Raw genomic sequence first — 57,671 nt, 5'->3', positions numbered from 1 at the left:
GTAATAAATGTGGTCATTGGTTAGGAAAACGCTCTAGCAAAAAAGCTGTTGCTGGCTTAAGGGAAGGAGAAACCTTTGACAATCACTTCAGTTATATACTCAACAATGTTGGCGAATTAATTACGTTAGCATCTGGTCATGACTTACCTATTGAAGGCTATAAACTTCAGCAAATATTTTCTCGTTATATTCATCAAGTTTATGGAGGTAATGTTACTGCTTTGTCTCGCTTTGTAGGAATTCATGTGGCAACATTGAGTTGTTGGTATCAGGGCGCAACTCTACCGCAACTTGATAAACTATTACAATTCACAGAGCGGTTACAAATCTCTCTGGTGGATTTTTTAACTGAAGAATTCTTAGCTGATGATGGCTTGAACCAATCTGTAATTTTACCCTCTCCAGCTTCTCAAACGAGAAAACATTTAAGAAGATTAGATTTAGAAAAATTACAAGTTATTCAGTTAGTCCTTCAACAGGTACTTCAGGAGTCCCCACCACCATCCTTGCAGGATGTTGCACGCCGTCTTAACTATCGTTCTTTAGTTCTACAATATCATTTTCCCAACCTCTGCTCTCAAATTCAACTCAATCATGCTGCTTATCGAAAACTGGAGCGTCAACAAAGAATTCAACCTGTTTTAGAAGCAGCATTAGAAGAATTGCCACCTCCGTCTCTACTAGAAGTTGTCCGACGGCTTGGCTACAAAAATAACAGCTATTTATACACTTATTTCCCTTCTCTGTCGCGCCAAATTGCTAGGCGTTACAAAGATTATGTTCAAGCCTGTGGTTTGGAAGAAAGAAATCGCATCTTTCAAGAAATTCAGACTATTGCTTTACAGATTCACTCACAAGGATATAAGCCGACTCGATGTAGAGTGGCAGAACTTCTCCAAAAGCCTGGTGTAATGCTCAATCGCTATGCTCAGGATGTTTTGCGCCAAGTACAACGTTCTCTTGGTTATGAGTGAATTCTGATTTGTGAAATATTTTCTGACATCTCCCATCCAATTGGAAGCATATATTTGCCGGAGTCAATTGGAAGCATAAACTTGCCGAAACGGCAATATTATCCTTCCAATGACATTTTTTCATGTTGCTCATCTCCTTCGGTTGAGTGAATTTATCCTGCTTGAACACAGTTCAATGATGAATTCTCTAAAACAGACTTACTGCATCAAATCATCAGGTGTATCAATGCTTTCTTGGTTCAACTTGAGTGGGTACATAGTGATTGGGGCCCCCCATTCCTTATGAGGTTTATGAAATACTGGCTCTAAATTTTCAATTCCAGCAAGAGATAATATCATGTAGCCATAGAATTGGCTTAGAAAAATCATGCTATCTAATGCTTTTTCTTTCTGCTCCTCTGATAAAGCATCACTCTGACTAAAAAGCCAGTCTGGGTGTGCATTACGATCACGTAAATAAGTATGTTCCTGCATCACACGCTTGCGAAATTGCTGCCATCTTTCAGAAGGTAAATATTTTTGGAAAAAGTTCTCTAAGCTTCTACCTACATTCCAAGATTTTGATTCACCTTTCTTCACCTGAAAGGGTTGATTATCAACATTTCTGAGCACTGCTTCAAGGACAGTAGAAAGAAGTAGTTCACGTGTTTGCCAATTCTTCTGTTGAGATGCTTCCGTGACTTGTTTTAGAATATTGATGCAAATCCTTGAATCTTTTGAGTTGCGAGCAAGAAAATCTGTAAGCTTTAAAAAATAGCTTTTACTTGCTTGGATTTCATTTTTCCCATATTGATGATAGTAGAGACGCAAAAGCTCAAGAGATTTTACATCTTGTTGCTTGTTGATCTCACAACGAGTTTTGTTTCTAAAGGTTAACTCTCTATAAAGTAGATTAACTGTTTGGCCAAGAATAATAGATAAAGAAAACTGAACAGCTTCTAACCATTTCCAGCAATATTCCTTCGTGAATGAACTTTCAGGAAATTTCCAGTAGAGTTCAAGATACTTATTGTTATCTATATAACCTATAATTTCTTCTCCATTATCACCTTTATAAAAAATTCCTCTTGAGTCACAACTTGCTGATTTTATGGGATAATCAACGACTTGAACTCCTCCTCTAATAACATCATCAAATAAGTAATCAATGTTTCTGATTTCATAAAGTGAATAGCCTGGGAATCTCAAAAGATGATGACTCCCTTTACTGGAAGTCTGAAAAACTATACTGTTTAAATTGATAGAAAATCTATGTTGAGATAATATATCCTCACGATCAATAAGAGCCACTGCGGGGGAAAATGCCCAATCACAATACCAAGGTTTCATTCGGATTGAGGAAGTATCATTTCTTCTCACAATACCTACTTTACCTAATTCAACTGCCTCAAGCTGAGGCATTTTTTGTCTTTTGAGAGGAGCCTCAATATGAAATCCTGCCTTTGGTTCCCAAGTCATTATTCCACGACCGACATATCGACCTCCCAAATAATCAAACCAAAATTTCTCTAAAACATACTCGGTATGTTTGAAATAATTACTTAGTGTCATCATAGAAAGTTTGTTGGTTTGTTATTGTCAAAGTCTAAGCTGTTGCAATAAGTAGGTTGAGCATTACTCTATAGCTTTAAGATTAATGCCACATTTTCACCCTATTTATCAGTCCGTGTAAACAAATTTGCTTCATTGTTTCCACCTCCAGTCATAAGAAGTAAAACACTTCGTGCAAGTTAAAAAAGCAATTGTGTCATACACAGGAGTTGAACCTGTAGTTGCTTGAACCAAATCAAGTGCCTTTTCCATTCGGCGAGTATGTAGGCTTTTTGGGTTAGGGCACGAAGTGTTCCTTATAAGTAGGTGGGCGAGAAAATCGACAAGTATATAACGAAAAGTTAACTTTGTTGTTGCTCCGAGTGAAATTTCATNTTAAGTAGGTGGGCGAGAAAATCAACAAGTATGTAACGAAAAGTTAACTTGGTTGTTGCTCCGAGTGAAATTTCATCCGTTGTGTGGTGTAGTTTCCTCTTTCTGCCCTAGCTTGAATACCATTAATTACCGCATAAGCTAGGTCTAATTCATCCTCAAATGTTTGTCCTGATAGTTCATCTTTTTTGAGATGTTGCCACTCTAATTCAATCGGATTCATTTCGGAACAATATTTAGGTAAACAGAAAATATACAAACCCATACTTTTCCATTTTTCGACGTACCAACCCTGTGAGTTTAAGCGAATCACTTCGGCTCGGTCTTTGACTTTCTGTGATACATCTGCTGTTCTCAGGTTGAACAGGGTTTTGTCTTGCTCACGAGTTAGAAATACCCTTAAACGAGCACCCATATTTTCATGACCTCGGTAGATTTCTTCTTCCTCTTTATTTATCTTTACATACTTTCGTTTCTTCCTGCCTACCTACTTATGAGCCAAGATTGTTGCACCATGAGCAATTAATCAACTATGTATAGTTCAGGCTATTTGTCAAACGTTTTAAAAAAGATATATTTGAAAAAATTATGGATTAGGGACAACAAGGAAGCTAAGAGATAAAAGTTATTCAGAGGCTGGAATCCATATATATCAAGTGTTGATACCTTAGTTAAAACTTATCTCTATAAAGTTAATTACCAGAATGTTCAAGTTTGGCACATTGGAAGTAAACCCCGAAATAATATGGGGAGTTGGTACACAATTGAAGTTTCTGGAAATTACACAAATAGAGACAGAAGTATGCACCGTTACGCTAAATTTGGTTTAGCAATCTGGGACGGCAAGAGTCGAGGAACTCAACGAAATATTGAACAATTTGGTAAAAGAATTCGAGTTGTTTTTGTTCGGGATTAATCATTAAGTCTCTGGGAAACCAGGAACTTAATGATTAACGGCTACCGCCAAAAATTGGTAGTTGTTTTTGGATTATTAATTATCATTTTTGAAGATAATGGTCAATGGGTTGAGGTTTGTGGTACCCCCTATTTCTGTTTTGATAATTCGCCAGATTATGATGATCTTTGGGATGAATTAGATGAATTATTAGACCAACCCAATACTAATCCTCAATCTAAATCTCAAACTGAAATTGATTACGATGAATTTTAACTAAATTAAACCCTAGAGAAATCTGGGGTTTTTTATTTTACTTTTAAAGACTTAGGAGTAAGACGCTATCGCGATATAGCGCGTGCTTGCGTAAGTCCCGTGGAAGATGCCCTCAAAGATGTTCAGGAATAATCTAGTCCCTCATCGGGACTCAACAAACCCTCAATTGTCCTGAGAATATCCTCCAGAATAGGCTGAGTTTGCAGTTCCTCGGCCACCCATTGCAATGCCTGGGGAATCTTTAACAGCTTCCTGAGTCGAGGTTTCCAATCGGCACGAGTCAACAGATTCCAGAACTGTGTCCAAAACCGTTTCAGCAATTCCGGTTCTCCGGCGGGTTTCTGCTCAGGAACATCACTCACAACAGCTTCTATATTATTTATTATTGACTGCGGTGTTCCCTCCTGTGAACAGGAGAGTTGCCAATCTCGTTCTAACCAATGGTCAAAAATAGAGTAACGCCAGGTGGGACAATCAAAGGCATAAACTCGTTGCCTTGTGCCGTCGGGTAACTTAATCTGCCGTATACACTTGAGGGGTAGACCGATTTTATTCCTCAACACATCCTGCACAATCCGAATCGGCGAGGCTTTGGTATCGGGACTAATCCCCAGATAATCCCCCACATCTCGACTAAAGCCAATCACCTTATCCGCAAACTCCAGAATTTCCTCAGACTCCGAAGTAAACTCTCTATCTAGCTCAAGTAAAGTATCAACTCCTAATAGTTTCAACACATGAACTTGTGCTGATAATAATTTAATATCCTGCAAACAAGCTTTTCCTTCCCCTAGTTCTAATTGTCTTTCTAAATAACGTTTATCCCGTTGATGAACCAGTTCAGGATGTAGTAAATAATAATGTAACCGCAGCTTAGGATAATCCCCCGCCATATCCCTCAACACCAATTCCGGCGAAACTTCTACCCCATAACGATAAGAAATCTCATAATGACGTTCTTGGGCTAAATCCTCTTTAGTTTTCTGGCGCTTGGTTTTAAGTTCTTCGTATTTTTCCCGACAAAGTAAGGATTGAATAGCAATAAACAAAGCATAATTATATTGATTAATATTCCGAGTTTTCGTCGCTTTCTCTAAGTGATTTTTGGCAGTTTGTTCTAAATGATGGAGTTTTTGAACCGTTCCTTTTAATTGTTCAGTGAACTCGGGAACTTGAGCTAAAGGATCTAAAACTTCACCTAATAAACGCTCACATTCTAAAGCTGTTTTCTCAACTTCTGAGACTTCAATCAAATGTCCTTCCGCTTGTAATTCTCTGACTAAAGTTTTCCTAAACTGCCATTGACCTGCATTAACTCGGGCAGCAAATTTAGCCCAAATCTGAGTATGTTTCGGAGTCAGTTGCTCATCAAAGTCTATAGATAACTCTAAATCAATTTCTTGTAGAATCTGAAGATTGCGTTTAAAAACCTTATTTTGAGTTGCCAATAAGGGTTTCCAATAACTACAGCGATTGCCAATGTGACCACAACCATAGTTCGCCGCCCAAACATGACAAGGAACATTCAAATCTCGAACCCGGGCTAAAAACTGACAAGCATCTTTAACATTAATTGCCCCTTGGAAAATCCCATATACCGCTTGAAAATGATTGTAGAGATCAATACTAACTCCTGTACCAATCGTGGGAGAAGTAATAATAATATCATAATCTTTAATATGGTTATTGATATCTTCCATACAGCCAAAAGCCGCATGGGTTTCATCAGCCACGGTTTCTGAATCAATTCGCAAAATCTTCAACTCAGGAAAAGATTCTTGTAGTTGACTTTCCAAATTAATACAAGAAAACTTCCCTTTAACTTTCTGACTATCCAAAACCATTAGAATCGGAGCTTTCCCCACAGATTCATAGAGTTGAGTTATCAGATGGGACGGATTTGATTGATTATAAACAATAATTTTTCGTTGTTGATTATGCTTATATTCGTTGATATAAACTTGGGGATTAACTTTAAATCCAGCACAATCGATTAAATAATCAATTGCATAATCAGATAAATCGGCATCTTGAGCAATAACTAAACCATCAGAACCCAAAACCGTTTGCATTAACTCGGTAAACATTCGACACAAAATGGCTCGTTTTTCTATGCAGGTTGAACTATTGAGTAAATGCCAAATAATTTGTTCAACTTCATCTAAAATAATAACCGCATCTGACCATTCCGACGGATTAAACTTAGCTTGACTTAGAGGATGTAAACTATCAATACATAAGCCAAAACCAAAGATAGAATCCTCTGGATTTTCCTTCTGGTCTTCCACCCAAACTAACCCTAATCTCTTACAAATCGAGCGCCCTAATTGAATCCGATGGCTAATTACTAGAACTTTCCGACCAATGCCCATTGATTCTTGAATTAACGGGATTAAATTCTCGGTTTTCCCTGTGCCTTTTCCTGATTTAATACAAACTAATCCCTGTTCAGGAAAGTTTAACTTGAGGTAACGACTATTAAGTTTAGTTACAGGATAAGTAATAGAATATTCTTTACAATAAATCCAATATTCTAAATCCGTTGCTTGAGCAAATAATTCATCAAATTGACCTTCACCATGATGGACAATAAAATCATCCACACCTTTATCGGGGCCAGGTAAAGTAATTACCCAAGTGGGACAGTTCAAGGATTTCAAACATTGACCCAGTTTGGAGATTTCTCGATTAACTGCAATTCGGGTAGTCCGTTTCTGGTCATGGTCGAAGCAAATATAAATCCGTCGGCCATCCGTTGCAAACCGTTCTAGTTCAGGGAGTAGGAAACTCCGCAGTTTCAAACCATTGCTATCTCGTTCAACTCGTACCCCCCCGGTGATACCAGGTAAACCAATGGCCACATAACCCGCCGTTAATAAAGCACCAGCTTTTTTAGCCCCTTCACAAATCGTAATGGGAATATTATTCTCTAGTACCCAGTCCCAAAACCCGATATCTTCCTCAGACAGTAAGGAATCTAATAAACTATCGTATCCGTTGAGTAAATGCGCCGGGGAAAGAGTAAAGGGAAGTTGCCAATGATGTTGTAGTCGTTGTGAATATTCGGTGGCCAAGCCATGTTTGAGAGCAATTTTCAGACCAATACGCCAAGATACCGAAAGTTGAAAGATGCTGGTGGCGATTTTCGGGGGATGCTCATATTTAATGAGTTTGGTTTTCCCCGTGTTCTGGTCATTGACCCGTCGAGGTTGGTCAGGTTTAAAACAGCCCCATTGTCCTAGACCCTGACAAAACCAGCCCCCAAATTCCAAGTGTTGATAGGTGGTTAGGAGGGGAGAACTAAGTCTTCCGGTGTTGAGTCGCTTGAGTTGTGGCGAATAAAGGAGGTAGTCGGCGGGTTGATATCCTTCTAAACTAACAACGTTCAGACCAATGAGATCTTGATGGACTCCAGAGCCTTGCCATTCGGTGAAATGGGATTCCTTGAGAAAATCTGGAGGAAATTTTAAAGAAACACTTGCACAGCACCCTGATTGTGCTATTATATTCATAAGTTTATGAAAGGGTTTTTACAGAACCCTAGTTGAATGGACATTAATCACCCGCAGAAGCCTCGGAAACTTTACTGTGGGTGATTTAAATTTAAGCCTAAATGGTTTAAAAAGCAATTAATCTCGGTAATATTTAACAAATCTCTACGAGTCAGAAACTCAATCTCGCTGCGTGATAAAGGCTTGGATGTAAAGCCCAAAGCATTAGCCCATCAGGATTTAATTAAATTTTCAGTGAAATTCTCCCCATCAGTATCTAATTCGGCTTGGACATTTTCTTTCCGAATCTGAATTTCACGTTCATCGTTCTCGGAGCGATGGCCTTCGGCGCTGCAAGTGCCATCGCATCCCCAGGATCTGAGAGACTTCTTCTGACTGAGGATAGCCATTTGTTCAGCAATCTGTTTAGCTCGATTACACTGAGTTTTCAACGTCAGGTTATAATCCTCCACACTAAAATCATGAATAAAGACAATTATTTTCTTTAGGAAATTAAAATTTTGTGAGTTTTACAAGTAAATTAGCTAATGCTGTGATCATGGGGCGGTTTGAAAAATCTTCTCCTCTTTTTAAATAATGTATAGAACCCTTTAGAAAAGGAAAATCAAAAGCGGTTTCGGGAATAAACCCAACCCAATCTTTTTGAAATGTGATCTCATCCCTTGTCCCCTGATAGTCACTGTAAATTTCAGCAATGACTTTCAACCCTAAATTTTGACAAAATTTCGTCCATTCTGGAATTTGAGTGGGATTTCCAGCTAAAATCACAGCGTGGGTTGCTTCTGCCATAATTGTTTGATTCTGATCTGACATTTTCCCCCCAACATCAATAATATTAATCAGTTGATTCGCACTGCGTACCCATTGAGCAGCGGCTTGGGCAAACTCTGGTGTAATATCCCCTTTATTTGCGGGTTTAATATTTTCAGCTAAGGATTGATTACTAGCATAGGTTTTTTGATACCAAGCACCTTCTCCATCCTGACAGGCGGTAATAATATAGGGATAGGGAGCACCAAGAATTCCTAAAATTGCGGTTTTTAAACCTTCTCTTAAACAGGATTTTCCTGAACGGGGAGGGCCACATAAAACTACTTTAATTTTTGATAATTCAATCTGGGACTCTTGGCTACAAATTAAATCCCCTATTTGATAGTTTGAAGAACCGTGAGTCATCGTAACAATATAGGTTTTACATCCTTTGGAGCCGATTTTGGGATCTAAAACAGCGATCGCTTCATATAAATGAGCTAAACGATGGGCAATAACGTAAGCAACGGGGACAGATTGAGGGCCATCAATTTTCAGAACCCCACTACCGCCAGATATTTCCCCGGATGCAATCATTTGTTCTAACTGTTCAAACGCATCGCGGACAATTTGATCTCCTTGGGCGGGTTGAATGCGGTTAAATCCAACTTTTAAAATATCCCCTTCGAGTCTGAGTTGATAGGTATACATGGTTAGTGTTGCTGATTGATCAATGATTCTACTCTGACATTAGGCTAGAAAACCCCCTTTCCAGGGTTTGATAGTTTAGTATTGGTCTTTGGAGTAAGAATTGATGTTAAGGTTCATTCACGGAAATCAGGGTATTACGCAATTGGATAGAATATTTGACTTTTCTCCCAGTGTGGAATTGTTGCAGGTTCTCGCACGGGGTTCTCTTAAACAAAATTTAGCAAAGGCGGTGCGGTTATGGGTGATATTGCGATCGCTGTATGGAGACACGACCGATCCGATTTATGCAGAATTAGAGGAATGCTTTATCTATAATGATTGGCGGAAACAGTTTTTCACCGAAACCCATCAATATCATAACAATGATAAAATTTCCCCACTTCATGATGTTAATTGTCCCTGTAGTCAAACTTTATCAGATTGGTTATTTGATCCTGAAACTGGGGTAAATCAACAACAGTGGCAAGATTCTTTTCTTAATTTCTATTTGATGTCCGATCTGGAGTTAAAACATTTATTAGGTTTTGGAATTATTGATCCGCCTAAATATCAGATAAATGGATCAGAAATTCGGTTATTTGCCGGGACTCGAAGAAATCTTCAATATGATTTTAAAGCTTTAGTAGAAATGGGATGGTTAGAAGGGCAAAACGACACAGAACCTGGAAAAAATAGAGGGAAAACATTTTATAAAAAGGTTAAAAAATTTCCTGATTTGGGTACTTTTTCTGAACGGGTTGATTTTCCGTTGGAAATGGGAGGAGTTAGAAATGTTATTCAAAATGATTTAGTCGATTTTCTGGATGATTTTGCTGAGACTATTAATGGAGAACAGCGTTTTTTTGTGGATCTTGAATATGTTGTGCATCGCCAGTTAGCACCCCAAATTAATCATCTGCGACAACAACTCAAAGAAATTTGGCAACAGGTTCCTATTCCTCCCATTCAAGTGAGTTATGTTAGTGCGCGAAATTATCAAAATTATCAAGATGACGGGGAAATCTATATTATCTATCCGGTTTGTATTTACTATTCTTATCGCGCTCCCTATTTATTGGGTTTTGGTCAAACTCCTAGAGATGAAACAAAAATTGATTGGTATGATTATCGTTTAGATCGGATTAAGGATTTACAAGTATTAACTTGGCAACAGGTGAATTTGCCAAATTTTAATCGAGAGATTTGCCAATCTAAAACCCCTAAAACTATAGAAGATTTAAGAAGTCAAGCCTGGGGATTTGATTTCTATAAACCGGATGATTTATTATTAGTTCGTTTTGATCGTTATTTTCATAACCGTTATATTGAAGGAACAGAACGAGATGAACTATTTAAGAAAATTCCCTATAAATATGCCCAGGGTTTAATTTCTCAGTCTCATCTCAATGATTCAGAAAAACAACGGTTAATTATGGTTTTAAATTCTCGTTCTCCCGATGATGTTTATTGCCGAGTTAACTATCGGGTTGATGATTATAATGTGATTATGCGGTTAAGGGCTTGGGGGCCGAAAGTTGAGGTATTGTTACCTTGGAATTTAAGAAAAACAATGGCTGAGGATATTCAAAAGTTAGGGAGTTTTTATAAAGATTAAGCGATGATTTATTTTAGGTTTTAATGAAAACCACCTACACAAACAGAGTTTTGAGTGTAGGTGGTTTTCTAGTAGCTATTGCTGGTTTCCAACTAATCTGAATTAAACCCTTCGGAATAGGTTTAACTTTGAGATGATGGCGTTTGCAATGGGGAAACAGTTTCCAACTAATCCGAATTAAACCCTTCGGAAAGGCTTTTACAGGTTGGGGGACGGTGTACAAAGCACTCGAGTTTCCAACTAATCCGAATTAAACCCTTCGGAAGGGCAGAAAAGGCGCGACGCTTCTATGTTCGCTCATGGCAGTTTCCAACTAATCCGAATTAAACCCTTCGGAAAGGTCAGATTTTTCTCTCCGTGGGGATATCCTAACTGATCCGGGTGAGTTTCCAACTAATCCGAATTAAACCCTTCGGAAGGGAATGTTCATGAACCTTGACGCGGGTTATATGAACGTCAAGTTTCCAACTAATCCGAATTAAACCCTTCGGAAGGGAAAATATGCTTCCTGACTACGAGCAGAAGCCTGTTGGTTTCCAACTAATCCGAATTAAACCCTTCGGAAGGGGAAGGTGTTGAGTGTTTATAGGTTTGATATTTGTCAGTTTCCAACTAATCCGAATTAAACCCTTCGGAAAGGCCACCCCTGTGGTCGAACCCCAGCAATGGGTACCAGAAGTTTCCAACTAATCCGAATTAAACCCTTCGGAAAGGACTAGCGTAGCAGGTCCAGACATTACTGGTAGCGGTTTCCAACTAATCCGAATTAAACCCTTCGGAAAGGTTGACTCCTTTTTACCCGCATTGTAAATTAAGTTACGTTTCCAACTAATCCGAATTAAACCCTTCGGAAAGGAGTTCGCCGCAGAGGGTAGACCCAGAGGGAGCTACAGCCTTCAAATCGACGCCCCCCCTGAATATACCATAGATCATCACTCAAAAACAGCAAATTCATAGCCCTCAAACGCCCTCTGCGTAAAGCTTCGACGCACCTCAACGAAAACATAGGGGTTTCAGGAGTTGGGCGAGGTGCGTCGATAGGGATGTAAACCAACCTTTCTCAAATGGCTGAAAATCCATACTGACAAAGCTTCTAAGGATTTCTTATTCAAGACAATTAATTGAGATCAACTTCTGTCCCCCAAGTCAATTGAAACCCTTGGTTCTTTAATTTTCCCACAAATAAAGGAAACTGATTTTCCTTCTGACCCTGTGAATTTTCTCGACACCATTTGTCCGACCAAGGATAATCCCTAGGAATAAAACCTCCTCCCCCATGAAAAATCGTGATAATTTCCAAATATTCAGAAGAATTAATCGGTAACATTCGATGCCAAACACAACTAAAAGAAGTTGGACGTTCATCTCTAGGTTTTCTCCCCCCAATAGCCGGAGTGGTTTTAAACTTGGGATCATGAAATAAAGTAATAGCTTCAGACTGAGAAACTACTTGACTGTAAACCGATAACCGTTGAGGATGCCATGCTTCTTTCCAGGGCATATAAGGAGTATTATAATTGAGATTTATTTTTAAATAATTGCACACTTCCTCCCGAACAGAATTTAAAAAATCTTGCAAATCTGCCTCAGTTTGAATCTTAGGAAAATCGAAACTACTATCCAAAAGTTGCCAATGACAACCAATTCCACGAGCTTGATAATTAGGATAAAATTTTTCATGCCAAACCCGTCGCCAAGATTTCCCTAACCCTGCCATAACTACGGTAAATTTTAATAAGGTTCTCAAAATGTTTAGATGTTGAGAAGGAGCATCCAGATAAAGCGTTCCCTCTATTTCATAACTAGGAGTTTGTTCAAAACCATAATTAAAAGGTTTAGGAAAACCTGGTTTTGTTTCCCAATAAAGTTGTAAAATTCCAGGTTCTGTCGTATGCCCAAATAATTTGTCAATTGTGTTGTTAATTAAGTGTTGCTCTCCAATAACTCCCGCTAATAAACGGGTGAGATGACCTCTAAGAGTGGCTTTAAATAAATTCGGTCGAAACTCCGGTTCATCACTGCGAAGCAAGGAACTCACCCCTCGACCCGACAAATCAAGGGATAGGGAATATTGATCTTGAGGAATCACATATAAACCATAGCCCGTGCTGGTTTTACCTCCTAATCCTAGGCGTAAAGCTCGTTTTAATAACCCGCCAATGGTTTTCCACTGTTCGCCGGATAAAACCTCAGTGCTACTTAACTCAAAGATGAAGGTCGGTTGATAAAAGCTAATAGCTGCGATCGCTTTTGGAGAGCCTTGTTCTTGCACTTGTCGAGGCTGTTGGGGATGAACCACATCAACCATGCGATAGCGAGTTTCCAGGGATTTATTTTTTAATTCAACCGTTGTTGTTCCCGCCCAGTCCCCCACCGGATAAGCTCCGTGAAACCGCAATATTCCTGGTTCTTCAGGGGTTCCACAATAGTCCTTAACTTGATTTTTGAGAGCGTCACTAACTTGAGGATGATAACAGAGTCGCTGAAACAAACCCTTAATACTACTCCCAGGAATAAAGGGAATTCCATTCACTCCAATAGTCGGGCGTAAAATACTATCCTGACCACAGTTAGTTAAGACACGAAAGGGAAAGGTTATTTTAAGACGATAAATAGATTCATCACGTCCTAAAGACGGTTCTAAGTTTTGATAAAAGGGTTTTTGCTCATCTTCATTATTAGGATAAACCCATTCTTTTGTCCATCTTTTGAGATCATGATTATTCTTGCCATATTGTAGGCTACAACGTCCCTGAATTTGAGCGCGATACATCATCGGAACCTGTTCAGGCTCGGGCGGTTGCCAGTCTGCTTCGTCTTCTGTTGGGGGTGTCGTTGGTTTAATTCCTGCTCTTTGAAATGCTTTTGCAAAACTCATAATTTTCCTGTTTTTACCTAATTTCTAATTAACAAACTATCAATAAACTGCCATCATATTTAGTATTGATGGGCGAAGCAAATCTTACAGTTTATAGCGCTGTGTCCACCAAACTAACGCTTCACAAAATTGGGTTAAAACCATTAACGCAATGCGTTGTTTTGGAAGTTCTATTTTCCAAATTTTCTTTGCCATTGCTGTAATTTTATCGGTTTCATCCTGTTCCTTTGCCTGTTTTTCATCACGAGTTCGAGCAGGAAGATGAGAAGTTACATCATCATTGGGTAAAGTAATCCCTCCTTCTCCTTCATTCAAAATATCAGCCAATTTCAAAATATCAGCCAATTTATCCCATACATCTTTCCAATATTGGGCTTTATCTTTATTTTCCCGTTTCAGGCGTAAATGTTCTCCCCAAAACCGTTCTAAACCATAGGCAACCGCCATCCGCATTTTATGAGACTCATTGAGAACTTTATCTTCATGGCGATGCTTTAAGACTAACTCTTGAGCATATTGATCAAGTTTATAGGGTTGAAAATGATAATTTTCGTCTTGAGTTTTATCTTGAACTTCTTCAGATTTATCTTGAACCATGACATTAACTCCTCAATAATTTAAAACAGAATATCTTGATTTTAACTGACTCACACCGGATAGAGATTTAGAAAAACTTGAGTTCTGCCAAACCCAATAGATTCTAATCCGCCAAAATAAAGCTCTTTACCTTTATCGGTAAATTTAGCATTTGTCAAAAATTCTTGCCATTCCACCGCTTTCCCCTCATATTCCTTCCGAAAAGCAATAGGAAACGCTAAAATAGATCCTTCGGGTAATGCTTCCACATCAAAAAAAGCACCTTTTTTAGCTTTCTTTTTATCTGGTTCTAAAGCAACTCGACTTTGACGATAAAGAGCCATATCATGAATCATACTCATATCTTTATCATCGACTACTAAAACTAAATCTTTTTCTGATAACTTCACCCCTTTAGGAAGATAATTTTTTAAAGCCTCATCCTTTGTTTTTAAGCGAATAAAGCCTAAATTGAAAAACAGTGTGGGACTCGAAGTTTCCCCAGAATAAGTATAAGGTTTAATTTCATGTCCTGCCAAACCCACAATTTTTTGATACCGTTTTAATAGCATCGGGCAAGATACCCAAACAATCGGTTGATTAGGACAATAAACCGGAATCCAAACTAAAGACGCATATTCAAATTTTATCATCCCTTCTGTAGTTAAATCTTGGGAATTATTGCCTGTTTTTTCAGAAGCGATCGCTTCTCGTCCATACCAATAATTAATATCTCCCTTCTTATAACGCATATCGGCTCGAAATCGTCCTCGTAGCGAACTCCCTGGAATAATCCCCGTTTGACTAAATTGATCTCGGAAAATTAAGTTTAAATTTCCCGCTTCTTCCCCTGAACTTGCACCCACATGAAGGGGGGCTAAAGTTTCAATAATTCCGTAAGCTTGGTTATACATGAATTGCTCCTCTAGTTGTTGATAAATTTGTCTAAAATTAGATGGATTTTGACTCAATCCTTCCTTTATTAAGGAAAATAAAAGATAGGAATCAGTTAGGGATTTTATCCATCTTTACCCAAAGGTAAAGCTAAACCACACCCCCAACGTTTGAGGGATGGCCCCTCTTTAGGAAACCAAGATTCATCCCAATCTTGCCAAGGTTTGTTTAAGGGTTCCTTCAACACATAAACTGTTCCTGGGGGGACAGCATAACGCCCCCTGGATAACAGTTTGGCTTGATGTTTTTCCCCATTTTGATGATTTCCTAATCGGTAACGAAATTGCTGAGGGCGACTCGTATATAAGGTTTCTACTGACCACACAAATTGATTGTTAGCATCTGGATCATCCTGTTCAGATTTTTGGCGATCGCCTTTCCTTAAAGCAATGGGTTCTCGATAAGAAAGACGATTTGATCCCCAAACAGCAGGAGTAATTAAAGCGAACTGGTTTCCCAAAGGTTGATTGAATAAGTCTTGATAATCTGGGTTCAATTTAATCGATTTAATTTCAACTAAATGACCTTCTCCTCCAAAACGATACCAACCCGATTCTAGTTCATGATTAGACAGATAAACTAAACAAGTGTCGGGTTCCATTTGTACGGCATTTTCTAGGAATAAACTCCCCTGTTTATTTTCATCATCAGAACGTTCAGGAATAGCAACTCGACGTTGATCTGTTTCAAGTCTAGGATGTAGATGAGGGCAATATTTCCAGGTACTTTTAACAATTTCCTGGGGATTATTCCAAGTGGTAATATCAATCCAAGTTCCAGACTGAAATTTATCGTTAGGTGATTTGCCATCTTCATTAAACCACCCTTTTTCTAAAGCATCCCAACTTAATCGATGCTGAATTTTGTCATCTTTTACGAGGTAAGTTAAAGGGGTGGGAACATAAAAGTTTTGTTGAGGAGAGTTAAGGCAGTTTGTCTTTCCCCAAAAAGGCCCTGCAACATAGAGTTTTTCAATTTCCTGACTGTAAGTTGCAGCAAAAATTCCCGACAGGGTTGCCGCACTGGGGGGAAAGTTTGTTCCTGAACGTCCAACTAGATTTTCTGGGGATAAAAAACGCCCGGCACTTCCATACAGAAGTCCCAATGGTTCAATAACAATCAAATATTGAAATAAACCCTGATTTTGTTCAGTCATAGTTAAGAGTCTCCTGTTAAATAAAATCCAACTTTTGCTAAGTTAATAACCCACTTGTTTAAACTTTCATTAACTTTTTTATCAGTGTCAAACTCTTTTGGATCACCAAGAATTCCAGTAAACGTTTGTAACTCATATTCATCGTATTGATTCCAGCGATAGTCAGGATGACTTAAAATATCTTTCCACTCTTTCCCAAAATAAATCTCAATTAATGCTAAGGCAATATCATTCTGTTCATCCTTAAACGCATGACGAGATTTTAAAGTAGCTACGTCTTGATAGAAATGTGTCCAATTTTTTTCACCTGAACGATCTTGATAGCTTTCGATTAAACTATGCTGGGGTTTAAGTAAAATTTTGTCATTCTTTAATAATTCTTTTTGATCTAATAACCACCAAGGACAAACCCATTCTAAGTGATTTCCACTGTTAAAGAGAATCCGAAAAGCAATGCGATCGCGTCCTGACTTTTTAGCAGCTTTTTCTGCGTCTCGACAATGTTGTAAAATATCCCGTTGGGGAACTTGGGAACCTGCCCAAACAAAGCCGACACTAGAGGTGATTTTCTTCGGTTCAGGGTGTTGCCAAATATTAGATTTAAAACTCGACATCAGTTGTAAACACTCTTGCGGTTTTATTTGGCGATCGCCCTTATACAAAACCCCAAAGAAATCATCTCCCCCAGCATAAATAATTCGCCCTTTATCTTGTAAATATTGATCTTGATTTTTCTCTAGTTCTTGTCCCCACTTCCGCATTTCTAAACTAAAATCATTAGTTCCATTTTCTTCATCTTCAATAGATTTTCCATCTTCTCCTAATTCTCTTGCTTTTTCACCTAACATTTTAAAATACTTACCCGCTTGATCTCCATCTCCTAAAAACCAACCTGTCCAATATTTTTCTTCTTGAGGGTTTTTATCGGTTTTCAGACGGTTTAAATCTTTAAAAGACTCAGGATTTAGTTTTTTACCAATTTCTCTTAGTGAACCATCTTGATCGGGCAGATCTAAACTTTCTAGTTCTTTAACTAATTTGTCAACAATTACCCGATGGGTAATTAATCGTTTAATCAGTTCAGGGATGCTGAGTTCTTCTCTCATATCGATAAAAGCAGCACCATATTCTTGACTGCGCTCTTGAAGATAGATTTTAGGAACATATAAGTCAGGGGTTGATTTGATAAACGATTCTCCTAATTTATATTGGAGTTTTTGATAAAAATCTCTAACTTTTTCTTTAACAGCTTTATAATCATAGCTACGAGGATCAGTTTTATTTCCTAATTCTGGATAAGCGATCGCATCTCCACCGGAAAGGGTAGAACTTTCCCCTTGCCAATTAATGCCGATCCAGTCACGAGAATGTTTAACTTGATTCAACCGTTCACGGACTTCGGTAATAGTTTCTCCAGCTTTTCCTAACGCTGCAAAAAATTCCCAAGCGTGTTTTTCCCACAGTTGCCAATGTCGTTGCCAAGTATAGCTAAATTCTGGTAATTGTTCTTGAATCCAAATTCGGCAAGTCTCCGCCAGAAGTTTCCAAACTCGGTTAAATTGTTTTTTGATTTCATCAAGATCAGGTTGAGTGATTTCACCTGTAATGATAATTTGATTTGGCATTCCTTGAACAACATTAATTGTAGCCGGAGAAACTACTTTAAAATTTCGCTTTTTAGCCTCTTGACAAATTACCCAAGACAACAACGAAAGAATATAAGAACTGCCATATAAATCTCGCAGTTTCCGAGAATTTTCAATAAATCCTTGTACAGGTGCAAAGGTAATTACAGCGTAGCAAACTTGATTCATAGGGAATAGGGGATAGGGAATTACGAATTACGAATTGGGAATTGGGAATTGGGAATTGGGAATTGGGAATTGGGAATTGGGAATTGGGAATTGGGAATTGGGAATTGGGGTAATACTTCTGTTTTAGTCCATGTCATTCATTCTGATTAAATCTTGATAAGTTCCGGTTTTTCCATCATAGTTAGTTAACACAATATTCCAAAAATTTTGAGTTGTCATTCCGACTGCGATCGCTAAAGTAACAGGCATAGAATAAACTAATCTAATTTCTTGATAATCCTGTTGTGCGTCATTTAAAACCTGAAAAATTTCTCGACAATATTGTGTCCAGTCTTCTTGATAATCAATAGTGTTACTGGTTTGATTATCTAAAGTAATTAAATCTCCATAACCTTGAATACTGGGATCATTCAGTTTAATTTTATGAGAGGCAGTATCAATCGCTATGGTAACTTTAGGTTGAGGCGGATTACTGCATAAATAATTGACTTCTAGCTTTTCAAACCCTTGAATATTTTCTTTTAATGTTCGATCTCTGACCTCCATCACTGCTTGATAACTATTATTACTTTGATCCCGTTGAAACAAAATCATTCCCTCTCTAGACAACATTGATCCAATCAAAAAAGAAACACTAATCGGGCCAATATAAGCTAAATAAAGAATGGAATTTTGGGGAGTTCTTCGTTTTACCTGTTCTAAATCATGGCGGACTATCTTTAAAAAAAGTTTTAGCCTTTTTTGATCAAAAATATCTCCATCATATTTAAAAACTAAATCTTCATTGAGAATTCCCAAATATTTTTTAATTTTTTCCTGATACTTGCGATATCGACGATCTTTTTCAATAACGGTAAATAACGAGTTAAGGGCATCTAAACTATTAGCTTGATTAGCAATATTAATGACAATGGGAATGGGTAAAGCATCTTGGGTATAGATTTTATATTTATTCGCTTCGATGAATAACCCTGGTATAAAGATGATCAAGGCTATTATAAAAATAATCCAAACCCCAGAGGGATTATAAGCAGCAAACCACAGAGAGGCAATCGTCCCAAAAGAACCTGCAAAAGCCGTATAGGGATTTTCGATAATTACTTCTCTAGGGTTAGAAAAAGCAATTGTTACCAAATCTTTAACGTCTTGTATCAGGGTCAGTGAATGCCCTATTTTTAGGCGAGTCGGTTTAAACATGGGTTGAACTTCTCCTCTTGATTTGCCTCTATCTTCGCATGACTGTGGAAATGGGGTCTTCCAACATTTTTCCTACCTACTCTCTTGTTAGAATCTCACCAATCAAAGGAATAGGCGGTTTAAACGGATCTTGCCTTATAACTGGCTGGCAAGCTCTTGTTTCTAATAATGTAGTTAAATAACCATTAACGTTGCTAATTTTGGCTTTTTTTCAGGATTAGGAGACAAAACTTCACACTAATCTCTGACAAAATGCAGGGCCTAATCTTTTGAACCACAGAAATAACAATCTGAGTTCACTAAATAACTTGTATCCGTTTTGTGCCATTTGCACTCAGGGAACTCGTAAATCCAGTCCAAGCCGGAGTCTATCTTCAAAAATCCGCCGACAATTCCCTGAATCACACCAACACCCGTACTGGCGCACAAACTATTCAACCAAAAGACAGCCGGGTCATTCACTCCCGCAATATACCCCCTTTGTTGAGCTAAATGCCCAATTTCAGGTGCAGCAGACTCTAAAGCAGCTTGTTGTAAATTAATCATGTTGCCACACATCAAACACCAACTGCCCCCTAAAGGCGGTACTGTCATACGGCAATACATTCGCGGCATACCATTGGGTTTCATGTCAATATGAGTGCCAAGACAAACCAAAGGACGCCTGAATTTAATCGCCAATTCTTGAGCAATTTGTCGAGAATAGTGATTATCCGTTGCAACAACAATTAAATCGGAAGTGGCAATCTCAGGTTGAATCAATTGATTTTCAATAACGCTAGGAATAGCTTTAACTTGACCGTCATTTCGATAAACTTTTTTAATCAAATGCTTAACATATTCCACCTTAAGCATTTGCTCGTCTACCATCTCCCAAGTCGCCCCCGGCATTCGATTCAGGTTAACATCTTCTAAACGATCTGGATCGATTAAAATCCAATTTTTGACTCCTAAACGACTTAAGATTTCGGCAAAAATTGCTCCAATTCCACCGCAACCAATTAATGTAACGGTGAGTTGGTTGAGTTGCTTTTGAAAGGTTTCGCCAAACACTTGCTGACGAGTAAACATCGGTTTTGTTTTGTCGAACAAGGTGATTGAGTTTTCAAACCAAGAAGAAGAAAAATCAACGGGACTAGAAGAACGACCTTGTTTGTCCCAAATTCTGAATTTAAAATTTTGAAAGGATTGATCAAAAACCCCCGAAATTAAACGAGGTTTTGTTTTAAAATTTGTCGTCAAGAATCGAGCATATTCAGATTCATGATGATCATCAATAGAGGAGAAAAAGGGAATTTCTTGGCCGGGATGGGTATGGATATGAACAATATCTAACTTCTCTTGGTGAATATAGGTTTGGAGGAGATGGAGATGAAATTGTTGCTTGAGTACCAGTCCAGTCACGGATTGATATTCATAACAATCAGCCGTAGGAACAATCCAAACTTTCGGCTCATATCTAATTTGATGGGAAGAAACTTCATGGCGTTTACAGAATAAAAATCCGATTACTTCTTCATTATTTTGACGAGATTCTAGTAACGCTTGTTGAAACTGACTCCAGATTGCAGGAGGAATATGGAGGAATATTTTTTGAGGTTTTAGGAAATGATTAAGCATAGTTTAGACTAAGATGAAGTGTTCGGGTAGGGTGTGATTAATTTAATTCAATTCAAAGTCTTGAATTAATCGGTATTAATGGCGTGACGGGCAGTAATAAATAAAGTAGCGAGATTATGTCCATTTTCGGCATGGATATTAGGTCGCCAAGCATTTAACCATCGGTTTTGATTAAAGCCACCTCCGAGTCCCACACAATACCAATACCAACCATTTTCCCCTAGAAAAGGAGCACCATAATAACTCTGTTGAGTAAAGTGATGATCTCCCTGTCCAACGGTATTCCAAGGATAATTGAGATAACAACCAATGGGGGGAAGACGGGGATAGTCCGGGGGTAATAAAAACAATAAATCCGTATGACTGACTGCAAATTTTCGAGAAGATAAGGGCATTCCTTTAATCAGAATAGCGGTGTATTGAATGCCGTCAATATGTTTACACCCGACAATAATATTCTGAGCGACTGTTTCTAAAATTTTCAGTTCAGCAATAATTCGGGGTTGCAGTTGAAATCCTGATGAATTGGGTTTGATTTTTATCGTCATAATTTCCTCTTTAAATAACTTAATTTACCCTTTAACAATTTTAGGAATTGTCCAAACTCTTGAACCCTCTTTCAACGCTTCATTTTCTTGTAAAGGTTTTGTCCCTCCAAATCCTTCTTCCATGACATCATCACTGCCAATTTCAGGGAGTCTGGCTCGTAATTCTTCAACTGTTGCTCCGTTGGGTAAATCCACTAATTTTCCATTAACGATCGCTCTCATGTTTTTCTCCTGTATCTTCAAAAACAATTAACTGAATTGAGAATAATTTTTGATCAACTGATCCTAGAAATTATCGGTGCTGGTTGTTGAGATTTTTTAAAGCAGGTTTGACGATTTCCACCGAATAAAAAGAACAAACTTGCTAAACCAAAACTGGCTACAATTAGGGTGATTATCAATTGACCATAAATATGTTCTAAGTTTTGCATTGATTTAAAAGGGTCAATTTTACTTGCGATTTTTAGGGATTGGATCTGCTCTAATTTTTGAATTGAACATTGGATAGAATTCAGTTGATGTAAGTATTGCTGTTTTTCTTGATAACGATTAATGATCAAATCAACTTCTAATTGGTCAAGCCGTTGATTAAGATGTTCAAACTTTGAGTTAATATGCTTGATACCTTTGGGATCAGGAATAATCAATTTTCCATTAACGGTATCTAAAGGGTTTTCAACCTGACTTGGTAAAAACATGGGTTTCAGCCTCACTTGAACCCTGGAAACTGTTAATCAAAAAAACTGTAATTTCCAATGGGAAAATAGCTATGAGCTTCGTTGTGTTGTTCAAAGGTATCAAATAGTTCAATTAAATCAATCACGCTGCTGGCGGCAATTTTTAAGTCATGACCTAATGATTGTTCAACGGATGCAACTTCAACTCGCATTCCTCGCCGTCTTAATTTTTCTGCTAAGTAGGCAAAGTCGGAATCTCCTGTGACCAATACCACAATATCTGGATGAGCTTCTATGGCTAATTCTATGGCATCCATTGCCATCACAATATCGATATTGGTTTCATAATCATCTCCTTTGGGTTTTCCTTCTTTATGAACTACTAAAAACCCATTACTTTTTGCCCAATAAATAAATTGTTCTTTGCTTTTCCGTTGTTCTTCAAATCTTTCTCTAGCCGGAGGTAAACCGACATAAATCACCATTTCAATTAATTCTCTCCCTTCATTGGGATCGGCGAGATAATTGCAGATTTTATGCCAATCTAGTTTTCGGTTAAATGTTTGTGCGGCTAAGAAAGTATTATCACTATCTGCCAAAATCAGTACCCGACGATTTGCTGTCATAGGTTTTTTTAAACCTCGGTTTTTTTGCTTTAACTTATTTTGGATTAAAGCACAGCTATGGAAATGGGGTTTTCCTTGAGGTGATCTTTAAGTTAAAGGTCACAAAAAAAGGTGAGTCTGACTCACATGGAAAAAGAGCGATCGCTTCTAAATAATCCGAATTAAACCCTTCGGAAGGGCATTGTTTTTAGTATGGGGATATCATTATGAACGGAAGTTTCCAACTAATCCGAATTAAACCCTTCGGAAGGGGTTTGGGGGTTTGCATGTCCGTCTATTTTCTTATAGAGTTTCCAACTAATCCGAATTAAACCCTTCGGAAGGGTAAAACCAACAGAAACCGAAAGAAACAAACCGACAAGGTTTCCAACTAATCCGAATTAAACCCTTCGGAAGGGCTTGGAAATGCTTCGATCTTATTCAGGGAATATAATGTTTCCAACTAATCCGAATTAAACCCTTCGGAAGGGCACTAGTTGTGGAATACTATGGGCAAACTAGCACCAAATTGTTTCCAACTAATCCGAATTAAACCCTTCGGAAGGGAGTTTTAGTTGTTGCTTCTCTGCTTCTTGTTTTTGGGTAATTTGTTTCCAACTAATCCGAATTAAACCCTTCGGAAGGGTTTCAAATTATTGGATATTCCCCTGTAATTAAAGGTTTCCAACTAATCCGAATTAAACCCTTCGGAAGGGTGGTTTTACTTTCTTCAATCCCTTCTGATTTAAAAGTAGAAGCGTTTCCAACTAATCCGAATTAAACCCTTCGGAAGGGTCACACCCATCAATCAATCAGTGTTTAACTTAATGTTTCCAACTAATCCGAATTAAACCCTTCGGAAGGGAAAATTTTTGCTTCAGACCGACAGTACAAACAGTCGAATGTTTCCAACTAATCCGAATTAAACCCTTCGGAAGGGCCACAACCAATACCACCGAAAGAACCAGAACCGTATGATCCAGTTTCCAACTAATCCGAATTAAACCCTTCGGAAGGGGGATAAAGACAATGAAAAAATATGTTGTTGTTTTGAGTTTGGTTTCCAACTAATCCGAATTAAACCCTTCGGAAGGGAATTTACGGTATAGATTATGAAAGTCTCATCCGTGAATTGTTTCCAACTAATCCGAATTAAACCCTTCGGAAGGGACTTATCCAAACGGTTAGCAAATACTGCAGTTACATGTTTCCAACTAATCCGAATTAAACCCTTCGGAAGGGTAACTTCCGCTTTCCACGGTACAATCGCAGTTTTTTGTTTCCAACTAATCCGAATTAAACCCTTCGGAAGGGATTTTTTTACCGTTCGTTCAAAAATCACTGTATACTGGTTTCCAACTAATCCGAATTAAACCCTTCGGAAGGGTTTCGTCCATTTTAAACGGATGGGCTTTGAGTTTAAAGTTTCCAACTAATCCGAATTAAACCCTTCGGAAGGGAAAAAACTTCAGCTAAACTAATTGTTAACCATAACTAGGTAAAATGAAAGGTTTCCAACTAATCCGAATTAAACCCTTCGGAAGGGCAAAATATGCGAATACTCCGGAACAGATAACTGGGTTTCCAACTAATCCGAATTAAACCCTTCGGAAGGGTATTCGAATTCCTCAAGGAACGTCAGCTGTAGTTGTTGAGTTTCCAACTAATCCGAATTAAACCCTTCGGAAGGGAGTAGGTTATCTGATTCTTCAAAAGGTCTACGAAAAGGTTTCCAACTAATCCGAATTAAACCCTTCGGAAGGGAAAATGACGGAAAAAACATTTTGGGTGATATCTAATGAAGTTTCCAACTAATCCGAATTAAACCCTTCGGAAGGGAGTTCGCCGCAGAAGGTAGACCCAGAGGGAGCTACAGCCTTCAAATCGACGCACCCCCTGAATATACCATAGATCATGACTCAAAAACAGCAAATTCATAGCCCTCAAACGCCCTCTGTGTAAAGATTCGACGCACCTCAACGAAAACATAGGGGTTTCAGGAATTGGGCGAGGTGCGTCGATTAGCCCAGCGTCATCCCCATAATCCGCTAAAACCCTTATCTGAAAGGAATTTGAGCCTATTCTACAATTCAACAATACCTAAAATCCCCCTATCGACGCACCTTCCCATCCCCAAGGACAGAACATCGGATCACCAGAATTTTCCTAAATCACATAATATTGAGGAGGAGGTTCAGGCTTTTGACTGCCAATAGTTAAAACAATCGAAAGAGCATCATTAGAAATCCAGTAGAAACGGACATTATCCTCCTGCGGTAAAACCAATTTTTTCACCTTTTGATGCAATTGTCGCATTTCTTCCAAGCTAATAAAACATTCAAACACAGAAAATTGAATTCTGTTACCATAACCTTCGAGGAAATTAGACAACTTCACCCGCCTTTTGTCATTAGAAATATCATAAACAACAACAACCATAAATTCAGAATCAAAGAGAATCAGCACTCAAAAACTTTAATCCCACATTACACCGATCTTAAAAACGCCTGATAAGCAGATCCTTGTAATAAACTGGATTTATAGCGTCGAACTTGTAACTGAATTGCCTGTCGGTAAGAAACAGAAGATTGTAAATCAGGATGAGAAATTTCTTCATTCATCCGTTTTTCAAACTGTTCCAGAAATACCCGTCTAGCTTGCTTATTTAAGTAGACTCCTCCCGTACTTGCTACCCGATCAAAATCCTGCGGCTTGACAATTGAACTATTAATCAGTTTTAAAACAAAACTGTCTACAATAGGAGAACGAAATTCTTCCATTAAATCAAAAGCTAGATAAGGTTTTTTGTCCTCCCCATAGTGAAAATTTCCCATATAAGGCGATAAACCTTCTGCAATAATCAGACTTAAAACATTGTTAAATAACAAGGTATAACCAAAACTCAATAAAGAGTTAACCGAATCCGTTGGAGGTTGACGGTTTCTCAGAGAAAAATGAAATGCTGAATTAGCAATTAACTTGCCAAAAGCCGGAAAATATCGAGCCGCACTAATTCCTTCATAACCGCGTAAACTATCAAGATTATTAACAGTATTTAAAGCATTAATATCAGAAGTAATTCCAGCGATCGCCTTAGCAACTTCTGGAATTTTCCGTTTCCGGTTGAGACGGACTAAAAGTTGTTTAGAGTTCCAAAGTTTCCCTCGAACAATTCCTTGAGAAACCAGTAATTGAAACCGAGGATCTTTCCATTTACTAAATTGAACCGTTTCACAGCCAAAATGAGTTGATTCTAAACTCCAAATATGACCTTTATATTGACCCGATAAAGTCAAAAATAAAATCAGAACTTTTTCATCAAGACAAGTATTAATTGCTTGTGTACTCATTTGAATATTTCCAAACAGAAGAATTCTTTCTACATCTCGAACTGGAATTTCTGTCTTCTGTTGATCAGGTCGCCAAATTACGAACCGTTGATTATCTTTATAAATCGTTGTCCCTTGTTCAATTAAATACAGAGTCGCCATATTTTTTGCCTGATTATTCTAAGGTGTATTATTTTAATCAGCTACTATTTAATAGCTCCTAAAACCATTGAAATTAATATTGAGATGGGAAGGGAGGACTAATTTTTTTCCCAGATGGGTTATTGAAAGTTTTTTTTCTAGCTCTATTACTCTTGAAGCTGGGAGATATATTTTCAGTGTTAGAAGATTCAAGAGGGAAAATATTATCTTCTACAAAACCATGACCTAAAAACCGAAATCCCCGTGAGAAATGAGTAATTTGTGTTTTCTCAAGATTCAGAATTAACCCCATAGAATTGAGCGTGAATTGCACAATTGAATAAGCGTGAATAATCTGTTCTTTAGTTTTAGCCAAAACTAAAAAATCATCCGCATAGCGCACCAATTTGATATCTGATGCCATGATAATCTTGTCGAATTCATCTAAATAAATATTAGCCATTAAAGGAGAAATAACAGCCCCTTGAGGTACTCCTTTTTCAGCCCTAACTAGCCCATTTTTAGTCATTACCCCAACCGAAATCCAAGCTTTTATCAAACATAAAATTCCGGGGTAGTCAATATGTTTCCTGACTTCTCTTAATAACCGTTCATGCTGAATATTATCAAAAAATTGAGTAATATCTGCATCCAAAACCCAGTAATAACCCAAATCTCGCCACTGAGCAACTTGTTCAACCGCATTAATATAGGATAGATTAGGACGATAACCAAAACTCGCCCTAGAAAATTTACAGTCAACGCCAGGAGCCAAAACATTTAATAAAGCGTGTTGAATAATTCTATCTCGCACCGTTGGGATTCTTAGTTCTCGCCAATTCCCCTTTTTTTTAGGAATTAAAACCTGTTTACAAGGAAGGGGTTGATAGATACAATTTGCCACAGCATCTCTGAGACGAGAAAGATTTCCTCTGAGATCTCGGCTAAAATCTTCAAGAGTTTCTTCATCAATTCCTGCACAACCACGTTTCCCAGCCACCTTTTCCCAAGCATTATAAAAGTTTTCTAAGCTCAGAAACTTCTTAATAATTGCAGTTGATGATAAATACTGAGTTCCTTGAAAATTGGTTAATACTTTTTTGGACATCATTTAATTATTGATATAATTTACTTTCAATTTACTCTTATCAACATTCAAGTTGAGAGAAACATTTAAGAGTGATCATGACATTGATATGGAAAGAGCCTCTTCCTCTCCTTTTCATTTGTGATATCAGATTGTCAAAATAAATTTCTCCTTTGTCTCCCTACTCGCTAGGGAAATTAATTAAATTCGACCGCACTAAAAAAGCCCCAGTTTTTACTAGGGCTTTAGTGGTTAGATATAGTTAGGCGTAGAAACAGCAAAGCTGACACGAACCGCGTGCGACATGAAATCATCTTACTAATGGATAATATTGCCGTGCACCCCTAAAAAAACTTACACCCACTGATTATGACCACGACGCGACTAAAAACCCAAACCTTTTTGCCCCGAGTCGGAATGCTGGCCACCGTCCGAAACCGTCGCGCCCTTGTCACCTCCGTAGACCCCTTTGATGGAACCTCAGAAGGGCGCCTGCATCTGGTTCGCTTAGAATATACCGACTCCGACGGTATCCCCGAAGATACTATTATCTGGGAACGGGAACTCAACGCCACCTTATTAGAACCCACTGCCCTCCCCCAAGTCGCCACAGAACCCCCGATGTCCGCCACCGACTTTGACGCCTTGCAACGGGCGACTCGCTGGACAGCCCTTTCACCCTTTCTCAACCCCGATGGCAGTTTAGCTCAATTTCCCATTGCTTCGCCGTTTTTTGGGGCGGTTCAAATCGAAGACTTTCAACTTGTCCCCCTCCTCAAAGCCCTGCAAATGCCCCGTATTTCCCTGTTACTCGCCGATGATGTGGGACTGGGGAAAACGATTGAGGCGGGTTTAATCTTAACAGAACTATTGCTGCGGCGCCGAATTCGACGAGTCTTGATTCTCTGTCCCGCCGCCCTGCGGAAACAATGGCAACAGGAGATGAAAACCAAATTTTCTCTCACCTTTGATATTATTGACCGTCCCGAAACCCACGCCCTGCAAAAACGTCTCGGACTCGATGCCAACCCTTGGCGCACCTATCCCCGCATTATCACTTCCTATCATTATTTACGACAACCCGATGTTTTAGAACAGTTTCGGGCAGCTTGTGGACAACCCCAAAATCAATCTCAATTGCCTTGGGATTTATTAATTGTTGATGAAGCCCATAATTTAATGCCCTCTAACTTTGGAGAAGATAGTGATTTATCCAAAATGTTGCGGGCAATTTCCCCTTGGTTTGAACATAAATTATTTTTAAGCGCCACTCCTCATAATGGTCATACTCGCTGTTTTTCAGGATTATTAGAACAGCTTGACCCGGTAAGGTTTATTCAAACCAATGACTGGACAGAGGATCTCAAACAACGGGTGTCTGAAGTCGTGGTGCGACGTCTCAAACGGGAAATTAATCAACTTGATGAACAAGCGGAACGCACCCCTCGATTTTGCGATCGCATTCCTGAACCCATCCCCCTTTATTTTAGCAGTTTAGAAAAACAACTTTCTGCCGCCTTTGCAGAATTTCGAGTTGCGGTTAAAACGTTAATTCTACGCTCTAAAAAAACCGATCAATTAGCGGGTTCCTTTGCCCTAGAAGTCCTCAATAAACGACTGTTATCTTGTCCTTCTACCTTTGCTCAATCATGGTTGAGATTTAAAGAAGGAATTGCTCAAGAAGAATCCGCCGAAGTTGCCGAAGTTCAAGCGGCAAAACGGGCAACCTTAGAAGATTTAGATGATGATCGAGAAACCGAAGGACGTCTGCAACACGCCACTAAAACCACAGGGGCTTGGTTAAAACCCTTTGTTCCTGATTTAACCGCAGAAATTGCCCGAATTGATGATAGTTTAGCCCAATTAAATTTAACGCTTGAGGAAAATTTCTGTTCTGAACCCGTTGTCGATGAACGTTGGGAACGGTTACTAAAATTAATTAAACAATCTTTAAGAAATGGCAATGAATGGATTGAACAGGAACGCTTAGTTATTTTTACCGAATATAAAACCACATTAGATTATTTAGAACGTCGCCTCAAACAAACTTTTAAAAAATATCCTCAAGCCATTCGAGTATTATATGGCGGTTTACCGGATCAAGAACGGGAAGATATTAAACAAGCCTTTAACGATCCTGATGATCCAATTCGGATTTTAGTGGCGACGGATGCCGCTTCAGAAGGATTGAATTTACAAGAAACTGCCCATCTAATTTTACATTATGATATTCCTTGGAATCCCGCCCGCCTTGACCAAAGAAACGGCCGTTTAGATCGGCATGGACAAGCCAGAGATGTGATTGTTTTTCACTTTACCAGTGAAGATGATGCTGATTTAAAATTCTTAGCTCATGTTGTGAATAAAGTCAATACAATTCGAGAAGAATTAGGATCAATGGGCGAAGTCTTTGATGCTGCCTTTCAACGGCGTTTTATTTATTTTGAAGATACGAATTTGATTGTTAAACAGTTAGATGAAGCGGTGGAAAAACAACGCCATCGGACTCAAATTCTCCGAACCGTTCAAATCGACACGGGAACCGACTACGAAGAACAACTGCAACAATTTGAACGGGAAATTGACTTAACTCCAGATACCTTAAAAAGTACCTTAGAAATAGCGTTAGGGTTAGGCATTGGACTGCCCAGATTTGAGGGGCCAGATGAACAAGGGAAACTGCGGTTAAAAATTCCCATCCCTCCGAAATGGGAAGCGTTAATTGATGATCATTTACGTTTAGAAACGAATCAAGGACAGCAAGGGGCGTTACCTGCTATTGTGTTTGACCCCCAACATTTTATCCAAAATCGCAATAATCGCCCCGTGTTTCGCCCTGCTAAAGATACCGTATTATTGCATTTAGGACATCCCTTATTTCATCAAGCACTCGCTTTATTTGCACGGGCAAGATTTCCAGGTGGAATGGATTATCAAACAGTCAGCCGTTGGATTGTGCGGTATGGTATAATTCCCCCAGAGGTTGATGGGTTACTGTTACTAACAGTGGAAGAATTAGCCGTGAATGAACTAAGAGAACCATTCCATCATTGGGTGAGAACCCTGCGATTTCCGATTAAAAATGGTGAGTTAGGGGAACTTTTACCGGCTTGTCCGCCCTTGGAGGATCGCCCCATTGATCGAACAATTGGGGAAGTTGAAATTGAGCGATCGCGTCAAATTTGGGACGACGTTTCTATAGAGGTGCGGGAGATTTTTCAGCACTGGGGAGAACAGTTAACCGACAATTTAGAAACTCAACTAAAATTGAAAAAAGAAATAGCCCTAAAGGAAGAAAAACAACGGTTTAAATCTCGCATTGCTGAAGTGGAAAAAGCGATCAAAGAAACCAGTCTTCAGAAAATTGAAAAAGAACGAAATCAATTGTTAGATGAAATGCAGCAATTTACTTTATTTGCAGAAGAACGGCGATCGCAAGAAGAACGGCTGAGAAATTTAGACGATGAACTCAAACGGCGGCGCAGTCACTATCAGGAATTACTGGATTTTCTCAAACAAGAACAAACCCGGGTTTTAGAAGGAATTTTACCCAAACGTTACAGTTTGCGGGGAACAGTTCAGATTTTTCCCGTAACCGTTGAAATTCGACTACCGGAGGGAAAATGATGATCTCAACATCTAAAGAAACCCAATTTCTGGGTCAAGATTATGGTTGGTGGGCATCTTTAAAACATGGCGGGTTATTGATAGCACCTTCAAAATTAGCCGAGTTTTTTATTAAGGATATTCCGTGTTTACCCCGTTATATTGAAGATCGACTGCGACGGGATGTAAACCGGGTTAGAAGTGGAGATGAAAAAGCGATTACTGCTTTACTCGATACGGTTTTAGAAGATGTGCTACAACTAACAAAAGCCTATTGGGTGAAAGGGAACGCCGTTGATCGCAGTTGGACACAACAGGCGATTACCAAAGAATCAATTAAACCGAATCGCGTTTGGTTACATCCCGAAGGGGGACTGTTACCCGTATTTGTTGCGGATGTTGAAAGTCGTATGGTGGCACGCTTAGGTATTGGGAAAGGACGACGGGCGGTTTCTCGCGTAATTGAATGGTTACGCAAAGCCAATCAAAAAATCGCCTTATTAACCAATGGTCGCCAGTGGCGGTTAATTCATGCGGGGTCAGATTATGATGCGTGGTGTGAATGGGATATTGAGTTATGGTTTGAAGAAGGAGAACCGAGTTTACAAGTCGTTGCCCTGCGATTATTATTAGGGGATGTCGCCCTTCAACCCGAAAAACCGAATTCTTATTGTTTGTTAACTGCTGCAATTTTAGCATCTCGTCAAGGTCAAGCAGAATTATCCAGCGTTTTAGGAGAACGAGTTAGATTAGCGGTTGAATTACTAATTAAAGAATCCTTTGTTGTTGCTTCAGAAACACCAGAGATTGAAAACCGAGACATTTATATTGCCGCCACACGGATGATTATGCGTTGTGTGGTGATATTATTTGCAGAAGCACGGGATTTATTACCGAGAAATAATCCCATTTATCATAACTCCTATGGTATTCAAGGACTACGAGAACAATTAGAACGGTTAGCCGGAGGTCGCGCGAAAGAACGCTTAAGAAATACCTTTAGTGCATGGCCGAGATTATTAGGATTATTTCGTTTAGTTTCTCAAGGATGCTATCACGAAGCTTTACCCATTCCCCGTTATGGGGGTGGATTGTTTACCCCTGGAAATCACGAAGCCAAAGACCCAATATTACGGGCGTTAGCACAGTTTGAAAATCTTGAACATACGCCCTCGGATGCGGTGGTTTATCATATTTTAGAATTATTAACCCGCAGTTCTATTAAAGTCCGTCAAGGACGGAGTACCACTTGGGTTGAAGCCCCTGTGGATTTTTCTGATTTATCCTCAGAATATATCGGGATTTTGTATGAAGGATTATTAGATTTTGAGTTACGACAAGCGGGGGAAAATGACCCGATTATTTTTCTCAATTTAGGAGATGAACCTGCGTTACCCTTGGCGCGTTTAGAAGCCATGACTGATGCAGAGTTAAGCAATTTAGTTGAAAAACTTAAGCAAAGTGTGAAAATAGAAACCGAGGAAGATTCAGAAATAGAAAGTAGTGAAGAAATAGAAGAAGACTTAGACACTTCTGAAGAATTGATCACCCAGGATGAGGAAATATTAGAAAGTTCTGAACCCCTGACTGAAATGGAGAGTAATCAAGCAATTAGAGAACGGGCGATTAATTGGGCTATGCGGGCGGTAGAAGCGGGAAAATTAGTCGCAAAACCCAGAAGTAAAAAAGCAGAAGCTTTAGCGGTTTATCAACAGCAGATTCAAAAAACGGCTAATTATTTAATTAGTCGAATTATTGTACCTGGAGAATGGTTTTTAGTCCGTTGGGGAGGAACCCGCAAAGGGTCAGGAACCTTTTACACCCGTCGGGAACTGACGACACCGACTGTCCGCAGAACTTTATTTCCTTTAGCATATAATCCTCCCCTTGATAATAACAGTCAACCGGATTTTAAGGCAAACTTTTCGCTGTGGAGTCCGAAAACTCCAGCCGAGATTTTAAATTTAAAAGTCTGTGACCCCGCTTGCGGTTCTGGGTCGTTTGTGGTGAGTGCGTTGCGCTTTTTAACCGATGCTTTAGCGGAAAGTTTACATTATTATGCTTGTATTGAGAAACATGGGGATAAAACTTTATGTCGTTTACCCGATGGACGGGGAACTAATTCAATGTTTGAGGAAAGTTTACCCGTTTTACCCGATGCGGGAGACTTTGAGGAAAAACTAAAAGCTCGACTAAAACGTTATATTGTAGAACGCTGTATTTATGGGGTGGATATTGACCCGTTGGCGGTGGAGTTAGCGCGTTTATCTTTATGGGTGGAAACGATGGATAAACAGTTACCTTTTAGTTTTCTTGACCATAAAATAAAATGTGGAAATGCTTTAGTCGGGTGTTGGTTTGACCGTTTTCAAGATTATCCGGTGATGGCGTGGGAACGTGATGGCGGTGATGTCAACCATGAGCGATTTATTCATCATTTCCGTGAGTTTGTGAGTACAAAAGGGAAGAAACAAGGGGAGTTACAACAGAAGGGGGATAAATGGAATCAGAAGATTAAGGAAATTAGGAATGATATTGTTAAAAATGAATTAAAAACTGTATTGGAGGCGTTAGATCCGAGTAAACCCCGTTTAGCTTATGCTAATTTTAAGTTACCTTCTCCTCCTGATGTGATTCACAATGAAGCGCAACAGATTTTCCAACAATTACATCAACTTCCGGTTGATTATTCCTCGGAAGAACAAAAGGAAAATATCTATCAACAACAATTTCGAGACAATGAAGCGATACAAATTTTAAAATTTGCTTTTGATAGTTGGTGTGCGGTGTGGTTTTGGTCGGGGGATAATTTAGATTATGCACCCACTCCTAATCGGTTTTTTGATCCTCCCGAAGAAACCCGAAAACTGGTGGAGAAGTTAGCCGCATCTTATCGCTTTTTTCACTGGGAATTAGAGTTTCCTGATGTATTTATCGCTAGTGGTGCGGGGTTTGATGCAATAATTGGTAATCCTCCTTGGGAAATTCAGAAACCAAACTCGATGGAATTTTTCTCGAATATTGATCCGCTTTATCGGACGTATGGGAAGCAAGAAGCGTTAGATAAGCAATTAGAATATTTTAGGGAAAATCCAGAGATTGAAAAGGCTTGGTTGTCCTATTGCGATCGCTTAAAAGCACTTGCAAATTGGACAAAATATGTCGGGTTTCCCTTTGGTGATCCTGCCGAAAGTAAGGATAAATTTAGTTTATCACGATCTGCCAAAGAAAGCGACTATTTACATGAGTTATGGCGGAATAAACGGCGACAACACAAAGGTTATACAGAACCAAATCATCCGTTTTTATATCAAGGTTCTGCTGATATTAATACTTATAAAATGTTTTCAGAGTTAGGATATACTTTACTGCGAGAAGGGGGTTATTGTAGTTTAATTATTCCTTCGGGTCTGTACAGCGATAAAGGAACGGGAGATTTACGCAAATTATTTTTAAATCAATGTCAGTGGACACATATTTATTCTTTTCAAAATGAGCGATTTGTGTTTGGTGATATTGATCACCGCAATAAAATGATTGTTTTTACTATTAATAAAGGAGGTAGCACCTCTGCTATTTTAACTCGTTTTCGGTTAGGGCCAGGAGATTCACCCGAAGCGCAGGAATTAGAAACAGATATTCTTAACTCAGAGGGGTATTTATCTTTACCTGCTCAGGAAATTACTAAATTTAGCCCCAAAACCGGAGCATTATTAGAAATAAAATCAAACCGAGATTTAGACATATTAGAAAAAATGTATGCTAACGGTGTGCTACTCAGTGATGATAGTCCTCAAGGTTGGGGGATACAATACGCGACTGAGTTTCACATGACCAGTGATTCTAAGTTATTTCCACCCCGTCCCCAATGGGAAGCGAAAGGGTATCATCCTGATGAATATGGTCATTGGTTAAAGGGAAATTGGCAAATTTATGAGGATTCAGGTTCTATTTTAGAACGTCCTGAAGGGTTAATTTTATCGGTTGATAAAAGTCAAGCGATTTATATTGATGATGTTGAAGATGTGACGTTACCTTTGTATGAAGGTCGGATGATTGATCAATTTGATTTTAGCCAAAAAGGTTGGGTAAGTGGTAAAGGTAGAACGGCTGTATGGCGAGATATTGTTTGGGATAATAAAGTTATTGAACCTCAATATTTAATGAAAAAACAAGATTTATACGATTCATCTAATGGATACCCTTACCCAAAAATTGCCTATATGCCAATTAGTGCATCAACTAATACCCGTACAACAATTTGCACTTACCTTAATCTTTTTCCCGCAGGTCATAGTGTTTCCTTTTACCAAAAAATCAACCGCTCATTAATTGATTGTTTAACAATTGTAGGTTTCTTGAGTAGTTTTGCATTTGATTACCCTATTCGCTTGCGGTTAGGGGGATTAAATATGAGTGAATTTCTCATGTCCGAGACTGTTTTACCTAAACCAGAGAAGCTTGTTAGTATTAGAAAATTTATTTTAAGAATTATTAGCAGTTTAGCAATTCCCCATCAAATTTTTGCTAATGATTGGATAAAATTAAGATTAATTATTTCAACTTGCTGTAACTGGTATCAACTCTGGGCAATAACCCCTTATGAACGCCTCCGCCTACGCTGTATATTAGATGCAATAGTAGCGGAACTGTACGGATTAGAAATCGAAGATTTTGCCTGGATATTGCGAGACTGCGACTATCCCATCACCCAAGTTTGTGATAAAAAATTTGCCCGTACTCTCGAACCCAAAGGCTTTTGGCGAGTCGATAAAGAAAAAGACCCCGAACTGCGCCACCCCGTTTTATCCCTCGTCGCCTTCCACGACCTGAAACGCCTGGGACTGGAAACCTTCCTCAACCTCAACGACGGCGAAGGCTGGATGCTCCCCGAAACCCTGAGATTAGCCGATTATAACTTAGGACAAGACGACCGAGCCAAACACCCCCAACCCGTCGCCGCCCGACTCGGAGAACGGTTTTTACCTTGGCAACTGCAAGGAACCCCGGAAGATTCTTGGCAAGAATGCGAAAGACACGCCGAGAACCTGAAGCGGCTGTTAGGGAGTTCCTCAGCGTCCGAACCCGATAAAAGAGATGTTTCCCCCTCCTCCCAACTGTTACCCAGTGACCCCAACTATCAACCCCCCACAGATTTATTTGGAAATCCTTTAAATGTTGATTTATTTGGCAATATTATCCAAGAAAAACCCAAAGGGAAAAAACGGTGAATAGGGAATGTTGGGAGGAACAGGACAATTTCTTCAAGTCCCCCAGCATTGGGGGATTTAGGGGGCAATTTTCCCTCAAGCGTAGCTATCAGCCCCCCTAGCCCCCCAAAATTGGGGGGAACAGGAAAATCTGTTAAAGTCCCCCAGCATTGGGGGATTTAGGGGGCCGATTCTCCCTCAAGCGCTAGATAGCCCCCCTAACCCCCCAAAATTGGGGGGAATAGGAAAATCTGTTAAAGTCCCCCAATATTGGGGGATTTAGGGGGCCGATTCCCCCGTGTTTGCCCCTAAATATTTGTCCCTATTCCCTTCATGATAGGATATTAATTAGCTTATTTTTATCCGCCAAAACGGGCAATGCTCAACCCTATTTCCTATACCGAAAAAGTCATCAGCGACTTTCTCAAATATCAACTCACCGCCTATCCTTTCGCCGATAGTCACCTCTACGCCCAAATGCGTCAACTTCTCAACCTAGAAGAAACCCGACGCACGCCCCTATTTCAAGGGCCGTATATTAGCCTGAGTAGCAGCTTTAGAAAAGGGTTGAGCATCACAGAACTGATTAATCAAGGCATTTTACACCCTTATCTCGAAAATATTACCAAGAAGTACCCCAACGTTTACGGACATCAGGAAACCGCTATCCGCGCCATTATCCAAGGTAAAACCACCTTAGTTTCCACAGGAACAGGTTCAGGTAAAACCGAATGTTTCCTCTATCCCATTATTAGCCACTGTTTGCACCTGCGAGACGAACAAGCCGCCCCTAGTATTGTGGCCGTTATTGTTTATCCCATGAACGCCTTAGCAGAAGACCAACTCGGACGTTTACGAGACTTTCTAGCCGGAAGCGGTGTCACCTTTGGAATGTATGTCGGCAAAACCCCCGAAAAAACCGCCGATGCACCTGGAAAACGCTTAAAAAAAGGTGCTTCACACGCTGATTATGAAAATGAACTGAAAAAAGCCCAAAACGAAAAACAAGCTTACGCCGTCTATCCCCCCGAAGAAAAAATCTCCCGTGAAGAAATGCGGAAAACACCGCCCCAAATTCTCCTGACGAATATTAAACAATTAGAACTGCTCCTCACCCGTCAACAAGATGTAGAATTATTTGATAACGCTCAATTAGATTATCTCGTTTTTGATGAAGCCCATACCTTCACCGGAGCAGTCGGAGCAGAAACCGCTTGTTTAATTCGTCGTTTACGCAGCTTTTGTGGGAAAACCGCCAGTGAAACCACTTGTATCGCCACCTCCGCCACCTTAACCGACCCCCAACAGGGAAAAGATATTGGACGAAATTTTGCTTCCCGCTTTTTTGGTGTTACCAAAGATAGCGTAATTTTAGTCACTGAAGAATACGAACTCGACCTCTGGGAAACCACCCGACACATTCCCCAACCCCTGCCCGATAACCCGGCATCTCATTTAAAAAATATATTAACGGCGGTAGAAGCCGGAGAACAAGCTGGATTTTTAGTGAATGCAGCTTTTCAAGCCATGACGGGAAAAGCTTTAGAAGTGGAGCGTTGGCAAGAAAGCCTTTATCAACAATTAGCGGTAAATGAATTAGTTTATCAACTCAACCAAGCCTTAAAGACCCCTCGCTTACTGTCAGAATTAATTGCTGATTTAGAGCGACGGGTGGGGCGGGTTGTCCCAGAAGCGGAAGTGTTAGCTTGGTTAGCTTTGGGGGCAGCATCTCGCCAAAATCATCGCCCTTTGCTGCGTCCGGTGGTACATGGTTTTGTTCGAGGAGTCGGGGGGGCGGTTGTTACTTTTCCCGAAAATAGCGCTCGTCCCCAACTGTGGTTATCCGCCGGAGATGTCGCCGAACAAGCTGATAACTTGTTCCGGTTGGCCGTCACCACCTGTACCACCTGCGGACAACATTATTTTATTCATCATTTAGCTGATTTTAAATTCTTTGATAAATTACCCGAAGGCGGTCAACTCATTGATCAGCAAGTAATTTGGAAACCTCTCAATCTGGATCAAGGCGGCGATCGCGTCATTTTTCTGGATCGCCTTGTCACTGAAGATGACGAAGAAGACTCCGAAGCCTCCCGGTTAGAAACCGATCCCTCCACCTTTCCTAAATCAACTGTGCAGATGGGGTTCTGTCGCTATTGTGGCACAGTCCATGCAATTGCTAAAACCCAATCTAAACTGCAAACGCGCTGTGGGGGGTGTAGCCGTCCCGTTGACTTAATCCCCTTATTCGCTGTCCGCCAGAAATCCAAACACCCTGGAAAACTAACCAGTTGCGTGACCTGCGGTGCTCTCGGACGTTTTAGTGTCGGGGGGTTCCGAGAACCTACCCGTAATGTTCGCGCCGTCGCGGTTTCCGATGTTCATGTCTTAGCCCAAAACATGATCCACCATGCCGAACATCGGCGCTTATTAGTCTTTGCCGATAACCGTCAAGATGCCGCCTTTCAAGCCGGATGGATGCAAGACCACGCCCGTCGTTACCGTCTCCGTAGCCTCATGTATGATCGGATTCAAAAAGGGGCCGTTTCTATTGGAGATTTAACCGCCTATCTCGATCATCTCTTAGAAGCTGACGACGAACTCAGTCGCACCCTTGTCCCCGAAGTGTGGCGGGTTCACCGCAAAGAATCGGAAGGCGTCTACCACAACCAACAACGTAAACGATTTTTAAGAATTCAGGTACTCCGTGAAGTTGTAACCGGAGTCAAGCAGCGCATCGGGTTAGAACCTTGGGGACGGATGCAGGTGGAATATGCAGGGTTAGTTTCTACCCTATCGTTTATCGAGAAATGGGCAAAAAGATTAAGGATCACCCCAGATCTTTTAATGAGTGGCGTTGCCTCCTTACTAGATGTCACCCGCCGAGGAAGTTTATTATTAGATCAGGAAGAAGGTATTTTCTCGCGGTTCTGGCAAGAGGGAGATTTTGAGATCCAGCGTGGCTATCTTCCCCTGTTACAAGGAGTTCCCAAAGCGTTGAAACTGCAACGGGAACCTGGAGATGATAAAAACCGTGTTCAACAATGGCTGAGTGATAAAGGGGACACCTTAGCCCGTCAAGCCGCTAAACGTTGGGGCGTTACCAAAGACGACATCCCCGAATTTTTTGAGGAACTCTGGCAACTCCTGACAGAAGAGTTACGCTTACTCGTCCCCGTCACCCTGACCGGATGGGGCAAGAAAGCGGTTCCCCGTTGTGCTGGTGTGCGCCAAATTGATGCCGATAAACTGCGCCTCACTCCCCATCGAGGGATTTATCGGTGTAACTTGTGCCGTCGCACCCATATTCGCCCCACTCCTCATGATGTTTGTATGGCATGGCGTTGTAAAGGAAACTTAGAATTTGAAAGGGAAAGTGGGGATGATTACGATTTGATGGTATTAGATCAACAGTTTGCCACCATCCGCCCCCGTGAACATTCTGCCCAAGTTCCTGCTGCTGAACGAGAAATCTTAGAACTGATGTTCAAAGGGAAAAATGAACAGGTTAATACCTTGGTCTGTACCCCAACCTTAGAACTGGGGGTGAATATTGGGGCGTTAGATGCGGTTTTAATGCGAAATGTCCCCCCGTTACCCGCCAACTATTGGCAACGGGCCGGACGAGCAGGGCGAGAACATCGGATGGCTGTTAATTTAACCTATGCCCGTCAAGCCAGCCATGATCGTGCCTATTTTAATGAACCGCTAAAATTACTCCAAGGTTTAATTACACCGCCCCGTTTTAACCTACGGAATAACTTAATGGTGCAAAAGCACGTTCACGCTACTATTCTCATGGCATTGCATCAACTGGCGGCTAAATCTGACCCCGATGACATTACACCGATTTTAAAGCTGTGTTTTCCCAGTCAAGTTAAGAAATATTTATTTGATGAAAATGGTCATGTTCGCCTTGACCCCTTAGATGTCAGTTGTTTGACCACATTAATTAGTCAGTATGAAGTCACCTTGTTTAACGCTGTTCAGCAAGTTTTTTCCCAAGGATGGCCGACTGAAGCCCAGGCGGTGATCACCGATTCAGTCCTACAAAACTATATTACCAATATGGGGAAAAAACTCACCGAGGTGATCACAAGGCTCTGGCGACGGCTACAATGGGCTTTAGCTCAAGTGAAACGTCTGGAAGCGGTGCGTGAACGCAAAGGCACTTTAGACCTCGATGAAGACGCACTGAGGCAACGGTGCGATCGCCTCGTGAAGCGACTCAAAGGGATTCAATCGCGCCGAAAACGGGAAGCAGAAGGCTATGATGATACCAATACCTACAGCGTTCTCGCCTCAGAAGGCTTTCTCCCAGGCTATGGTTTAGAAGTGGGGTCAGTGTTAGGGACGGCTCAAGTTCCCCCTGGCCTAGTTGGTATATCGGATTTTGAACTGTCTCGTCCCGTTGCGATCGCCCTGCGGGAATATATTCCGGGTAATTTAATTTATGCCAATGGTAATCGGTTTGTGCCTCGCTTCTACCATTTAGAACCCCAACAGCAAATTACCTTGTTTCAAGTAGATGTCGCCAATGAAGCGATTTCTGAAATTGGAATATCCAATCCTAATATTCATTCCAGCTTAAGAGTCGCCGCTTTACAAGCTGTTCCAATTTGCGATGTGGATCTTCCCCATCAGTCCCACATTACCGATGAAGAAGATTATCGCTTTCAGTTAGCGGTGTCGGTGATGGGTTATGAACAACATCGTCATAGTGGGGGGAAAGCGTTCCACTGGGGAGAGAAAACCCTACAACTTCGTTCTGGGGTACACCTGCGTTTAGTCAATGTTGGGGCTGCGAATCTGGTTTACAATGGAACGCTAGGCTATCCGGTGTGTGTGGTTTGTGGTCAAAGTCGTTCTCCTTTAGCGTCCCAAGCTGACCGAGATAATTTTGCGAGTCACCATAAAGAACGTTGCGGTCAATCGGTTGAAAATATCGGTTTTTTTGCTGATGTGGTAGCGGATGCTCTTAGTATACAAGATTGTGCCAACCGTGAAGAAGCTTATAGTATTGCCGAGGCGATTCGAGTCGGTGCGTCGCTAATTTTGGATATGGAGTTAGAAGATTTACAGGTATTAGCGATCGCTCATCCGGGTTTAGAAAAAGTGGATGTATTACTGTATGATCCGATGCCAGGAGGTTCAGGACTCCTAGAACAAATTATTGATCAATGGCCAGAGATTACTTCAGCCGCGTTAGGGGTGGTGCAGCACTGTCCTAGTGCTTGTAATAGTGCTTGTATTGATTGTTTATTTACTTATCGAAATTCCTACTATCACCGCTATTTAAACCGCCATCAAGCGGTAGACAAATTAAATCGTTGGGGACACCATCTAAGCTTTAGCCATGAAATTCCCCCAAAATTACCCAATCTTGAAAAAAGTTCAGAGCAACAACCTGTTAATAATCAAGAAACTCGTCTACAAAAGATGTTAGAATCGGCAGGTTTTTCCACACCCATTGCTCAACATCCGATTGAGTTAGGAAAACCTTTGGGAACAACAACAGTCGATTTTTATTATGAAGATCCATCAGAACGTTCTGATGGAATTTGTATTTATTTGGATGGGATGAGTCGCCATCTTCATGGTGATCCAGAGAGACACCAACGCGATCGCATAATTCGAGAGGAATTACGCAATCGCAGTTATGAAGTATTTGAAATTCCCGTTGGTTCTTTAGATGATCGTCAAGCCATGAAAACCTATTTCTTCCGCATTGCTCGAATTTTATTGAGTAAAGATGCTGCTACTAAGATTCGAGATAATTCGGATTGGTTTGAAGGTTAATTTTGGGAATTTAAGTGAAATGTTAACAAGTGTATTGGGTCAGCCCAATCTAAATTTCTTAATCCAGAAATTCTTCTGATTCTTCCAACTCATTATCAGTTGATTTTACTTCATCCCTAGCGCTCACAGCATATTCAGATGCTAAAGTAGCAAATGGAAACGGAAACGGTAGCGAAACTTGATCAGCAAAATAAGGCCAGCGATCTCTTAGATCATGAATAAAACAAGCTAATTTGTCTGGAGCAATTTCTGGAGAGTAAACAACTGCTATTTCTAAAGGTTTAGGATTCCCCGCTTGTTTGCTTCCATTATCAAGTCGAGACTCCTGCTGACGTAATAAACCCTGTTCTGTTTTCAACAACTTTCTCATACTCAGATAAAGGGTTGTATTTTCCAAATCACAGATATTTTCCCAACGAAATAACCCACTGGTTCGACTCCCAACAGATTCCTCAACAATACTAACAGGAACTTCGCTATTTTTTGTTGAGCGTAATCGAACGATTGATAAACGGTTTTTTTCTGATTCTGTCAAAAGTTTTACTTCACTCGGTAAACTGTTAGCTGGAAGTTTAGGATTTTGCAACCAGGTTAACATGGTTCGCGCATTTTGGGCTTCCGCCATAAAAAGGACACGGGGAAGTTTTTCCGGTTCAATGGGTGTTCCTAAGCAATCTCGTAGACAGTTTGTTACGAATTGATTAAGAAGTTTTTGTTCTTGTTGTTTTTTGCTATATTTTTGTTCTTCGCTACTGTCATCGGTTGTTTCATCAACATCAGAATTTACATCCCATTTTTCAGTAATGAGGTATCCAAGTCCAATGGGATAAGATACCCATCCTTCCGTTTTGAATAAAGAAGGAGTCGTAACTTGTACAATTCCGGTTATTGGGTTTACTCTTACCATTATGGCAACAGTAGAAGGAACATTAGTTGCTGTTGTTTTTCGAGTTCGACGGAGAACATAAAAGCACGTTAGCCATCGATTTGAATCGATACTTTTAGTATCAATTAAAGGTGTCAGTAGAATTCCCAATTGTCGCCATAAGTCCGCCACAGCACTTTGAACTCGATTATCAGCCCCCTTGGGTGTATATTCTTCACCCTTTTTATTTACATAGGTTATTAAGGGGTGAATATGTTGATTAACATAGCCAGCTTGCATGACTCCGATTCGTAATGCTAATTTGGGATCAGATTCACGTGGAAAAAATGATTCTTTGGGTCTAATTTCGACTAATGCACCGCTCAGTTTATCTCCTGTTTTCGGTAAGTATAATTTAATTTGTTCAATTCTTTCCTCCATTAAATTCACTCTTTTTTGTTGTCGATTTTTCCCTGGAACTGAGGGATTATGAACATCAAGTTTTTGCGCTAAATCTTGAATATGTTGGGTTTTGATGATTACAGTTCCTAACGCTCCTTCATACATCGTTTCTTCCCCTTGAACTTGATAAGAAGTTTGATACGTTTGGGGTTCACCTTTGGGGGATAAGTTCAGTACCTCACAAATTTCAGCAATGAGTGCATTTTTCAAGTCTTGAGTTTCCCAAAGAATTAGAATGGTGTGGGGTAAATTTTCTGGAGTATTTAATAAAGCTGCTCTAACTAAAGAAGGGCGTAACATAGGAGTTGAAAAATCATCCCGTTCTTTTGGGGATTGATCACCTCTTTTTTGAGATTTTCCTTCTCCCCAGAGAGCCTTAGAATTACCATAAATCTTAATACCAGAACCCACTCGACGTAAAGGAAAATTTTCTTGTTCAATCTTATTTATAATCGCTTGATCAAGACTCGCTAAATCTTTAGGACTCACACCCGCTAAACAGGGATATTCACCGTGATGTCGAGTATTGTAAGGAATTGCTGCTTGTATTCCCTGGGGATTTTCACCGAATTCTGACCAGTCATATCTGGGATTTTCTGCGAGTTCATGGGGGTCAGGAAGTGGGGAATCATTAATCTTAAGAAGCTCACTAATTGCTGTTGACCATTGAGGTTGTCTTTTTTGTTGTGTCATCTTTTGTTCAATGAATAAAGGCATAAAACAAAAGGGTTGGGGAACGCCATCTAACCAGCGATGATCATCACCTATAAAAATCGTTATTCTGGGATACGGAAATTTATTAAGTGGTTCTACAATCCAGCGTCGAATTGAAAGTTGATGGTAAATAATGGGTTCCTTGCGCCAAGGAATGGTTTGTAATTTAAAATAAATCACAAATGAGATGTATGCCTCATCAATAGATTTAGTAACTGGAACTCTCTGAGGTGGCCATGACATTAATTCAGATCCTTGATTAAAATTAACCACTCGGTAGAATGTAAGCGGATAGGAAACCTTATCTCCGTGAAATAAAATCGTTGGTTGTTTCAGAAATTCCTTAGCAAGATAATCAGGGAGGGCGCGGAAAGGAATATCGAGACTATTATTATCTTGGGGTAGATTCCAAATTGAATAAGGAGTGGATTGTTTTCCCCAATTCCAAGCTTGATCATCCAGAGTATCCAGTCTTAAATTAACTTCCTCTTCTCCTAAATCCTGACTAAATTCTTCTCGAAGCCAATCTTTAATGAATTGGGGTAAGTACAATAAATCAACTGGTTCTGTTGCTAATATCCAAGGCTGACCTGGATATTGCCAACCATTACGTCTAGTTTGAATAATATTGGGAAAACTCGCTCCAATAATGCGGTCAAGAGAACGAACGGGTATAGAAGAATAAGCTTTTTTCCGCAGCTTGACACGCTCTTGAGCCATAGCTTTAGCTACTTGTTGCCATGCGATCGGAACAACCAGGGAAAAAAGGTTATATTCTACTTTTTGAGTGAGTTCCCATGCTCCAGGCAGAATTGTTTTAAATGTCATAATCTAAGTCCTTTGTTTGTTCAAGTGCGTTTAAGAAAGCGCCGTAGAGTGCTTGTGCTAAAACTTTCTCGTAGGGTCGTTTTTCTTCCCCTTCAACCTCTTTTTTAAGGAGTTTGATCATGGCAACTAACACAGAGGTTGCTTCACTATCCTGTTCATCAGTTGCGGATTTAGGTGCAAACTTAGCATCTAAAAAATGAACCATGCAGGGAACGCCCCCTCTAACCAAACGCCCGATAATTTGCCAAATACTTACTAACTGAGTCCAACACAAAACAGAACGTTCATCATCCGTTAACTGTTGGAAAGACATCGCTCGACAGTTTAAATCGAGCATTTTTGCCTTGGCATATTTGTAGAATTCACTTTGTACAGTTGTTAGGGTTAAAGGTTCGCCACGTTTATTAATTGCTTCATAAAGACTAGGGTTTTCTGCCTTTTCTATCGCCCAACTGTTGAGTTGTTGAACTGTTGTTTGCCAGTCATCGGGAACAGGCATCGGTCGGCTTAAGAAAACAGCGGCTCCAAACGCGGCAATTCGATCCTTATTAAGGATATTGTGACCCCGTTCTAGTGCCATCAATGGTGCAACAACAATTTGAGTTGGGAGTGCTTTTAAATCTCGAATTTTACCCCGACGAATACCCGTTAAATCAGTAGGCGAGTTATCACGACGCAGTACCGCAATACTATCAATTTGTTCAAGGCGGTAGAGGGGTTTTAAGATCAATTCAACCAGGGCTGCTTCATCATAACTATTAGTAATTAGGAGTAAACGTTGGCGATCGCTCCACCGTTTGGGATCGTTCTTTTCTAACTCTTTTAACCGCTCAAATAAAAGATTAAGGAAGTTTTCGGCTTGTCCAGGGCTGTGACAAATCGCCTTAACCATCTGCTCAACGGCTTTTTTGCGTACCGCAGGCGGGAGTCCCGATAAAGCAATGGGTTTCCCGTCGCTTTGCTGAGAAGTAAAGAAAAATTCACTTTCACCAATTCCCACATCGCCCGCTTGGTTATTATTACAGGCAGGTTCTAGCAAGATGGTAGGACGAGATTGAATGTGATAAGCCGGAGTTCCTGGCGCGTAGCTGGTTCCTGAAATCAGCACTGTATGGGGGCCATCCCAATCGTCTACTAGAAATAGGGTGGGAAAATTTAGCAGTAAATAACGACCGACCCCAACATATCGGAAATATTCTAGCTTGCCACCGGAGTGACTGCGGTGATCACTCGTATATCGAAAGCCGAGGATATTCCCAACAGGGGACAAGGGGACAATGGCTAAATAGTCATGGGGTGGGCGATTGACAAGGGATAAGCTAGTGTCGTGGAAGTCGATCACGTGCGATCGCATTAAACCACTCAAATGCTCAAGCACAAAGCTTAATCGATTCGCCAGCACTGTCACCAGAATAGCAAAATGTAAATGGCGCGTCGCTTGGTCAAACTTGGTTTTATCTGTCAGAGAAATATTCACAGCGTCTAGCCATCGGTTTAACCAGCCTCCTATCTCAGCTAATGCAACCCGATCACTTTCACCACTGAGTAAGCTAAACGCTAAATCTGATAGTTCTCCTCCTTTACGACGATTGAGAGGAGCTTGCAAAAATCCCTCAAGGGTCTGCATCAGTTGTTTGCGACGCTGACGTTCTTCAAGTGGAGGTAAACCCGTTTCAATGCGTTTTCGTCGTTGTTGACTGCGTTCACTGCGAGTAAGTTTAGGTTGGGTTTGCTGATTATCGTTTTCTGAGGAAGGTTCCAAAATATCTCGAATAATATGAGCAAAGACTGAACGACCTGTGAACGGAGTTGAGCCTAACCATTCCACCAGTTTAGGTTGATTGTGCAGTTTAGGCAGGATAATATCAGTCGCAATTTGAGCAAAATCATTGGCTTTCTTGGCATCTGCAATCAGTTTATCGGCTAGGGGGCGACGATCAGAATTATAAATTGCATTTGCGAATTTAATTCCTAATTGATTTAATAAGGAATTTCCAGAAGCATCCACTAACACTTCATCGGGTGCAAACGCTTCGTCAAACTGCACTTGTACTCGATCCACTTCATCAATAAAAAGAAAGTGACATTCACGGTAAACTGCTTCAGCAAAAGTTAGTTTTTCTTCTAACAATTGGCGAGGAACACGAGTGTGAATAAAACTAGCTGGAGTTAACACCCACACTAAAGCTTGTACAATGTCTCGTTCTAATTGATGATGGGGGCATTGGTAATAAAAAGGGCAGGTATATTTATCTTCAGCCTCTCCTTCTTCTTCTTCATCTAAAGCATCATTTTGATTAACAAAAGTTCCTTTTTGATAAAGACTATGGCAAGGTTCAGCACCGAATTCCCATTTATCTTCAGCTTGAACTAATGCTAATAATGGGCAAATCGGATTAAACCAACGCCACGCCGGATGGGTTGCTCCTTGGTAAATTTCTTCTCCTTTTGTGGATAGAATAGGTTCGTAAACTTTTTTTAATTGTTGAAAGCGATCGCCTCCCAGAATCGGAGTTGCAGGAATGCCTAACCCATGGGAAAGTAAAGAAGCCAGTCGTACCTGTGCCACCACATCATTTACAATTAAAGCACAGCGATATCCTTGTTTAGCGAGAGAGTAAATCAGAATTTCAAGCAAGGTCGATTTACCCACATTCAATAAACCGACAATATGGAGCAATTTGTTTATTTGGAGTTCTTGATTTTGATCACAAAAATTATCAGTTGATTCGTGATAAAGTCGCCAGTTAATTTCTTTGAGTCGGCTATAATAATTTTCCGGTTCATATCCGCATTCAGCTAATTTAGCATCCATTTCTTTGGCTGAACTGATCAACTCCTCTTTAGTGATAGTTTGAGCAAGATTGTTTTGTTGACGTATGTGATTAAACGCTACATTTCGCGACAAATCAAGGTTAGCAACTGCTTCGGGAATATTGATAGGAACTTCTACGGCTGCATGACCTTTGTTAGAAATTTTTGCATACCAATAGCCAGTAGAAGCAAGTTTAATTTTTCGTTTGCTATGAGAGGGTATTGTTGATAATTTATCTTTGTAAAAAGAATAGCGATGGGTGTAAATTGTGGTCGGAATTAAGACAGGACTATCGTTAATATCTGTGAGTTGAAATATTCGGATTGTTTCTGGAATATTGATGTATTCTGATAAACTTTGTTCCCATTGACTCCCCTTACGATGAATCAGATAAAAACGAGCTTTTTGGACAAGCTGCCAATTTTCATCGGAAAATATTGAGACAGGAAAATGATAACCTGAAGTCAACGCTGAAACGGATATAGCAGGTTCTTCTGGTGCAATTTTATGCAGCAAGGTTAGCCCTAATTCTACTTCAGCAATAAGTTTTGCAAGTCGTTGAAGCTCTTGTTGTCGGACTTTAGACTCAACATCAGGTAAACTGTTAATAACATAATCATTTAAGTCATTTGATTCTCGTAAATCTTTCCTTAAATCTTTACTCCATTTCGAGATATTACGCATCGTTCTTTTTCTCCACTTTGTTTTGAGCGAGTCTAATAATTTCGCTCATTAACATTAAACGCACACCTTTTAATTCAGGTTCTAGTTCTTGACGTCTCACCTTAATTCTGAGGAATTCTTCTTGCTCATCGGGAAAGACGACAAAGGTTTCAGTTGCATCAAGACGATATTGTACGGACTGCAAACGTTCTTCATGCAAATAAGACCAATCCTTAACATCAATTGCCCAGCGCACTTTTCTGCCAAATTCAACCAGTAAGTCAAATTCATCAATTTGAGGCCATAGAGTAACGCGAATTCCCTTTTTTGTGAGTGTTTCTGCTAATTGAATTTCCCAAATTCCTGGGATGGTTCCATAGCGATGGACACCTGGAGTAATGGCTTTATAAGTGAGTGCTTCATCCTTAGAAATTGGCGGGATTGGTGGCAGCTTAAGTTTGGCAGTGAGTCGTTCACAAGTCATGTTTCGGCAACTATAACTTCCATCTGGACGGGAACGCATGACATACTTACAACGAGGGCAAAAATGATAAGTTTTTTCTTCTGCTAAATAAACTAAATCAACATAGATTTTTAGTAAAAAATCTCGGAGAGGTTTAAGTTGGGATGAAGAAGATAGAAGACGGCGATATTCGGGATAGGAAAGGACAGGATGTTCAATAATTAATTTACGAAAAGTGCGGTATTCTTCTTCTCGTTGATATCCTCGGCAATCTTCAAGAACATCTTGCAGAATTTTTTCCTGTACCTGTCTGTCTACATCAAATCCTTCAACTTGCCATTGGGTGGCGAAGTCGGAAAGTAGACCATCTTCAATAAAGGAAACTTCTTCTGAAAGATATTTCATTTCAGTAGCAGGTTTCCACCCAACCACAGGATTTTTTGCCCACCCAAAGAATTCGGGAAGACCGGAGGGGACTTGCTCATCTTGTTGCAGTAAAGAGGTTAGATACATTCGAGATATTCCGATGCGAAGCGCTTGCGGGATGTGGCTTCTTTTTTCAGGGTCTAGCTTTTCCCACTCTCCCAGTCCCGTTGCTAAATATCGGAAAGTTTCCGTTAGAGATATTTGGTGTCCAGGTTCGACTTCAGGGTCGTCGGAAAGTAGGCGCAGACTACGGGCGACATTATCTTCCCATTGGACATCAATACCACGCATTGTCTGTAACCAGCGTTGTACCGTTGCTTTTTGACGCGGTTGCATTCCAAGTTCTAAGCATAATTCTTCGAGGGTGGGTGCTTGTTTCTGAATACGAAACCACTCTCGCAGCGCTTCCAAAATTTTCTCTCGATGTTGGGTGACTTTCATCGCCACTCCTCCATATCTAATGGATGCAAATCATTCTGGCATCCGCTTCCCCAGAGTGTCAATAAAATTTTTCAATGTTTCTATTATGTTTCCAATGTTTCCATGTTATATTGTCGCTCAAATATTTATACGATTAAATCGTATATTATTCAAAAGATTAAAAATTTTAATGGGGTAACTCAAGTGCATCATATAATCGAAAACTCTCAAATTGATGCACCAAATCGAATGGAACCCAAGGACTTCTGTGAAAAATGGATCAAGACAAAACAACCTGGAGAATGGGGGTATTATAAAGCCTGTGTTCAAGAGATAGCAGTAGCAACAGGATTATCTCCTCGTACCGTAGAAAGTTGGGGCCCTGACTTTTCAGGCCGTCCTGACTCGGTTTTGGTAACGCTTAAAAAGGAAGACACGATCCGTCAGATCCGAGAATTGGTCAAACCTGATGATTTACTTAACTAATTCTTGGATTAAAGTATACGATTATATCGTATAATAGTTAAAGAGAGTCACAAGCCTTCCGGCTGAGGGTTGATTCACGTCCTTACTGACCCAAAGGCTTATCGATCAATGCTGCCTATGAAGAACTCTTACTCAAAGGTCTCAAAGTAGATCGCCGAACCTTATCTGCTGCTAAGGCAGGAACTCTAACCAAATGCGAGTTCATAACTTTAGTCAAACTTAGAGATTGGGTTAGGCAACTAACAGGAAAACCTGAAATCACAATTGACGACTTATTACGGATTGAAGATTAATTCAATACAAAAAGCTGACCCGGCTAGGCCAGCTTTTCAAAAAAACAAATAAATTTCTAAGGAACAACTTAACATGACAACAGCCACCCTTGCATCTTTCCTGGCTCATCAAGTTGATTTTAACCTTCCGACCCACTTGGAGCTTTCTGACTCGTTTTCCCACGACTACGACTATTCAAGTTTTGGTGAATTGGCTCCCCTTGCCCAACAAACCCTCAATCAAACCTTAAACTTTGTGCAGCGCACCCTCAGCCAAGGGATTGAACTCGGTCGCCAACTTAGCCAACTCCTAAGCAATTTATGCGATCGCACCAATCCCCAAGACGGCCAAAAACGCTTCAAAAATTGGCTCAATAGTAGCGACTGGGGAGCCTCCAAATGGATCGCCGAATCCTTAATAAAAATCAGCCAATGGTTTGATTCCCTCAAACCTCGGTTGCAGCAGCGCATCCTCAACAAAGTGCAACACTGGAGTTTAGCCGCCCTGCGAGAACTGACCCACGCCTCAGAAGCCATTGTAGAAGCCTTAACCCAGCGAGGGAAGATCACAAAAAAAGAAGTCCGACAAGCCAAAGCCGAACAAATCGTTACAGAACAAGATTGGCAAAAGATTTCTAAACGTTACAACCTCACCCCCCAAGAAGGACAGCACCTCCAAACCCTTGCCCAAGAATTTGCTCAAGCTGATACAAAAGATCAAGCTGAAGCCACCATGAAACTCAAACACCTGGATGAAGCACTAACCCAAAAAGGCTACAAAACATCCTCCCTAATACCCCAACAGCCTTCTGAAACCGCCCTTCGCCTAGCCCGCCTCACCCTGTATAAAGTCCAACTTGAACAAGAACTCTCTGAAGCTGTCACAGGGGATGCCGAAGCCCAGTTAATCCATGACATCAAACAAACCGAACGAGAAATCAAACACCAGTGCGCTCACCTTGACCCCCAAACCATTGTTATCCCGCCACAACCTCAAAGCACTCCCACAGACAACCTTGAAGCTGCATTAGCCACCGAACGTCAGAAAAACGCCGAATTGATCCAAAAACTCGAATACCTAGAGCAAAAACTTTCCCAAACCTATTTGCAACAACTCGAACAATTGCAAACCCAACTTCAGCACAAAGACGAACTGATTGCCCAATTACAACAACCCACTTCCTCCCCTGACAACGAACCCACCGTATTCAAACCCAAATTCGTCCCAGTGCCTTTAAGTGAATTAAAAGTGGGCGATCGCATCCGAGTTTATTCCCCAGAACACAAAGGCGTTGTTGATGACTTAATCCTCGAATTAGACACCTACAACCGCCCCAAAACCAAATGGCTTGGCGTACTTGATCAAAACGATGTTAAAGCCGGATGGACGTTCGAGCGGATGAGTGGTGTTGAACAAGCTCAAAGCCAACTCAGTCTTCTCAAAAGCGAAAATCAACATCTCAAACAACAACTTGCTCAACAACAACAGCACTTAGAAACGTTACTCAGTGAGCCGGGTCACGTCCGACTTGAACAAACTTCCACAACCGAGCAATTAGAAGCCCAACTTGAAGAACTCCTGCAATGGCGCGAAAGCCTTAATCAACAAATCCAGCCCCACCTGCAACCAGGTGTTCAAGTGCAAGTCAACTTTGACCCCAAAAACATCTTCGCCGGGATGCAAGGAACCATCCACAAAGCATATCAACAGCGTCCCGGTTATTGGTGGGTCAGCATCATCCATCCGGTTAGCGGACAAACCTACCAAGAACTGTTTGAACCTTGCCAACTCCAACCTCTGCTTTAAGGGTGCGGAGTGTTCTAAGAGTGCGGAGTGTTCTAAGAGTGCGGGGTGCGGAGTGCGTTAAGAAATGCGATGTGCTTGAAGAGTGCGAAGTTCGGAGTGGGGAGTTGGAGGCGTTTTAGTGAGTAGGTGGAATGTACCTGTATATTTAAGGCTAAAGAACAAGGAAAAAGAAAGAGTTAAAACCTATTAAATCGGCTATATTATTAACTTAAAATTTAATATTTTTTTTCAAACTCTAGGTGTTTTAAATTCTTTTTTTCCTTGATTTTATTTTAATTTCCCCTGAATTTAACCTTTATCTTTTCAGCCTTCAACAATATCTTCCTCACCTCTAAATCCTCAGTCCTAACTCAATCATCGACCGTCTGCTTCCTGCCCTCCACCCTCCATTTCACACTCCTAACTCCGCACTTCTTAACGCACTCCGCACCCCGCACTCCGCACTCTTAAAACACTCTTTATAAAAACTATGCAGCCCCAATACTTTCCTAACAAGTCCCCATCAATTCAAACTGAAAAATTACGGCAAATTCGCACAATTCGTCAGTTGTTATCCGTTCCTCTCCACCCCACAGAATATTGTGCGCGTTGGGTTCCAATTCTCCACAATATTCAACCTCAAGAATGGGGGTACACAGCCGCTTGTGTTCGAGAACTCTGTCAAATTACCGGACGCAAAGAACGAATGATTTACAGATGGGTTGAAACGGATTTTAAATCTTGCCCAGAAAGTGTTCAATTAATGCTTAGACAACAAGACTTACTCCTACAAATTATTTATCACGGTAGAATTGTTCAGACTGTTACACAACCTCAGCTTGAATAACTATAGCAATTCTATTTGATTGGTGTTAAAAATTTCTGAGCAAAAGGGAATAGGCAATGGACAATAGGGTCAATACTTTTAGCTGTTCCATAGATGAGCTTAATCGAAAATTATAAACTTGTTTAGGCGATCGCTTGCTCCTTCCCCCCATCTCCAACAATTGTTTAAAATTCCCCAACTCCTCTTAAACCTTCCTAAATTCCTCCCCCTATTTCTAATCTGCTGACTCAGCACTCAGCACTCAGCAAAACCCCCAATTAACAACAGCCTTTCACCTCCAAGAACAACTTCTTGCTGACTCAGCAAATCTCGCCTCAATTGAATTAGAAAAATACCGTATTCATGACAGCAATAAATTGACAGTTATCGGCTTTCTTTAATAGGATGTTCACCAAGACCAATGGAAATTAGTTTGAACGGGGTTCTTTCTGACCTTAAATTCAATTTCTAAGATTTGAGAAATTAGAATTGACTCAGATTCACCCCTAAACAAACTTAAATCAGTCGAATGAGTGAAACTATCGAAATCTGTTTAGAAATCAAAGAAGCTCAAATTATTGACCCCAGAGTTGTCTTTGTTAACAACAGAGCCTATTAAGCTGTTAAGCATCTAAATAGGGTATAATGAAAAACTAAGTTTAGAAAAATCAATAAAAATATGCCTGCTAAAAATCACTTAAATGAAAAGCAAGTAGAGAAACTACAGAAAAGATTGAAAGAGGAAGAAAATGGACAAATTAGAGAAAGAATCTTGATTCTACTATTGCTAAATGATGGTAAAAAACAAAGTGAAATTGCCAATTTTTTGGGATGTTCAATAAATAAAGTATGTTATTGGTGTGTACATGGAGATCCGGACAAGTTAGAAAGCCTAAAAGATGAAAGAATGAAAGGAAATTATAGAAAAGCCACAGATAAATATATAGAGATATTATTAGAAACTGTAGAAAAAGAACCGGAAGAATTAGGATATGAATTTGGGAGATGGACAGGAGAAAGATTGGCAACTTATTTAGAACAAATCACAGAAATAAAATTAAGTGGTTCACAAGTGAGAAGGATATTAAAGAAAAAAAAGTATGTTTACTTGTGGGCAAAGTATAGCTTGGAAGAGAAAAGAGATCCAGAAAAAAGGAAATTATTTAAAAATAAAATAGAAGAGTATTTAAAAATAACAAAAGAAAGTCCAGAACAATTACAGGTATGGTTTTGGGATGAAAGTGGATTTAATTTAAGAGTAATAAAAAGAAAGAACTGGTGTAAAAAAGGAAAGAGGAGAAAGATTAGAGGAGACAGAAGAAAAGGAAAAGTTAATGTTATGGGAGGATTGAGGTACTCGGACAAAAAAAGATTTGTAGAATTTCTGGATAAAGGGAATGCAAATAATTTTTATCAAGTGTTAAAAAGTTTTTATCAAGAGCTAATTCATGAGTGGGTATTAGCGGGAAATCAAGCAGAAGAATTTGTAGAAAAAGGAGCCAAGATTGTCATTATTCTTGATAATGCAAGTTTTCACAAAAAAGAAGAATACCTAGAAAAAATCAAAGCAGAAATGCCGAATATCTATTTAGAATTTCTTCCAGAATATAGTCCAGATTATAATTTAATTGAATTGGTCTGGCATTCAGCTAAAGAATATATTGCTAATCGACTCTTTAAATCAGTTGATGAGCTAGAGTGTTTATTGCATCAGCTTTTAAATGAGGGACAGTTATCTATTAAATGGGGACGTAAACTTAAAAACAAAGGTAATGCTATAATCACAGTTTAAATGCACAACAGCTTACCCCGAACAAGTCATTTATGAGTCGAGCCTGTGGAATGTTAATCGTCCCCAATTCCGTAAAGTGTATCGCCTCTTAAAAGCGGTCATGCCCCAACTCAATGAAGGCGAATACGGAACCTTAATTTCAGAAGAAGGCAAAAAAATTCTTGATGCCTTTCGGATTATGTCCCTAACCCTGGGAGAGAAAAAAGCCCTTGATGAAGTCAGGTGGGGTCGATTTAATCCTGATGAATGGCTCGCTTATAGCCCCAATTTATTAGACCGAGTTCGCAATTTATCTAAACGTCAAAATCGAGGTTAAATATGACAAACACAACCAATGGAAATTCAACTGATTACAGCCAATATGGCATTGATTTAGAACAGTTAGGTCAATCTGTGACCTCCAAAGGACAAGCTGTGGGGAGTAATGTAATTCGTTATATCCTCAGTGAGTTGTGCCAAAAGTTTCGGATGAATTTGGAATTAGTTAATTCTGAACAATTGACCATTTGGCTGAATCAAATTATTGCAATTCGTGATAGTCGCAGTGAAGGACGGAAACAACTCCGAATTGAAGAAGCTATTGGATTTTGGATTGAAGAATTACAAAGTCAAGTCAATACCAATACAACAACTGATTCTGTTTATGATTCTTCTGGTGCGGGGTTGTATGAACGTTGGGAGCAAAAAACTTCTCAAATTGCTCAAACAGTGGCTCCTAAAATTCAAGAAATGCTTGATGATAAGATTCTTTTAGAGGTTTTTGGGTTTGGGTCTACTTCTGATGGCAATGCCAAACTTGAGGATACGGTGTCACAGTTTGTAGCGGCTTTCAATACCGCCGCCGAACAAGGCAAACAGGAGCGCCGTAACTTAGAATATCCCACACAGCAAGCTCAATTGGGAGGGCAAGTGCTTAACTGCTTTCCAGCGCTTAAAAGCGCATCTTGAAGTTAGTGAACATCAGACCGATACCATTAACACTTTGTTGGAGGAACTGTTAAGCCTCCAACACACCCAGCTTTCTCAGCAACAAGATTTGCTGGGTATAGTAGCTGAACTCAAAAATACCCTTTCTTCTTTGTCTACTTCTACTCCATCTCAGGATATGAAACACCTCAAAAACCTCCTCAATCAACTACAACATTATTGGTCTCAGCCGACTTCTGTATATCCTGTCAGTATGACCTCGGCGTTGATGTTTGGGTTGTCCTGATGAATGAATACACTCGAAAACGGCAACAACGAGGACAACAGCAAGTTCGACAACTTTCAATAGCAGTCACTTTGATGACAACTTTGATGATTCTGGTTTTTCATGATTACAAAGTGGCGATTTCAACTTCCTTAAAATTGTTGATTAACCCCATTCGCTTTATAATTTCAACCCAATGGCTGTTGATTATTGCTGTTAGTGTCATGTCAGCCAGTATCGGTTACATCCTGGGGCGACGACAGATTCAAGTTCAAACAAATCGAGTCCAGATTGAGCTAATTTGTACTCGGGTTTGGATTCAATTCTTCAGGAGAAATCCCAATGGGAATTTTTAATCGAATTTTAGAGGCTTGGAGCCGAATAAGAAGTGGAAACAACTCGGGTTATGGCTCTCATCAAATTGATAAATCCCAGGTACTCCAACCGACAGATACCACTGTTTTCTCGCCCACTAATCCAGGTAATTTTGCTTCGATTCGTTCGGTTCCTATTTTAGATTCACCTCGCTATTTTTCTAAAGAGGAGAAAGTGGTTCTCAAACAATTAGCGAAACAGAGAAAAGAATCGGCCAAACATACTCAAGAATCTTATCAAGCCCTTAAGCAAATTGATGATGCGGATACAACAGTTCATTTAGCTCATTATGCTTATAAAGGTCAACTTGCAGGTAATGAAGTTAAAAAATTAGGGGCTAATTCCAATTATGCTCAGAAATTACATGGACTTCGACCTCAATATGCTCAAATGTCTCTCAATATTGATCAAGCTAACAAACAAGCCGTTAACAAAATTGCTCAGTATCGTCAGCAAATCCAAAAATCCTGGGAGAATAAATAGTGCGGAGTTCGGAGTGCGGTGTGCGGTGTGCTTTAAGAGTGCGGAGTTCAGAGTGCGAGGTGCGGAGTGCGAAGAAAGTACAGAGTGCGAGGTGCAAAGTGCGAAGTAGTGCATTTTGAGTGTGATGTGCGGTGTGGAGTTTGTAGAATTAAGGAAGATTAGGAAAAACATTAGGTTCTTCAGTATCTAGTATGCTAAAATTATAGTTAATAAGATCAAGAAAGAAGAAAAATATATCCAACAATAGCTGAAAATCTTTTTCCAGTTGAGAGTTGAGCGATATGTACTGTTAAGTGAAATCAGAAAAAGAGTAAATTTAGAGTAAATGGGTAACAATGGCTTCAAACAGGGAAATTAAAATGCTCACAGAACTTCTGGGGCTAGAAGGAGTAAAAGTGGGAGCACGCCATCAGCATAAAGGGATTGGAATAATTTTAGAGATAGAGACAATCCATCAGGAAAGTATCTGTCCTCGTTGTGGGGAAAAAAGCCATAGATTACATCAAAATCATCGATATCTAATTAAAGATTTACCTTGGGGAGAATCTCCAGTATTTTTGGAAATAAATAGACGACAGTTCAAATGTAAGAAATGTAAAAAGCCGTTTAGTGAGGATTTAGATTTTGTCGGAAAAAGAAGGACTTATACAAAAAGATTGGCTGATAGAATCCTACAAGAAGTTTTAGAAAAGGATATAAACAGTGTCGCCCAAAAAGGGCTGGTCACAACAGAAGAAATAGAAAGGATGTTAAAAGACGCATCATCAGAATTAGCAGAGTTTAAACCCAGCCATTTAAAAAGGCTAGGAATTGATGAAATAGCATTGATTAAAGGAAAAGGAAATTATTGTGCAGTTTTAATAGATTTAGAGAAAGCGGAATTAATTGCTATCCTCGAAAAAAGAACACAAGAAGAAATCAAAAAAGTGTTGATGGGGTGGGGAAGAGAAGTGTTAGAAAAGATAGAAGAA

The 57,671-nt window shown here is 40.0% G+C and carries 37 protein-coding genes and 2 CRISPR repeat arrays (2 of these 39 running past the window's edge); of the genes, 15 read left to right on the top strand and 22 right to left on the bottom strand.

The window, feature by feature from the left end; all coding sequences use genetic code 11:
• A protein-coding gene (locus tag PL11201_RS16895) for a TniQ family protein (RefSeq protein WP_079680070.1) crosses the window boundary here: on the top strand, nucleotides 1-974 show its 3' portion. It extends 601 nt beyond the left edge of the window; only the last 974 of its 1,575 coding nucleotides appear in the window; its start codon lies beyond the left edge, outside the window; the stop codon is at nucleotides 972-974.
• 198 nt (nucleotides 975-1,172) lie between these two features.
• On the opposite strand, the gene PL11201_RS16890 is transcribed toward PL11201_RS16895, so the two are convergent.
• Together PL11201_RS16890 and PL11201_RS27535 are read right to left on the bottom strand one after the other, a co-directional pair.
• Nucleotides 1,173-2,528 carry a hypothetical protein gene (locus PL11201_RS16890; RefSeq protein WP_079680069.1) on the bottom strand — a complete coding sequence of 452 codons (1,356 nt, stop codon included), beginning with the start codon at nucleotides 2,526-2,528 and terminating at the stop codon, nucleotides 1,173-1,175.
• Nucleotides 2,529-2,943: 415 nt separating this feature from the next.
• Nucleotides 2,944-3,312, bottom strand: coding sequence for a transposase (locus PL11201_RS27535; protein WP_144017795.1), 369 nt, complete (start codon nucleotides 3,310-3,312; stop codon nucleotides 2,944-2,946).
• Between the two features lie 531 nt (nucleotides 3,313-3,843).
• Here PL11201_RS27535 and PL11201_RS16880 point away from each other — a divergent pair.
• Complete coding sequence (locus tag PL11201_RS16880) at nucleotides 3,844-4,068, top strand: hypothetical protein (RefSeq protein ID WP_079680068.1); 225 nt, start codon at nucleotides 3,844-3,846, stop codon at nucleotides 4,066-4,068.
• 122 nt (nucleotides 4,069-4,190) lie between these two features.
• Here PL11201_RS16880 and PL11201_RS16875 read toward each other — a convergent pair whose 3' ends face one another.
• The 3 genes from PL11201_RS16875 to PL11201_RS27125 form a co-directional block, all read right to left on the bottom strand.
• Nucleotides 4,191-7,580, bottom strand: coding sequence for a plasmid replication protein, CyRepA1 family (locus tag PL11201_RS16875; protein ID WP_079680067.1), 3,390 nt, complete (start codon nucleotides 7,578-7,580; stop codon nucleotides 4,191-4,193).
• Between the two features lie 212 nt (nucleotides 7,581-7,792).
• Nucleotides 7,793-8,011, bottom strand: a complete 219-nt coding sequence (locus PL11201_RS16870; RefSeq protein ID WP_144017794.1) for a hypothetical protein — start codon at nucleotides 8,009-8,011, stop codon at nucleotides 7,793-7,795.
• Nucleotides 8,012-8,072: 61 nt separating this feature from the next.
• On the bottom strand, nucleotides 8,073-9,041 hold the full coding sequence (locus tag PL11201_RS27125; RefSeq protein WP_079680065.1) for a CRISPR-associated protein Csx3: 969 nt from the start codon (nucleotides 9,039-9,041) through the stop codon (nucleotides 8,073-8,075).
• Between the two features lie 103 nt (nucleotides 9,042-9,144).
• On the opposite strand from PL11201_RS27125, the gene PL11201_RS16860 reads away from it, so the two are divergent.
• The gene (locus PL11201_RS16860) at nucleotides 9,145-10,635 is read left to right on the top strand and encodes a TIGR03985 family CRISPR-associated protein (protein WP_079680064.1); all 1,491 of its coding nucleotides are present in this window, start codon (nucleotides 9,145-9,147) and stop codon (nucleotides 10,633-10,635) included.
• Between the two features lie 84 nt (nucleotides 10,636-10,719).
• Nucleotides 10,720-11,491: direct repeats of the CRISPR family, unit length 33 nt; unit sequence GTTTCCAACTAATCCGAATTAAACCCTTCGGAA.
• A gap of 261 nt (nucleotides 11,492-11,752) precedes the next feature.
• Here PL11201_RS16860 and PL11201_RS16855 read toward each other — a convergent pair.
• The 14 genes from PL11201_RS16855 to PL11201_RS16790 all read right to left on the bottom strand — a co-directional run bounded on the left by PL11201_RS16855 (nucleotide 11,753) and on the right by PL11201_RS16790 (nucleotide 27,241).
• The gene (locus tag PL11201_RS16855; RefSeq protein WP_079680063.1) at nucleotides 11,753-13,513 is read right to left on the bottom strand and encodes an RAMP superfamily CRISPR-associated protein; all 1,761 of its coding nucleotides are present in this window, start codon (nucleotides 13,511-13,513) and stop codon (nucleotides 11,753-11,755) included.
• An 84-nt stretch (nucleotides 13,514-13,597) separates the two neighbouring features.
• Complete coding sequence (locus PL11201_RS16850; protein WP_079680062.1) at nucleotides 13,598-14,110, bottom strand: hypothetical protein; 513 nt, start codon at nucleotides 14,108-14,110, stop codon at nucleotides 13,598-13,600.
• Nucleotides 14,111-14,160: 50 nt separating this feature from the next.
• A complete protein-coding gene (gene cmr4, locus PL11201_RS16845) occupies nucleotides 14,161-15,003 on the bottom strand; it encodes a type III-B CRISPR module RAMP protein Cmr4 (RefSeq protein WP_079680061.1) in 843 nt (280 codons plus the stop codon).
• A gap of 104 nt (nucleotides 15,004-15,107) precedes the next feature.
• Nucleotides 15,108-16,199, bottom strand: a complete 1,092-nt coding sequence (locus PL11201_RS16840; protein WP_079680060.1) for a type III-B CRISPR module-associated Cmr3 family protein — start codon at nucleotides 16,197-16,199, stop codon at nucleotides 15,108-15,110.
• Nucleotides 16,200-16,201: 2 nt separating this feature from the next.
• Nucleotides 16,202-18,013, bottom strand: a complete 1,812-nt coding sequence (locus PL11201_RS16835) for a Cas10/Cmr2 second palm domain-containing protein (protein WP_079680059.1) — start codon at nucleotides 18,011-18,013, stop codon at nucleotides 16,202-16,204.
• Between the two features lie 123 nt (nucleotides 18,014-18,136).
• The gene (locus PL11201_RS26130) at nucleotides 18,137-19,210 is read right to left on the bottom strand and encodes an SAVED domain-containing protein (RefSeq protein ID WP_144017793.1); all 1,074 of its coding nucleotides are present in this window, start codon (nucleotides 19,208-19,210) and stop codon (nucleotides 18,137-18,139) included.
• 261 nt (nucleotides 19,211-19,471) lie between these two features.
• Nucleotides 19,472-20,830 carry a HesA/MoeB/ThiF family protein gene (locus PL11201_RS16825; protein ID WP_079680058.1) on the bottom strand — a complete coding sequence of 453 codons (1,359 nt, stop codon included), beginning with the start codon at nucleotides 20,828-20,830 and terminating at the stop codon, nucleotides 19,472-19,474.
• A gap of 65 nt (nucleotides 20,831-20,895) precedes the next feature.
• Nucleotides 20,896-21,378, bottom strand: coding sequence for a hypothetical protein (locus tag PL11201_RS16820; RefSeq protein WP_079680057.1), 483 nt, complete (start codon nucleotides 21,376-21,378; stop codon nucleotides 20,896-20,898).
• Between the two features lie 24 nt (nucleotides 21,379-21,402).
• Entirely contained in the window at nucleotides 21,403-21,600 is a 198-nt protein-coding gene (locus PL11201_RS16815; RefSeq protein ID WP_079680056.1) for a hypothetical protein, read from the bottom strand.
• A 53-nt stretch (nucleotides 21,601-21,653) separates the two neighbouring features.
• Nucleotides 21,654-22,076: a hypothetical protein gene (locus tag PL11201_RS16810; protein ID WP_079680055.1), complete on the bottom strand. Its 423-nt coding sequence runs from the start codon at nucleotides 22,074-22,076 to the stop codon at nucleotides 21,654-21,656.
• Between the two features lie 32 nt (nucleotides 22,077-22,108).
• Nucleotides 22,109-22,681 carry a LabA-like NYN domain-containing protein gene (locus PL11201_RS16805; RefSeq protein ID WP_079680054.1) on the bottom strand — a complete coding sequence of 191 codons (573 nt, stop codon included), beginning with the start codon at nucleotides 22,679-22,681 and terminating at the stop codon, nucleotides 22,109-22,111.
• 143 nt (nucleotides 22,682-22,824) lie between these two features.
• Nucleotides 22,825-24,499: direct repeats of the CRISPR family, unit length 36 nt; unit sequence GTTTCCAACTAATCCGAATTAAACCCTTCGGAAGGG.
• A gap of 327 nt (nucleotides 24,500-24,826) precedes the next feature.
• Nucleotides 24,827-25,099, bottom strand: coding sequence for a CRISPR-associated endonuclease Cas2 (gene cas2, locus PL11201_RS16800; protein ID WP_079680114.1), 273 nt, complete (start codon nucleotides 25,097-25,099; stop codon nucleotides 24,827-24,829).
• A 47-nt stretch (nucleotides 25,100-25,146) separates the two neighbouring features.
• Nucleotides 25,147-26,151: a CRISPR-associated endonuclease Cas1 gene (gene cas1 / locus PL11201_RS16795; protein ID WP_079680053.1), complete on the bottom strand. Its 1,005-nt coding sequence runs from the start codon at nucleotides 26,149-26,151 to the stop codon at nucleotides 25,147-25,149.
• Nucleotides 26,152-26,224: 73 nt separating this feature from the next.
• Nucleotides 26,225-27,241 carry a reverse transcriptase domain-containing protein gene (locus tag PL11201_RS16790; protein WP_200816798.1) on the bottom strand — a complete coding sequence of 339 codons (1,017 nt, stop codon included), beginning with the start codon at nucleotides 27,239-27,241 and terminating at the stop codon, nucleotides 26,225-26,227.
• 345 nt (nucleotides 27,242-27,586) lie between these two features.
• Here PL11201_RS16790 and drmD point away from each other — a divergent pair, with 345 nt between their 5' ends.
• The 3 genes from drmD to PL11201_RS16775 all read left to right on the top strand — a co-directional run bounded on the left by drmD (nucleotide 27,587) and on the right by PL11201_RS16775 (nucleotide 41,832).
• Nucleotides 27,587-30,844 carry a DISARM system SNF2-like helicase DrmD gene (drmD, locus tag PL11201_RS16785; protein ID WP_200816797.1) on the top strand — a complete coding sequence of 1,086 codons (3,258 nt, stop codon included), beginning with the start codon at nucleotides 27,587-27,589 and terminating at the stop codon, nucleotides 30,842-30,844.
• Nucleotides 30,844-36,054: an Eco57I restriction-modification methylase domain-containing protein gene (locus tag PL11201_RS16780; protein ID WP_079680052.1), complete on the top strand. Its 5,211-nt coding sequence runs from the start codon at nucleotides 30,844-30,846 to the stop codon at nucleotides 36,052-36,054. The genes drmD and PL11201_RS16780 overlap by 1 nt, the downstream gene beginning before the upstream one ends.
• Before the next feature lie 357 nt (nucleotides 36,055-36,411).
• A complete protein-coding gene (locus PL11201_RS16775; protein ID WP_079680051.1) occupies nucleotides 36,412-41,832 on the top strand; it encodes a DEAD/DEAH box helicase in 5,421 nt (1,806 codons plus the stop codon).
• Between the two features lie 58 nt (nucleotides 41,833-41,890).
• On the opposite strand, the gene PL11201_RS16770 is transcribed toward PL11201_RS16775, so the two are convergent.
• The 3 genes from PL11201_RS16770 to PL11201_RS16760 are packed head-to-tail and all read right to left on the bottom strand — an operon-like array spanning nucleotide 41,891 to nucleotide 49,509.
• On the bottom strand, nucleotides 41,891-44,701 hold the full coding sequence (locus PL11201_RS16770; RefSeq protein WP_079680050.1) for a pPIWI_RE module domain-containing protein: 2,811 nt from the start codon (nucleotides 44,699-44,701) through the stop codon (nucleotides 41,891-41,893).
• Complete coding sequence (locus PL11201_RS16765) at nucleotides 44,691-48,200, bottom strand: pPIWI_RE_Z domain-containing protein (RefSeq protein ID WP_079680049.1); 3,510 nt, start codon at nucleotides 48,198-48,200, stop codon at nucleotides 44,691-44,693. The genes PL11201_RS16770 and PL11201_RS16765 overlap by 11 nt, the downstream gene beginning before the upstream one ends.
• Complete coding sequence (locus PL11201_RS16760) at nucleotides 48,193-49,509, bottom strand: restriction endonuclease-related protein (protein WP_079680048.1); 1,317 nt, start codon at nucleotides 49,507-49,509, stop codon at nucleotides 48,193-48,195. Before PL11201_RS16760 ends, PL11201_RS16765 begins: the two co-directional genes overlap by 8 nt.
• Before the next feature lie 102 nt (nucleotides 49,510-49,611).
• Here PL11201_RS16760 and PL11201_RS16755 point away from each other — a divergent pair, with 102 nt between their 5' ends.
• The 9 genes from PL11201_RS16755 to PL11201_RS16715 all read left to right on the top strand — a co-directional run.
• Nucleotides 49,612-49,974 carry a hypothetical protein gene (locus PL11201_RS16755; protein WP_234996741.1) on the top strand — a complete coding sequence of 121 codons (363 nt, stop codon included), beginning with the start codon at nucleotides 49,612-49,614 and terminating at the stop codon, nucleotides 49,972-49,974.
• A gap of 366 nt (nucleotides 49,975-50,340) precedes the next feature.
• Entirely contained in the window at nucleotides 50,341-52,053 is a 1,713-nt protein-coding gene (locus PL11201_RS16750) for a hypothetical protein (protein WP_079680047.1), read from the top strand.
• Nucleotides 52,054-52,522: 469 nt separating this feature from the next.
• Entirely contained in the window at nucleotides 52,523-52,879 is a 357-nt protein-coding gene (locus PL11201_RS16745) for a hypothetical protein (RefSeq protein WP_079680046.1), read from the top strand.
• Nucleotides 52,880-53,537: 658 nt separating this feature from the next.
• Nucleotides 53,538-54,650 carry an IS630 family transposase gene (locus tag PL11201_RS16740; RefSeq protein WP_079678737.1) on the top strand — a complete coding sequence of 371 codons (1,113 nt, stop codon included), beginning with the start codon at nucleotides 53,538-53,540 and terminating at the stop codon, nucleotides 54,648-54,650.
• Between the two features lie 100 nt (nucleotides 54,651-54,750).
• Nucleotides 54,751-54,966, top strand: coding sequence for a hypothetical protein (locus tag PL11201_RS16735; RefSeq protein WP_144017791.1), 216 nt, complete (start codon nucleotides 54,751-54,753; stop codon nucleotides 54,964-54,966).
• A 2-nt stretch (nucleotides 54,967-54,968) separates the two neighbouring features.
• Nucleotides 54,969-55,598, top strand: coding sequence for a hypothetical protein (locus tag PL11201_RS16730; RefSeq protein ID WP_079680044.1), 630 nt, complete (start codon nucleotides 54,969-54,971; stop codon nucleotides 55,596-55,598).
• Nucleotides 55,599-55,862: 264 nt separating this feature from the next.
• Nucleotides 55,863-56,198, top strand: coding sequence for a hypothetical protein (locus PL11201_RS16725; RefSeq protein WP_079680043.1), 336 nt, complete (start codon nucleotides 55,863-55,865; stop codon nucleotides 56,196-56,198).
• A complete protein-coding gene (locus PL11201_RS16720) occupies nucleotides 56,185-56,700 on the top strand; it encodes a hypothetical protein (protein WP_079680042.1) in 516 nt (171 codons plus the stop codon). The genes PL11201_RS16725 and PL11201_RS16720 overlap by 14 nt, the downstream gene beginning before the upstream one ends.
• A gap of 359 nt (nucleotides 56,701-57,059) precedes the next feature.
• A protein-coding gene (locus PL11201_RS16715; protein WP_144017774.1) for an ISL3 family transposase crosses the window boundary here: on the top strand, nucleotides 57,060-57,671 show its 5' portion. It continues 609 nt past the right edge of the window; the window shows 612 of its 1,221 coding nt (coding positions 1-612); its start codon is at nucleotides 57,060-57,062; the stop codon falls past the right edge of the window.

The organism is Planktothrix sp. PCC 11201 (assembly GCF_900009135.1).
In the GTDB taxonomy this organism is placed as follows: Bacteria; Cyanobacteriota; Cyanobacteriia; order Cyanobacteriales; family Microcoleaceae; genus Planktothrix.
Note: the sequence above shows the minus strand (reverse complement) of the source record. Positions and strands in the feature narration are given on the sequence as shown.

Bases quoted from the DNA above. Each gene is read 5' to 3' on its own strand.
- PL11201_RS16890 (WP_079680069.1), bottom strand. From the start codon at position 2,528: ATGATGACACTAAGTAATTATTTCAAACATACCGAGTATGTTTTAGAG.
- PL11201_RS27535 (WP_144017795.1), bottom strand. From the start codon at position 3,312: ATGGGTGCTCGTTTAAGGGTATTTCTAACTCGTGAGCAAGACAAAACC.
- PL11201_RS16880 (WP_079680068.1), top strand. From the start codon at position 3,844: ATGATTAACGGCTACCGCCAAAAATTGGTAGTTGTTTTTGGATTATTA.
- PL11201_RS16875 (WP_079680067.1), bottom strand. From the start codon at position 7,580: ATGAATATAATAGCACAATCAGGGTGCTGTGCAAGTGTTTCTTTAAAA.
- PL11201_RS27125 (WP_079680065.1), bottom strand. From the start codon at position 9,041: ATGTATACCTATCAACTCAGACTCGAAGGGGATATTTTAAAAGTTGGA.
- PL11201_RS16860 (WP_079680064.1), top strand. From the start codon at position 9,145: ATGTTAAGGTTCATTCACGGAAATCAGGGTATTACGCAATTGGATAGA.
- PL11201_RS16855 (WP_079680063.1), bottom strand. From the start codon at position 13,513: ATGAGTTTTGCAAAAGCATTTCAAAGAGCAGGAATTAAACCAACGACA.
- PL11201_RS16850 (WP_079680062.1), bottom strand. From the start codon at position 14,110: ATGGTTCAAGATAAATCTGAAGAAGTTCAAGATAAAACTCAAGACGAA.
- cmr4 (WP_079680061.1), bottom strand. From the start codon at position 15,003: ATGTATAACCAAGCTTACGGAATTATTGAAACTTTAGCCCCCCTTCAT.
- PL11201_RS16840 (WP_079680060.1), bottom strand. From the start codon at position 16,199: ATGACTGAACAAAATCAGGGTTTATTTCAATATTTGATTGTTATTGAA.
- PL11201_RS16835 (WP_079680059.1), bottom strand. From the start codon at position 18,013: ATGAATCAAGTTTGCTACGCTGTAATTACCTTTGCACCTGTACAAGGA.
- PL11201_RS26130 (WP_144017793.1), bottom strand. From the start codon at position 19,210: ATGTTTAAACCGACTCGCCTAAAAATAGGGCATTCACTGACCCTGATA.
- PL11201_RS16825 (WP_079680058.1), bottom strand. From the start codon at position 20,830: ATGCTTAATCATTTCCTAAAACCTCAAAAAATATTCCTCCATATTCCT.
- PL11201_RS16820 (WP_079680057.1), bottom strand. From the start codon at position 21,378: ATGACGATAAAAATCAAACCCAATTCATCAGGATTTCAACTGCAACCC.
- PL11201_RS16815 (WP_079680056.1), bottom strand. From the start codon at position 21,600: ATGAGAGCGATCGTTAATGGAAAATTAGTGGATTTACCCAACGGAGCA.
- PL11201_RS16810 (WP_079680055.1), bottom strand. From the start codon at position 22,076: ATGTTTTTACCAAGTCAGGTTGAAAACCCTTTAGATACCGTTAATGGA.
- PL11201_RS16805 (WP_079680054.1), bottom strand. From the start codon at position 22,681: ATGACAGCAAATCGTCGGGTACTGATTTTGGCAGATAGTGATAATACT.
- cas2 (WP_079680114.1), bottom strand. From the start codon at position 25,099: ATGGTTGTTGTTGTTTATGATATTTCTAATGACAAAAGGCGGGTGAAG.
- cas1 (WP_079680053.1), bottom strand. From the start codon at position 26,151: ATGGCGACTCTGTATTTAATTGAACAAGGGACAACGATTTATAAAGAT.
- PL11201_RS16790 (WP_200816798.1), bottom strand. From the start codon at position 27,241: ATGATGTCCAAAAAAGTATTAACCAATTTTCAAGGAACTCAGTATTTA.
- drmD (WP_200816797.1), top strand. From the start codon at position 27,587: ATGACCACGACGCGACTAAAAACCCAAACCTTTTTGCCCCGAGTCGGA.
- PL11201_RS16780 (WP_079680052.1), top strand. From the start codon at position 30,844: ATGATCTCAACATCTAAAGAAACCCAATTTCTGGGTCAAGATTATGGT.
- PL11201_RS16775 (WP_079680051.1), top strand. From the start codon at position 36,412: ATGCTCAACCCTATTTCCTATACCGAAAAAGTCATCAGCGACTTTCTC.
- PL11201_RS16770 (WP_079680050.1), bottom strand. From the start codon at position 44,701: ATGACATTTAAAACAATTCTGCCTGGAGCATGGGAACTCACTCAAAAA.
- PL11201_RS16765 (WP_079680049.1), bottom strand. From the start codon at position 48,200: ATGCGTAATATCTCGAAATGGAGTAAAGATTTAAGGAAAGATTTACGA.
- PL11201_RS16760 (WP_079680048.1), bottom strand. From the start codon at position 49,509: ATGAAAGTCACCCAACATCGAGAGAAAATTTTGGAAGCGCTGCGAGAG.
- PL11201_RS16755 (WP_234996741.1), top strand. From the start codon at position 49,612: ATGTTATATTGTCGCTCAAATATTTATACGATTAAATCGTATATTATT.
- PL11201_RS16750 (WP_079680047.1), top strand. From the start codon at position 50,341: ATGACAACAGCCACCCTTGCATCTTTCCTGGCTCATCAAGTTGATTTT.
- PL11201_RS16745 (WP_079680046.1), top strand. From the start codon at position 52,523: ATGCAGCCCCAATACTTTCCTAACAAGTCCCCATCAATTCAAACTGAA.
- PL11201_RS16740 (WP_079678737.1), top strand. From the start codon at position 53,538: ATGCCTGCTAAAAATCACTTAAATGAAAAGCAAGTAGAGAAACTACAG.
- PL11201_RS16735 (WP_144017791.1), top strand. From the start codon at position 54,751: ATGCCCCAACTCAATGAAGGCGAATACGGAACCTTAATTTCAGAAGAA.
- PL11201_RS16730 (WP_079680044.1), top strand. From the start codon at position 54,969: ATGACAAACACAACCAATGGAAATTCAACTGATTACAGCCAATATGGC.
- PL11201_RS16725 (WP_079680043.1), top strand. From the start codon at position 55,863: ATGAATGAATACACTCGAAAACGGCAACAACGAGGACAACAGCAAGTT.
- PL11201_RS16720 (WP_079680042.1), top strand. From the start codon at position 56,185: ATGGGAATTTTTAATCGAATTTTAGAGGCTTGGAGCCGAATAAGAAGT.